The 57,671-nt window shown below is 66.3% G+C and carries 48 protein-coding genes (2 of these 48 cut by a window edge); 14 read left to right on the top strand and 34 right to left on the bottom strand.

The window, feature by feature from the left end:
• The 6 genes from scpB to JW958_07310 form a co-directional block, all read right to left on the bottom strand.
• Nucleotides 1-572, bottom strand: partial view of an SMC-Scp complex subunit ScpB gene (scpB, locus tag JW958_07335; protein ID MBN1826062.1) — the 5' portion only. It extends 301 nt beyond the left edge of the window; 572 of the gene's 873 nt are visible here — the first part of the coding sequence; it begins with the start codon at nucleotides 570-572; its stop codon lies beyond the left edge, outside the window.
• Nucleotides 532-1,335, bottom strand: coding sequence for a segregation/condensation protein A (locus JW958_07330; GenBank protein ID MBN1826061.1), 804 nt, complete (start codon nucleotides 1,333-1,335; stop codon nucleotides 532-534). The genes scpB and JW958_07330 overlap by 41 nt, the downstream gene beginning before the upstream one ends.
• 78 nt (nucleotides 1,336-1,413) lie before the next feature.
• Entirely contained in the window at nucleotides 1,414-2,325 is a 912-nt protein-coding gene (gene xerD / locus JW958_07325; protein ID MBN1826060.1) for a site-specific tyrosine recombinase XerD, read from the bottom strand.
• A complete protein-coding gene (gene uvrC / locus JW958_07320; protein MBN1826059.1) occupies nucleotides 2,322-4,124 on the bottom strand; it encodes an excinuclease ABC subunit UvrC in 1,803 nt (600 codons plus the stop codon). The genes xerD and uvrC overlap by 4 nt, the downstream gene beginning before the upstream one ends.
• 39 nt (nucleotides 4,125-4,163) lie before the next feature.
• A complete protein-coding gene (gene murJ / locus JW958_07315) occupies nucleotides 4,164-5,753 on the bottom strand; it encodes a murein biosynthesis integral membrane protein MurJ (GenBank protein MBN1826058.1) in 1,590 nt (529 codons plus the stop codon).
• Between the two features lie 284 nt (nucleotides 5,754-6,037).
• Entirely contained in the window at nucleotides 6,038-7,459 is a 1,422-nt protein-coding gene (locus JW958_07310; GenBank protein MBN1826057.1) for a lamin tail domain-containing protein, read from the bottom strand.
• 422 nt (nucleotides 7,460-7,881) lie between these two features.
• Here JW958_07310 and JW958_07305 point away from each other — a divergent pair, with 422 nt between their 5' ends.
• A complete protein-coding gene (locus JW958_07305; GenBank protein ID MBN1826056.1) occupies nucleotides 7,882-8,424 on the top strand; it encodes an outer membrane beta-barrel protein in 543 nt (180 codons plus the stop codon).
• 107 nt (nucleotides 8,425-8,531) lie between these two features.
• Here the strand turns inward: JW958_07305 and JW958_07300 are convergent, their stop codons facing one another.
• The 7 genes from JW958_07300 to JW958_07270 all read right to left on the bottom strand — a co-directional run bounded on the left by JW958_07300 (nucleotide 8,532) and on the right by JW958_07270 (nucleotide 15,988).
• Nucleotides 8,532-11,027, bottom strand: a complete 2,496-nt coding sequence (locus JW958_07300; GenBank protein ID MBN1826055.1) for a serine hydrolase — start codon at nucleotides 11,025-11,027, stop codon at nucleotides 8,532-8,534.
• Nucleotides 11,028-11,267: 240 nt separating this feature from the next.
• The gene (locus JW958_07295; GenBank protein MBN1826054.1) at nucleotides 11,268-11,786 is read right to left on the bottom strand and encodes a flavodoxin domain-containing protein; all 519 of its coding nucleotides are present in this window, start codon (nucleotides 11,784-11,786) and stop codon (nucleotides 11,268-11,270) included.
• 223 nt (nucleotides 11,787-12,009) lie between these two features.
• Nucleotides 12,010-12,252: a hypothetical protein gene (locus JW958_07290; protein MBN1826053.1), complete on the bottom strand. Its 243-nt coding sequence runs from the start codon at nucleotides 12,250-12,252 to the stop codon at nucleotides 12,010-12,012.
• A gap of 120 nt (nucleotides 12,253-12,372) precedes the next feature.
• Complete coding sequence (locus JW958_07285; protein ID MBN1826052.1) at nucleotides 12,373-12,993, bottom strand: methylated-DNA--[protein]-cysteine S-methyltransferase; 621 nt, start codon at nucleotides 12,991-12,993, stop codon at nucleotides 12,373-12,375.
• 90 nt (nucleotides 12,994-13,083) lie between these two features.
• Nucleotides 13,084-14,526: a catalase gene (locus JW958_07280; protein MBN1826051.1), complete on the bottom strand. Its 1,443-nt coding sequence runs from the start codon at nucleotides 14,524-14,526 to the stop codon at nucleotides 13,084-13,086.
• Between the two features lie 70 nt (nucleotides 14,527-14,596).
• Complete coding sequence (locus JW958_07275) at nucleotides 14,597-15,055, bottom strand: transcriptional repressor (protein ID MBN1826050.1); 459 nt, start codon at nucleotides 15,053-15,055, stop codon at nucleotides 14,597-14,599.
• Nucleotides 15,056-15,172: 117 nt separating this feature from the next.
• Nucleotides 15,173-15,988, bottom strand: a complete 816-nt coding sequence (locus JW958_07270; GenBank protein ID MBN1826049.1) for a hypothetical protein — start codon at nucleotides 15,986-15,988, stop codon at nucleotides 15,173-15,175.
• Nucleotides 15,989-16,231: 243 nt separating this feature from the next.
• Between JW958_07270 and JW958_07265 the strand changes: the two genes are divergently transcribed.
• From JW958_07265 to JW958_07245, 5 genes are all read left to right on the top strand, one after another.
• The gene (locus JW958_07265; GenBank protein ID MBN1826048.1) at nucleotides 16,232-17,281 is read left to right on the top strand and encodes an alcohol dehydrogenase catalytic domain-containing protein; all 1,050 of its coding nucleotides are present in this window, start codon (nucleotides 16,232-16,234) and stop codon (nucleotides 17,279-17,281) included.
• Nucleotides 17,282-17,283: 2 nt separating this feature from the next.
• Nucleotides 17,284-18,321, top strand: a complete 1,038-nt coding sequence (locus tag JW958_07260) for a zinc-binding dehydrogenase (GenBank protein MBN1826047.1) — start codon at nucleotides 17,284-17,286, stop codon at nucleotides 18,319-18,321.
• Nucleotides 18,318-20,057, top strand: a complete 1,740-nt coding sequence (locus tag JW958_07255) for an ABC transporter ATP-binding protein (GenBank protein ID MBN1826046.1) — start codon at nucleotides 18,318-18,320, stop codon at nucleotides 20,055-20,057. Before JW958_07260 ends, JW958_07255 begins: the two co-directional genes overlap by 4 nt.
• Complete coding sequence (locus tag JW958_07250; protein ID MBN1826045.1) at nucleotides 20,054-21,868, top strand: ABC transporter ATP-binding protein; 1,815 nt, start codon at nucleotides 20,054-20,056, stop codon at nucleotides 21,866-21,868. Before JW958_07255 ends, JW958_07250 begins: the two co-directional genes overlap by 4 nt.
• A gap of 118 nt (nucleotides 21,869-21,986) precedes the next feature.
• Nucleotides 21,987-22,175, top strand: a complete 189-nt coding sequence (locus JW958_07245) for a 50S ribosomal protein L28 (GenBank protein MBN1826044.1) — start codon at nucleotides 21,987-21,989, stop codon at nucleotides 22,173-22,175.
• Nucleotides 22,176-22,262: 87 nt separating this feature from the next.
• On the opposite strand, the gene JW958_07240 is transcribed toward JW958_07245, so the two are convergent.
• Nucleotides 22,263-22,889, bottom strand: coding sequence for an outer membrane beta-barrel protein (locus JW958_07240; protein MBN1826043.1), 627 nt, complete (start codon nucleotides 22,887-22,889; stop codon nucleotides 22,263-22,265).
• A 199-nt stretch (nucleotides 22,890-23,088) separates the two neighbouring features.
• Nucleotides 23,089-23,607, bottom strand: coding sequence for a class IV adenylate cyclase (locus JW958_07235; protein MBN1826042.1), 519 nt, complete (start codon nucleotides 23,605-23,607; stop codon nucleotides 23,089-23,091).
• A 378-nt stretch (nucleotides 23,608-23,985) separates the two neighbouring features.
• Between JW958_07235 and JW958_07230 the strand changes: the two genes are divergently transcribed.
• Both JW958_07230 and JW958_07225 read left to right on the top strand, forming a co-directional pair.
• On the top strand, nucleotides 23,986-24,993 hold the full coding sequence (locus JW958_07230; protein ID MBN1826041.1) for a hypothetical protein: 1,008 nt from the start codon (nucleotides 23,986-23,988) through the stop codon (nucleotides 24,991-24,993).
• A 29-nt stretch (nucleotides 24,994-25,022) separates the two neighbouring features.
• The gene (locus JW958_07225) at nucleotides 25,023-25,895 is read left to right on the top strand and encodes a DNRLRE domain-containing protein (GenBank protein ID MBN1826040.1); all 873 of its coding nucleotides are present in this window, start codon (nucleotides 25,023-25,025) and stop codon (nucleotides 25,893-25,895) included.
• A gap of 73 nt (nucleotides 25,896-25,968) precedes the next feature.
• On the opposite strand, the gene JW958_07220 is transcribed toward JW958_07225, so the two are convergent.
• Entirely contained in the window at nucleotides 25,969-26,646 is a 678-nt protein-coding gene (locus JW958_07220; protein ID MBN1826039.1) for a PilZ domain-containing protein, read from the bottom strand.
• A gap of 183 nt (nucleotides 26,647-26,829) precedes the next feature.
• On the opposite strand from JW958_07220, the gene JW958_07215 reads away from it, so the two are divergent.
• Nucleotides 26,830-27,486 (top strand): hypothetical protein, encoded by a 657-nt coding sequence (locus JW958_07215; protein MBN1826038.1) that lies wholly within the window; start codon nucleotides 26,830-26,832, stop codon nucleotides 27,484-27,486.
• Nucleotides 27,487-27,520: 34 nt separating this feature from the next.
• Here JW958_07215 and tsaA read toward each other — a convergent pair whose 3' ends face one another.
• The 17 genes from tsaA to mraZ form a co-directional block, all read right to left on the bottom strand.
• Complete coding sequence (tsaA, locus tag JW958_07210) at nucleotides 27,521-27,985, bottom strand: tRNA (N6-threonylcarbamoyladenosine(37)-N6)-methyltransferase TrmO (protein ID MBN1826037.1); 465 nt, start codon at nucleotides 27,983-27,985, stop codon at nucleotides 27,521-27,523.
• Between the two features lie 120 nt (nucleotides 27,986-28,105).
• On the bottom strand, nucleotides 28,106-30,640 hold the full coding sequence (locus JW958_07205) for a metallophosphoesterase (GenBank protein ID MBN1826036.1): 2,535 nt from the start codon (nucleotides 30,638-30,640) through the stop codon (nucleotides 28,106-28,108).
• 299 nt (nucleotides 30,641-30,939) lie between these two features.
• Entirely contained in the window at nucleotides 30,940-32,124 is a 1,185-nt protein-coding gene (gene ftsZ / locus JW958_07200) for a cell division protein FtsZ (GenBank protein ID MBN1826035.1), read from the bottom strand.
• A 15-nt stretch (nucleotides 32,125-32,139) separates the two neighbouring features.
• Nucleotides 32,140-33,381 carry a cell division protein FtsA gene (ftsA, locus tag JW958_07195; GenBank protein MBN1826034.1) on the bottom strand — a complete coding sequence of 414 codons (1,242 nt, stop codon included), beginning with the start codon at nucleotides 33,379-33,381 and terminating at the stop codon, nucleotides 32,140-32,142.
• Between the two features lie 67 nt (nucleotides 33,382-33,448).
• Nucleotides 33,449-34,201 (bottom strand): FtsQ-type POTRA domain-containing protein, encoded by a 753-nt coding sequence (locus JW958_07190; protein MBN1826033.1) that lies wholly within the window; start codon nucleotides 34,199-34,201, stop codon nucleotides 33,449-33,451.
• Nucleotides 34,198-35,127: a UDP-N-acetylmuramate dehydrogenase gene (murB, locus tag JW958_07185; GenBank protein MBN1826032.1), complete on the bottom strand. Its 930-nt coding sequence runs from the start codon at nucleotides 35,125-35,127 to the stop codon at nucleotides 34,198-34,200. Before murB ends, JW958_07190 begins: the two co-directional genes overlap by 4 nt.
• Nucleotides 35,124-36,527, bottom strand: coding sequence for a UDP-N-acetylmuramate--L-alanine ligase (locus JW958_07180; GenBank protein MBN1826031.1), 1,404 nt, complete (start codon nucleotides 36,525-36,527; stop codon nucleotides 35,124-35,126). Before JW958_07180 ends, murB begins: the two co-directional genes overlap by 4 nt.
• A 4-nt stretch (nucleotides 36,528-36,531) precedes the next feature.
• Nucleotides 36,532-37,689: an undecaprenyldiphospho-muramoylpentapeptide beta-N-acetylglucosaminyltransferase gene (gene murG, locus JW958_07175; GenBank protein MBN1826030.1), complete on the bottom strand. Its 1,158-nt coding sequence runs from the start codon at nucleotides 37,687-37,689 to the stop codon at nucleotides 36,532-36,534.
• The gene (gene ftsW / locus JW958_07170; protein MBN1826029.1) at nucleotides 37,686-38,873 is read right to left on the bottom strand and encodes a putative lipid II flippase FtsW; all 1,188 of its coding nucleotides are present in this window, start codon (nucleotides 38,871-38,873) and stop codon (nucleotides 37,686-37,688) included. The genes murG and ftsW overlap by 4 nt, the downstream gene beginning before the upstream one ends.
• On the bottom strand, nucleotides 38,860-40,242 hold the full coding sequence (murD, locus tag JW958_07165) for a UDP-N-acetylmuramoyl-L-alanine--D-glutamate ligase (protein ID MBN1826028.1): 1,383 nt from the start codon (nucleotides 40,240-40,242) through the stop codon (nucleotides 38,860-38,862). The genes ftsW and murD overlap by 14 nt, the downstream gene beginning before the upstream one ends.
• On the bottom strand, nucleotides 40,242-41,327 hold the full coding sequence (locus JW958_07160) for a phospho-N-acetylmuramoyl-pentapeptide-transferase (GenBank protein MBN1826027.1): 1,086 nt from the start codon (nucleotides 41,325-41,327) through the stop codon (nucleotides 40,242-40,244). The genes murD and JW958_07160 overlap by 1 nt, the downstream gene beginning before the upstream one ends.
• Nucleotides 41,328-42,743, bottom strand: coding sequence for a UDP-N-acetylmuramoyl-tripeptide--D-alanyl-D-alanine ligase (gene murF, locus JW958_07155; protein MBN1826026.1), 1,416 nt, complete (start codon nucleotides 42,741-42,743; stop codon nucleotides 41,328-41,330).
• Nucleotides 42,740-44,251: a UDP-N-acetylmuramoyl-L-alanyl-D-glutamate--2,6-diaminopimelate ligase gene (locus tag JW958_07150; GenBank protein MBN1826025.1), complete on the bottom strand. Its 1,512-nt coding sequence runs from the start codon at nucleotides 44,249-44,251 to the stop codon at nucleotides 42,740-42,742. The genes murF and JW958_07150 overlap by 4 nt, the downstream gene beginning before the upstream one ends.
• Entirely contained in the window at nucleotides 44,248-46,182 is a 1,935-nt protein-coding gene (locus JW958_07145; protein MBN1826024.1) for a transpeptidase family protein, read from the bottom strand. The genes JW958_07150 and JW958_07145 overlap by 4 nt, the downstream gene beginning before the upstream one ends.
• Nucleotides 46,179-46,628 carry a hypothetical protein gene (locus tag JW958_07140; protein MBN1826023.1) on the bottom strand — a complete coding sequence of 150 codons (450 nt, stop codon included), beginning with the start codon at nucleotides 46,626-46,628 and terminating at the stop codon, nucleotides 46,179-46,181. The genes JW958_07145 and JW958_07140 overlap by 4 nt, the downstream gene beginning before the upstream one ends.
• On the bottom strand, nucleotides 46,625-47,614 hold the full coding sequence (gene rsmH / locus JW958_07135; protein MBN1826022.1) for a 16S rRNA (cytosine(1402)-N(4))-methyltransferase RsmH: 990 nt from the start codon (nucleotides 47,612-47,614) through the stop codon (nucleotides 46,625-46,627). Before rsmH ends, JW958_07140 begins: the two co-directional genes overlap by 4 nt.
• Nucleotides 47,611-48,075, bottom strand: coding sequence for a division/cell wall cluster transcriptional repressor MraZ (gene mraZ, locus JW958_07130; protein MBN1826021.1), 465 nt, complete (start codon nucleotides 48,073-48,075; stop codon nucleotides 47,611-47,613). The genes rsmH and mraZ overlap by 4 nt, the downstream gene beginning before the upstream one ends.
• A gap of 401 nt (nucleotides 48,076-48,476) precedes the next feature.
• On the opposite strand from mraZ, the gene JW958_07125 reads away from it, so the two are divergent.
• Nucleotides 48,477-50,336 (top strand): sulfatase-like hydrolase/transferase, encoded by a 1,860-nt coding sequence (locus JW958_07125; GenBank protein ID MBN1826020.1) that lies wholly within the window; start codon nucleotides 48,477-48,479, stop codon nucleotides 50,334-50,336.
• Nucleotides 50,337-50,405: 69 nt separating this feature from the next.
• Here the strand turns inward: JW958_07125 and JW958_07120 are convergent, their stop codons facing one another.
• Nucleotides 50,406-51,551 carry an acyl-CoA dehydrogenase family protein gene (locus tag JW958_07120; protein MBN1826019.1) on the bottom strand — a complete coding sequence of 382 codons (1,146 nt, stop codon included), beginning with the start codon at nucleotides 51,549-51,551 and terminating at the stop codon, nucleotides 50,406-50,408.
• A 483-nt stretch (nucleotides 51,552-52,034) separates the two neighbouring features.
• On the opposite strand from JW958_07120, the gene JW958_07115 reads away from it, so the two are divergent.
• The 4 genes from JW958_07115 to mce form a co-directional block, all read left to right on the top strand.
• A complete protein-coding gene (locus tag JW958_07115; protein MBN1826018.1) occupies nucleotides 52,035-54,206 on the top strand; it encodes an acyl-CoA mutase large subunit family protein in 2,172 nt (723 codons plus the stop codon).
• Nucleotides 54,203-56,401: a methylmalonyl-CoA mutase gene (scpA, locus tag JW958_07110; GenBank protein ID MBN1826017.1), complete on the top strand. Its 2,199-nt coding sequence runs from the start codon at nucleotides 54,203-54,205 to the stop codon at nucleotides 56,399-56,401. The genes JW958_07115 and scpA overlap by 4 nt, the downstream gene beginning before the upstream one ends.
• 4 nt (nucleotides 56,402-56,405) lie before the next feature.
• Entirely contained in the window at nucleotides 56,406-57,527 is a 1,122-nt protein-coding gene (gene meaB / locus JW958_07105) for a methylmalonyl Co-A mutase-associated GTPase MeaB (protein ID MBN1826016.1), read from the top strand.
• Between the two features lie 123 nt (nucleotides 57,528-57,650).
• Nucleotides 57,651-57,671: the 5' end (the start) of a methylmalonyl-CoA epimerase gene (mce, locus tag JW958_07100; GenBank protein MBN1826015.1), read on the top strand. Its footprint extends 327 nt past the window's final position; only the first 21 of its 348 coding nucleotides appear in the window; it begins with the start codon at nucleotides 57,651-57,653; its stop codon lies off the right edge, out of view.

Below are 57,671 nucleotides of genomic sequence, written 5' to 3'. Positions count from 1 at the left end.
TCCACCTCCTCCTCCACCTCTTCCATCTCCTGCGCCTTCATCAGCTCCGTCAGCTCCTCGATCCTGGGAAGGTCCTCCAGACCCTTTAATCCAAAATGGTTGAGAAAGTGATCGGTCGTGCCGTACAGGATCGGCCTTCCCACTCCCTCGGCCCGCCCGCGGAGAGTGATCAGATTCCTGTCGAGAAGGGTCTTGAGGACCCCGCCGGCGTCGACGCCCCGGATCTGTTCGATCTCGGGCCGGGTTACGGGCTGCCGATAGGCGATGATCGCCAGCGTCTCCACAGCCGCCCGGGAAAGACGCATCGCCTTCAGGTCGGTGCGCATCTTCCGGATCCAGGAGAAATACTCCTTCCGCGTGAAAATCTGGTAACCCCGCTCGATCTCGACGACCTGGAAGCTCCGTCCCTCCCGGTCGTACTCCTCCCTGAGCTCCCGGACCGCGTCTTGGATCTCCTTCGCCTCCGCCTCGGGTAGAATCCGCCGGATCTGGCGGATCGTCATCGGCTCGTCGGCGGCGAAGAAAAGGGCTTCAAGGACCCGTTTCGTGTTGTTGTTCTGCTGGGATTCCATCCGGCACTTCCGTTCGCCGCCGGATCCAGATGCGGCCGAAGAGACCGGCCTGGACCATGCGGATCCGTTGGAGGCGAAGCAGCTCGAGCACGGCGATGAAGGTGACGATCACCTCCTGCTTGGGAGGCTCCTCGCCGAAGAGGCTGGTAAACTCGACCTGCTCCTCCTCGCCGAGACGCCGCTCGATCAGCTCCGCCTTCTCTTCCATGTTGTATTCGTCGAGGATGACCTCGTAAGGATCGATTCGGGGCGCCCGCTCGATGAGCTGCGCGAACACCCGCAGCAGCCCGACCATGTCGACAGGGACCTGCAGCTCCGGCGGGTCCTCCTCCTCCCCCTCCTCGTCCTCCTCCGGCATAAACCGCGTGCGCCCCACGAGCAACCGCCGTTCCTCCCGGTCCCGCGTGAGCTGCTCCGCCGCGCGCTTGTACCGCCGGTACTCCAGGAGCCGGCGGACCAGTTCCTCCCGCGGATCCTCCTCTTCCTCCTCCTCGTCCTCCGCGGGGCGGGGGAGGAGCATCTTCGCCTTGATCCGCATGAGCGTCGCCGCCATGACGAGGAATTCGCCGGCCACGTCCAGGTCGAGCATCTGCATCATCTGCACGTGTTCCAAATACTGGTCGGCGATCCGCGAGATGGGGATGTCGTAGATGTCGATCTCGTCCCGCTTGATCAGGTAGAGCAACAGATCGAGAGGTCCCTCGAACTTCTCGAGCTGCACCCGATACCCGGTTCCCCGGATTTCCTCGGCGATGGATACCATAATGCGCATCTCCTTCGGCGACGCCCTATTGAAGCACAACGCCGCCGCGCCGTTCCACAAGAAAGCGCGGTGACCCAATCACCCGCGCGGGTGGAAGGTGCGGTGTACTTCCTTCAAATAGGATCGATCCACCGCGGTGTAGATCTGTGTCGTGGAGAGATCGCTGTGGCCGAGCATCTCCTGCACGTCGCGGAGGTTAGCGCCTCCCTCGAGGAGATGCGTCGCGAAGCTGTGCCGGAGCGTGTGCGGCGAGAGATGCGTGGTGATCCCCGCCTCCCGGGCGCGTCGTCGCAGGATTTTCCAGACGCCCATCCGGGAAAGAGGAGCGCCCCGCCAGTTCAGGAAGAGGGTCTCCCCCCGCCTCCCCTTGAGGAGACGGTCCCGGGCGTCGCGGCGATAACGCTCCACGAAGCGGAGGGCCCGCCCTCCCACCGGAACGATTCGCTCCTTTCCCCCCTTGCCGACCACCAGCGCGAAACCCTCCTTCGCGTGAAGCGACCGTGCCGGAAAGTCGGTCAGCTCGGAGACGCGCATCCCGGTGGCGTAGAGAAACTCGAACATCGCCCGGTCCCGGAGACCGAGGGGAATCGTCGGCTCGATGCGGTCGAGCAAACGGGCGACCTCGGCCACGGGGAGCGCGTGCGGTAGACGGAGGGGGAGTCGCGGCGAGAGGAGGCGCGCCGTCGGGTCGCGGTCGAGGATCCTTTCTCTCACCAGAAAACGGTGGAACATCCGGAGCGAGGAAGCGCGCCGCGCGAGTGTGCGCGCCCCCAGCCCCCGCGCGGCCTCCCCCTCGGCGAAGCGGGCCGGGTGAACGGGGAGAATCGCCTCAGGCCGCTGGATCCCCTCTTTCAGCAGGAAAGCCAGGTATCGCTCCAGGTCGCGCCGGTAGCTCTCGATGGTGTTCGCGGCGAGCCCCCTCTCCGTTTTCAGAAAGGCGAGAAACTCCCCCAGCACGAGTCGTAAAGGAGGAACGCCGCGACGGCTCATCGGACGCTCCCTCCGCCGAGACGATCGAGGATCCGTCTCGCCAGCACCGGGCCGATTCCGGGAACGGTCCGGATCCCCTCTTCCCCCGCGCGGAGAATCCCCTCGATCGACCGAAACCTCTCGAGAAGGCGCGCCTTGCGATCCGCGCCGAGACCGGGGACGGTATCGAGCGCCGATCGGGTCACCCCCTTTCCGCGCGTGCGGCGCTGATAAGTGATCGCAAAACGGTGCGCCTCGTCACGGATCCTCTGCAGCAGGTAGAGCGCGGGCCCCGCCTCGAGGCGCAACGGATCCCCCACTCCTTCCCGGAACACCTCCTCTTCCCTTTTGGCGAGTCCGACCAGGGTCACATCCGTCACGCCGAGGACGCGGACCGCGGAGAGAGCCGCCCCCAACTGCCCCTTCCCACCGTCCACCACCACCAGGTCGGGGAGGGGATCCCCGTCCGCGAGCATCCTCAGGAACCGCCGTCCCACGATCTCCCCTATGGACGCGAAGTCGTCGATTCCTTCCACGGTCCGGATGCGATAACGCCGGTAACGCCCCTTCTCGGGGAGACCGTCTCGAAAGGAGACCGACGATCCGACCAGATCTCGGTCCCCCAGGTTGGAGATGTCGAAGCACTCGATCCGCCTCGGCAGGACGGGAAGTTCGAGAACGCGCTGCAGCACCCGGAGCGCCTCGTAAGTGCGGTCCTTGCGCGCCAGCTTCCGGAGAAGCAGCGATTCCCGCTCGTGCTCCGCGTTCGCCCGGGCCAGATCGACCAGCCGCCGCTTCTCGCCGCGAAGAGGGGCGTGGATCCGGACCGACCGTCCCCTCTCCGCGGAGAGCCACGCCTCGATCGCCTCCCGGTCCTCCACTTCACGGTCGCAGAGGATTTCGTCCGGTGCGCCCGCGCCTCCGGCGTAGACCTGTTTCAGGAAGGACCCGAGGGGATCCTCCTCGGCCCCGCTCCGGATCGGAAACGCCTCCTTCCCGCTCATCTTCCCTTCCCGAATCCGCAGGAGCACCGCCACATCCTCCCCCTCTCCCGAGGAGAGGGCGATTACGTCGCGGTCGGCTCGATCCGTACTGGTGATCCTCTGCCGTTCCGTCACCCGCTCCACCGCGCGCGCCTGGTCCCTCAGGATCGCCGCGGCCTCGTACCGTTTCTCCGCGCCGGCCCTCTCCATCTCCGCGCGCAGATCCTTCACGAGTCGATCGTTTTTCCCTTTAAGAAGGAGGATGATCTTCTCCACCATCCGCCCGTACTCTTCCTCGCCGATTCGTCCCTCACAGGGACCGAGACACTTGCCGATCTGGAAGTCGAGGCAGAGCCGCACCCCCTTCCGGTCCGGATCGTGCCGGCAGGTGCGTACGGGAAAGATCCGATGCACCAGGCGAAGGACCCGGTGCATCGCTTTGGCGTCCGTATACGGCCCGAAGTAGAGCGCGCCGTCCGCCTCCACCCTCCTGGTCGCGAAGACCCGGGGAAAACGTTCCTGCACGGTGATCTTGATGAAGGGGTAGCGCTTATCGTCCTTGAGGCGGACGTTGTACCGGGGGCGGTGCTCCTTGATCAGGTTTTGCTCGAGGATGAGCGCTTCCGTCTCCGAGTCGACCAACACCGTCTCCACCGATTCGATGCGGGAGACGAGCGCCCGGAGGCGCGCCGACTCGTGGTGTCTCTGAAAATAGCTCCGCACACGCCGCCGCAGGCGGTTCGCCTTCCCCACGTAAATCACCCGCCCGCCGCCGTCCTTCATCAGATAGACGCCGGGGTGGTCCGGCAGGCGGTCGAGACCCTTCGGCTGCTTCATGGAAGCCTCCCTGACAGGGAGTGTAGAAAAGTGATCGCCCTACGACAAGGACCGCCGGAGGAGGAGAGCGCGCTTCAGGTCCCCCAACTCCCGCCGGCAGAGAAGGGTCGCGGCGGCGAAATAGACCACCCCACCCGCGGCGATGGCCCCGACCACGTGAAGAATCTGACCGGAGAGAGGACCGGGATCGGTGGGTTCCAGAAGAAGCGACACGACGTGGACCGTCCCCCCCATGACGATCGCGCAGAGAAACACCCGTAGCCAGGTGCCCAGAAGCCGTCCCTCGCGGATCGGCCCGTGACGCCGGACGAGAAGATACAACAGCAATAAAAAGTTCACCACTCCCGCAAGTGATGTGGCGAACGCCAATCCACCCACCGCCAGACTCCGGTAGAGGAGAAGGTCGAAGAGGATGTTGGTCCCCATGGCGATCGCCCCCACGATCACCGGTGTCCGCGTGTCCCTGAGCGAGAAGAACATCTGCGACACCCCTTTTACTCCACCATAGGCGAAGAGTCCCAGCGAGTAGAAAACCAGCGTCGTTGCCGTGATATCCAACGAACGCCCCGCGTCGAAGGCGCCCCGTACGAAGAGCAGGCGGACGATCGGCCGGCCGAGCACGATGAGCCCCACCGCCGAGGGGAGAAGCAGGAAAAAGAGCAGGCGGAGCGTGTACGCCAACGTCTGCTTCGCTTCATCGATTCCCTCCCGCGCCACCTGCGCGGACAACGTGGGGAGAGACGCCGAGGCGATGGCCGTCGCGAAAATCGCCAGCGGCAGGAGCATCACCCTGTTTCCCATCCTGAGGGCCGTCACCGAACCCTCCGCGAGCAGAGTGGCGAAGAAGGTGTCCACCATGATGTTGATCTGAACCACCGCGAGCCCCACGATCCCGGGGAGCATAAGCGCACCCACCGCGCTCAGTTCCGGGCTTCTCGGGTCGAAATGAAACCGAAAATGGAACCCCCGTCGCGGGAGGATGGGGAGCTGCGACAACAGCTGTCCGAGCGATCCGACAAGCACGCCTACGCAGAACAGATCGATTCGCAGAAATCCCCGGTCGGGGAGTCGCATGGCGATCAGGGCGAAAGTGATGATCCCGATGTTGAAGAAGACCGGCGAGAAGGCGGGAACCGTGAAATGGCGAAGTGCGTTCAGGATCCCCATCGTGAGCACGGCCGGTCCGATGAGAAGCAGATAGGGGAAAAGGATACGGGTCAACCGCACCGCCGCCGCCATTCTCTCCGGGTCTTCCCTCCACCCAGCAGCGTAGAGTCTGAGTATCCAGGGAGCGATCACTACTCCGGCTCCGACGCTGAGCAGTAAAAGCAACCCGAGTACGATCAACGCGTTGCTTCCGAAACGATTCGACTCTTCCTTTCCCTTCGCGATCCGATGTTGGGTAAAGATCGGCACGAACGCCGCGTTCATTACCCCCTCTCCAAAAAGGCGCCGGAAGAACGTGGGGACCGAAAAGGCGAGATTGAAAGCATCCGCGTACAGGGAGGTGCCGAAAAGAAAGGCGAAAATCACGTCCCGGATCAGGCCGAATACATGAGAGAGAGCCGTCCCCACTCCGATCTTTCCGGCCGACCGACCAATTTCCGCGTGCTCGTCCCGCGCCGCCATCTCTCTCCCGCTCCCTTTCTACTTTAGGATTCCCGCGGAATGCATCTCACGCCGCAGCTCAAGTTACACCGGCCGAGCCGGATAGAGAAGAAGGAAAGCGCGGGAGGAGGCGGGTCGCCTCACCGGGAAAAAAGGGGGAGTCAACCGAACGGGCACACGCCCACCTCGACGGAAACCCCCGGCGGCTCACGCCGCCCGAACATCTCTTCCCCGAAACCGGGGCCCGCGCCGTCGCGCGGGCCCCAACCCCGTTTTCAACCAAACCGCGCCGTTCGACCGGTTTCTTAATCGTGGAACAGGCGCTTGATCGCACCCCAGCTCTTTCCGGTCACCCAATTCGCGGTCGCTCCGTTGGACGCCTGAGGGCTGAAATTCCAATCGAACCCCTCCAACGAGGGCCGGGTCCAATCGCCATAGCCGTCCGGGAGCCGGATCAGTGATTCGCCGTGATTCGCTTCGGATCCATAAGTGTACTGATCGATCAGCTCGCCGTCCCGCCGCAACTCCACCGTATCGCCCGTGTTCGAAAGACCGTTCCCGATCCTGCCGTCGTCGGTAAACACCGGACCGACGAATCCGGTCGGTGCGCCGCCGCCGAAGAGCGTGATGAAACCGCCCGGCTCGACCACCGTGCCCTCCGGGAAGGCGAAGGCGGAGGCGGTCGCGTCGTCGTCGGAAAGTGTCCACCCCGAGAGATCCACGGACGCACCTCCGGCGTTGTACAGCTCGACGAACTCGTCTTCGTAAGCCTCGATCAGACCGTCGTTGTTGGCGTCCTGCTGCGGCGAGGCGAGGATCTCGTTGATGACCACCATCGGCAGGCCGTCCTCGACGGTATAGCCGTACAAGGTCACCGGCGCTCCTTCCGGCTCCCAAGTGGTCAACGTGTCCGTGTCGGTGGCGCACAGGTAATACTCCACCGCAGTTCCCACCGGCGCCGGCGGGATAAGTCCCTCATACCAGTTTCCACCCGTCTCGATCATGGAAACCATCTGATACACGCCGCCGTCCAGCCTGTAGTAAAGACCGACCACCAGAAGCCCCTCGTCATCGGTCACCTGCGCGCTCACCAGAACCGTGTCGGCGGACGAGGGGAAGGCGGGTTCGTGGCTCGTCGCGAAAAACTGCGGGTAGTTGGTGCTCGCTCCCCAAGGATCGTTCGGATCGCCCGGAGTCCCGTAGTCACCGTCCCCGTAGGTGGAGATCACGCACTCCTGCCAATTCGAACCGGTATTGTTGTTCGCTTCCGGATCGATACACTCCATCGAAGCGCCGGTCGGGTCCGGAAAGGTGTCCCCGTCGTCGTAGTATACCGAGTCGACGGTGACGCTCCCCGCACGCAGAACCACGCGATCCTCTCCGTTCCCCAACGTCATTCCGGAATATTGATAGTCGCAGTTATAGCCGCCGTTCACCGAGAAGTCGTCGTTCCGGCCGAGAACGAGAAAGCCGCCCGGCCCGATCACCAGCGCTCCTCCCCCGTCGATCACGTGCTCCTCGCTCTGCCCGTCGCCGATCGTCCAGCCGTCGATGTCGATCGCCGCGCCGGTCCGGTTGTACAGCTCGAGCCATTCGCCGTAGGTATCGCTCACCTCATTCGGATTCTGCATGATTTCGGTGATCACCACGTCACCCGGGTTCGCGCCCCACAGAGGCGCCGCCCAGGCGCAGACGAACAGCAGCAATACCATCCAAAACAAACGCATCGTGTTTTTCCTCCACTTTGTATCCGGTTCTTTCCCTCTTTTTGCGACTCGTTCGGTTCTTTCTCCGTCACGGCCCGATCGCGTTCCCCACACCACCCCCTTTCCCGAGCTGGCCACGAAGGCGCCTGACGCACGGTTCATGCCGTTTCACGGGATGCGGGTGAGATGAGGGAAAGCCCCGAAAAGAGGGGAGATGCCCGCCGGAGTGGAGGGAATCGATTACCAAGGACGACCACGGCGTGGTCGTTCATGCGTCGCGAGACGACCACGGTTTGGCCGGCGCCCCGGCCCGGCGCACCCCCCGCCTTTCTTTTTCCCTTCCGCGGACGCCCCCGAATGCCGATGATTGCGAGGTGGCGCCGGGAAACGGTTCGGCGCCACTCAGCGGGCACGGGCCCGCCTCAACGACAAGGGAGGAGTACATGAAGCGAAGGATGATTTTCCCGGTTCTGATGATTCTTGTGTTGGCGGGACCGGCGCTCGCCGGCTTAGGCATCGGCCCCCAGGTCGGCTACTACAAGGCTTCCGACGCCGACGAGGGAGAGTTCCTCTTCGGCGGCGCTCTCCGGCTGAAACCGATCCCCTTTCTCGGCGTCGAGGGATCGATCAATTACCGCCAAGAGAGCTACTACGACGACGCCCTTAAGGTGAAGAGCTGGCCGGTCATGGTGACCGGTCTCGTCTATCCCATTCCCTTCGTCTACGGCCTGGCGGGCGCGGGTTGGTACAACACCACCTTCGAATACGACAGCCAAGTATTCCCCGGCCTGGGCGACGAGGAGACGACCAGCGAGATGGGGTGGCACGTCGGCGCCGGCGTCGAACTCCCCCTCGGCACGGGGGCGCGCCTGGCGGGCGACGTCCGCTACGTGTTCCTGGATTACGAATTGGAGGGGACGTCCGAGCTCCAATCGGCGGATAGCAATTTCTACGTGATTACCGTGACGCTTTTCTTCGGCGGCTGACCGCCGTCCCCTATCGCGCTCGGGAAACGAACGGGCCGGGCGGTCCTGCCGTCCGGCCCCTCTTTTCGAAGAGACGCTTCCTTCCTCGAAAACCGATGTGCCTCTCCTCAGCGCGTCGGGGAACCGCCACCCCCCTTTTTCAATATTTTGAGCGCCTCCTCGATCGCGTCCAATCCGAGCGCCTCTTCCTTGGATGCTTCGGCGAGGCGAGCTTCCGCCCGGGCGCGTCTTTCGGCGCTCTTCCAATGAGCCGTCATTTCCGCGCGCTCCACCCCGGAATAAGGAAAGAGCGTGGCGATCTCGTTCCAACACTCGGAAACGTTTCGATATCGGGCTTCCGCTTCGCTCAGCGAGGCTGCACAGGCCTCGGGGAGTACCTGCCGGACCTCTTGGAGATAACCGACCGCGTTCCGCCGGCACACCGCCCATCCCGCGGCGGTGTACGCAATTCCGAACGCGTCTCCCTCCCCGGTCTCCATCGCCGTTCTCCAATGAACATATGCGCCGGGCCCCATATCGAATCCCCTGTAACAGTACTCCTCCGGCTTACGGTTCAGTTCGAGGGCATAGGCGAGGGCCGCTTCGGCTACGCGCCCCGCCGGCTCGGCCGCCCCGCGGCGAACGGTGTGCATCTCGAACCAGCCGGGATCGCTTCCGGCGACCTCGTCCCGGCACCGCGGCCCGTATCCGGTTCGACAATCCACGCCCTTATAGTAATAGCCCCGTCCATCGACGCCGTAGACCACGTACGATTCGGGAAGGTTCATGTGAAAACCGTAGGCGGGCGTCCCGTTCTCGATCGCTGTCCGAACCGAGTCCCACGCAGCGGCGCGGATCGCGTCGAAGGAGGGCTGGGAAACATGGGAGGCATAAGTGGCCACCTCGAGACCGGCGGCGCGAAGAATCTCCTCAAAACGCCTCTTGTCCCAAAGACCGAGACAATTCGACGGGATCGACGGCGCCGCGTTCAAGAGAAAGGCGTACCCCGTCGTTCCATAAAGCCGGGATTCGGAAAAATCGAAGCCCAGATAATCCGCGCATCCCCATAAGGCGCCCAAATCGGTGAAGAACGTTTCCCTCCACTCCAATCCATGCAAACCGACGTAATCCGGCGCCACGGCCGGATCGGGAGGATCATACTTGATCGCCGAATCCTTGATGGGTGCAAGAATATAGCGCCGCAAGATCTCGTGTTGATCCACCGATGGGGTGAAATAATTACCGCCGGTCATGGCGACCACCAGATCCAGGTCGGGAAATCCGAAGATCGCCTGCCCTCCGAAACCGCCGCCGCTGAAGAAAAGGACGGGCGAACCGTCGACGAAGAGAACGCTTCTCCCCCAGTGATTCCAGTACTCCGAACTCGGACACTCCCGACCCGGTCCCCCGCAGCGGTCGAACCAAGAAGCGGGCGCGATCCGGCGCCCCTCCCACAGGCCTCGGTTCAGATACAGCCGGGGGACCTTCACGAAATCCCTCGGACGGAGAAGCACTCCCCCTGCGGTTCCATCCGCGGCATACTCGTATAAGTATCTTTGAAAACCGAGAGGCCGAAAGAGGTGCTCCTCCGCGTACGCCCAAACGTGCATCCCCGTCGCCTTGCGCAGGATCTCACCCAACAACACCGGCAGGCCGCTGTTGTATACGAAACGGGTCCCGGGCGGATCGGCCAGAGGCAGGCCGAGCAGGAAGGCGACGCGGTCGGGGCATTGCTGCATGCGGCGGTTCGTGTTGCGGTCGTCATAATAGGAATAGGAAAGCTCGTCCCACTCGAAACCGGCCGTCATCGCCAGTAGATGCTCGATCGTCATTTCCCTCTTCCCCTCTTCGTCGAACAGGGAAGCGTGTTCGGGAAAAAACTCCGCTACGTGTTGATGGAGTCCGGTCATCTCTCCGCGGTCGAGGGCGACGGCGATGGAGGTCGCGATCAGCCCTTTCGCGTTCGAGTAAATCGGATGGGGCTTGGCGGCGTCATAGCCGTAGAAGTACTCCTCGAACACCAGCCGCCCGCCGCGTACGACGAGAATGGAATGCAGGTTTGGATAGGCACCGGCCAGGACGCGTTCGACGAGTCGCTCGAGCCGCTCCTCATCGAGCCCCTCCTCCGAGGCGTCCCCCACCACCCAATCGCCCGGAACCGCCTCCGGAACCCGATAGGTGTAGCGGAGAACGGGCCGCCCTTCCCCGTCCAGCCGCGGCGTCCTGTACGGGAGAACCGCTTCCGGATCCCGGCGAATTCGTTCAAGCGTCATCGGAAGCGGATCGCCTTCCACGCGAAACGAACCCTCGATTCTGTCCGGCGCGATCCACCTCCCGGAGAAAGACGAGGGGAACATCCCCACCGCCATGTCCACCCGATCCCCCACCAGCCGGACTTCCGGGACGGGCACATCTTTGATCCCATAGAGGGGGCTGTCGTAGTATGCGCGAAGGCCGCTTTCTCCCTCCCGGTAGACTCGCCAATAGAGATCGATTTCCACGTCCCTCGCGAGGATGATTCCTCTCCAGATTCCCGTTACGTCCTTTTCCGTAGCCGGATCCGCCCCGGCCCGCGGCGGCGGGACGAGAGCCAGAAGAATGAGAACGGAAACGAAGCGTCTCATGTTCTTTTCCCTCGGATGCGTGATTCGTTCCCTTCGATCCGGAAACGCTCTCATCGACCCATAAACGCGGGAGAGGATCTTCCTCTTGAAGAGGATCGTTAAAAGGACGCCTACCGCGTGCGTCGCGCTGTCCGCCGGGTCATCGGTCCGCCCGAACAAGGGGACACCGAGGCGCCGGCGGAACTCCGTGACCGCCCTCAGGCCGAACACCGCCGCGCCTCGCGCGGCGGGTGAGCCCGGTCAAGACCGATTCCGAAGAAGCGCCTCCGCGATCCTCCCGGCCCAACGGTCGACGGCGGCCCAATCCCGGAAATCACCCACGGGCGCCTTCACATTCCGCACGATCCACCTCTCGAACCGCCCCAGTTTCTTCACGTCGATCGCGCCGAGGAAAACGGTGATCTCCCGCGGTCCGATCCCGTCGAGAAGGGGCCGCAGCTTCTCGGGGAAGAGCCGCCCCTTCACAAGCTCCTTCGGATCCCCCTCCCCGGTCGGTCCGCTGGAGAACACCCAGACGGGGCGTCCGGCGAGCGCCGCCGCGTTCTCCTTGAGGAATGCCGCCCCTTCTTTCCTCCAACGCCCCATGTACACCGATGCGCCGAGCACCACCGCGTCGTATCCGGCCGGGTCGGCCGCGCGCACCGCGGAAAACAGATCGACCGGTAGACCCGCCTCGCGCAGCACTCCGGCGATGCGCTCGGCGATTTCCTCGGTCGCCCCGTGCTTCGTGGCGTAGACGATCAAAACGCGTTTCGCCATGTTCCTCCCCTCGGGGCTCACGTCCTTTCGACCCAAGCGCGGAGGACGAAGTACATAGACGCGAAAGCCAAGGATGCCATGATCGCCGCGACGACAATCATGTTTCGCATACGAATTGGTTTTATTTTAGTATGAACTACCGCGCTCACGGCGCAGATCGACGCGAATCAAAGGACCGCGGCGACGAGGGGCATCCGTATGCTCTCCATGTTTCCTCCCTCCCCTACTCCGGCCCCGTGTCCGGTTTGACGACCAATCCTTTCCGAAAGTAATGCGCCCGGATCCAGTTCCGGTTCATGTACACGTGCAGCACGGCGACGACGGCCAGGGCGATACCGCCCCCCTCGTGAAGCGTCTCGAACGCTTCGGAGGGGAGTCCGCCCCGCGAAAGCCCCGTCAGAAGCTGATTGAGCAGAAGAAGCCCTAGAATCGGATTGAGGATCTTCAGAACGGCGTTCTTTCTCATCGATCGTACCTCGGAGTTTGTGGTCACCCGGGAGTGGGGGCCGGCTCGATTCATCGCGCGCACCCCCATTCCCCGTCCCGCGTTTCCCGCGCCCGCACTCTTTTCCGCGCGCGGGATCCCCTATGGGTTCCCGGTTCTCTTCCCGGCGTTTCCATGCGGACCGTTCGACGCACCGCTCCCGGTGTAGAAGAGCCGGGGGCGGATCACCCGTCCCTCCGGTGAAACCGCCACCCCCTCCATCTCCAGGAGGGCGCGCTTCATCTCCACGCCGCCCTGGAAACCGCCGAGCCCGCCGTCCCCCCGAACGGCGCGGTGGCAGGGGACCACGACCGGAAAGGGATTGGTCGCCAGAGCCCGCCCGACGGCCCGGGCGGCGCGGGGCGCGCCGATGCGCGCCGCGATCCCTCCGTAGGACGCCACCCATCCCCTCGGGATCGCGTGCTCCGCCTCCAACACCCTCCTTTGAAACGCACCGCACGATTCCAAATCGACTCGGGAGAGGGCGAAGCGGATCGGCGCTCCACCGATGGCCGCCTCGATCTCCCGCGCGAGCGCGTCCACGACCGGATCGTCGCCCGCCCGCGCCCCCGGAAAGAGGGCTTCGATTCCGGCCGGTCCCAACCCGCTCGGAAGAAGGATCCTTCGGACGGCCGGACGGCGCGCGCACTCGATCCAGAGAATCGCGAATTCTCCGAATCGCGAGGATCGGGTCAGGTAATGCAGGGGAGTGGATGGCGTGATGGCGGCCTCCTTACGGGAAAGAGGGACGGCCGCTCGGTGCCGGCGCGATCCGGCGGCCGTCCCCAGTCGCCTCGACGGCGAACCGCGAACCTACTTTTTCTTCATCGCCGCCCGAACGCCTTTCGCGTAGGCCGGATCGGCTTTCGCGAAGTGCCCGAGCTGGCGCTCCACGATCTCTTCCGGCACGCAGCACATCGCCCCGGCGATCGCGGCGTGGAGACGCTTCTTCTGGTCCTCGGGAAGAAGCCGGTAGAGATTACCCGCCTGGGTGTAATCGTCGTTCCCCTCCCGGTGGTCGTAACGGTCCGCGTCGCCGGAGATCCGGAGCGGCGGCTCCTTGAAACGGTGGTCCTCCACCGGCCCGCCGAAGCTGTTCGGTTCATAGGGAACCGAACCGCCGCCGTTGCCGTCGAAGCGCATCTTGCCGTCCCGGTGATAGGTGTTCGTTTCCACGCGCGGCTTGTTGACCGGCAGGCTGTCGTAGTTCACGCCCAAACGATACCGGTGCGCGTCGGCGTAGGAGACGACGCGGAACTGAAGCATCTTGTCCGGGCTGTGCCCGATGCCGGGAACCACGTTCCCCGGAGAGAAAGCGGACTGCTCCACGTCGGCGAAGTAGTTCTCGGGGTTCCTGTTCAGCTCCATCACGCCCACCTCGATCAGCGGGTAATCGCCGTGGGGCCAAACCTTCGTCAGGTCGAAGGGATTGTAGGGAGTCTTCTCCGCGTCCATCTCCGGCATCACCTGAACCATGAGGCGCCATTTCGGGAATTCCTTCTTCTCGATCGCCTCGAAGAGGTCCCGTTGATGGCTCTCCCGGTCCTCGCCGACGATGCGCGCCGCTTCTTCGCCGGTCAGGGTCTGGATCCCCTGCAACGTCTTGAAATGAAACTTGACCCAGAACCGCTCCCCCCCGGCGTTGATGAGGCTGTAGGTGTGGCTCCCGTAGCCGTTCATGTGGCGGTAACTCTTCGGCAGGCCGCGGTCGGAAAAGAGGATCGTCACCTGGTGGAGGCTCTCCGGGGAGAGGGACCAGAAGTCCCACATGGCGGTCGCGCTCCGCAAATTGGTTTTGGGATCTCTCTTTTGGGTACGAATGAAATCGGGAAACTTGTAAGGGTCGCGGACGAAGAAGACCGGCGTGTTGTTCCCCACCAGGTCCCAGTTCCCCTCGTCGGTGTAGAACTTCATGGCGAAGCCCCGGACGTCCCGCTCGGCGTCGGCGGCGCCCCGCTCTCCGGCGACGGTGGAGAAGCGAACGAAGCACTCCGTCTTCTTCCCGATCTCGGAGAAGAGCGAGGCCTTGGTGAATTTCGTGATGTCGCCGGTGACGGTGAAGGTGCCGTACGCGCCCGAGCCCTTCGCGTGCACCACCCGCTCGGGGATCCGTTCCCGATTGAAGTGGGCGTGCTTCTCGAAGAGCTGCCAGTCCTGAACCAGAAGCGGCCCGCGCGGTCCGGCGGTCAGCGAGTTCTGGTTGTCTCCGACGGGGATCCCCGCCGAGGTGGTGAGTTGCTTCTTTTTTTTCTTCATGGCCCTTCCTTTCGTGAGACGAAACCTCGTTTTTCGCCCCTGCCGGGGGATCGGAGTCCAATCGAAAGCTCTATCCCGGCGATGCGCCCTTTCTCGCGCACTCCGCGCAGACGCCCCGGAACTGGACGAGGTGGTCGTTCACCTCGAATCCCAGACGTCGCGCCTCGGGCGGCGCCTTCAATTCATCGAAGGCGCTCTCCTCGAAATCGATCAGCTTGTCGCATCGCAGGCAGACCAAATGATGGTGTGGTTGTCGGTTGGGATCGTATCGCGCGGCGCTACCCGGATGACAGACTTTCTTGACGAGACCGAAGCGGACGAGCAGTTCCAGCACGCGGTAGACGGTCATCCTGGACATGCCGGGAAGACTCACCCGCACATCCTCATAGACCCTGTCGGCGGTGGGATGATCGTTTCTGAGGAGCAGCGACTCGTACGTCTTTTGTCGCTGAACCGTGAAGGGGATTCCCTCCCGCCGGCATCGCTCTTGGAACTCGCGGACTCTCTCTCTTCGATCTTGCTCTTTCATGGCGCTTGTGAACTTATATCAACTAGGCGCGCCTGTCAATCCATGACCCGCCCTTGCCATTGTCTGCTTCAAACGCCTTATAAAATAACGAGTTGACCAAATACGCCGTCCTACGTCTTACCCCTGCCCGTGGAGCTTGAAGTAGGAATAGGAAATATCTTCGTCCCCCCCCGTGAACCGGTAGTGGAAACCGATGGAGGAGGTGCCGAAGTTGAACTCCAGGCCGAGGCCGCGGTTGCGGTCGGTGTCGGACCAGCCTCGGAGGATGAGGGAGGACCAGGGGCGGTACTCGGCCCCGAAAAGTGGACGCGTTTCCTCCATGAAATCGTCGCCCGCGAAGTGGCGCGCCTGGGTGTAAAGGGCGAGACGTTCCTTGGAAAGGTCGAGGCGGACCGCCCCCTCCCAGATCCTTCCCGGCTTTCGGGTCCCCAACTCCTCGCGGGTCAGGCCGCGGCCGTTCGCGGCGATCTCCAGCGATCCGACCGGCCTCCAAGCCGCGCCGGCGTCCCAGTGCCCGTAGCCGTCCAGATCCCCCTCGGCGGAGCCGATGCGGGTATAGGCGACGCCGGCGGCGAGTTTCCGCGAGAGAGGACGCGCGAAGGCGAAGGTGTAACGGCGATAGCCCTCCCCTTCAAACGGCTCGAGAGTCTCGACGGCGAAGCCGACCCATTTGGAGCGGACGCAGAACACCCCCTCCTCATCCTCACCCCCCTCCCGGGCGGTGCGCCCGTAGGAGAGTTCCGGGTGATCGAAGACCGCCAGGTCCGCCGGAGAGGTGAGGATCGCCGAAGCGGTCCGATTCCCCGCCCAGGGGACGGGATCGTAATGCTGCGCCACGCCGAGGAGGGCGTCCTCGAGCCTCTCTCCTACCGCGGCGGCGGGGAGAAGGAGCGCGACGAGGAGGAGAAGCGCCATAGAAACGTGAAGCTTCATGGTCGAATCACCTGATCGGATCCTCTCGGCACCGGATACCTCCTTGTTGCTCGGAGAGGATCCGGCACCGATCCCGCTCTCTTCCGGGCGCTCGAAGAGAATGCGGTACCGACACGTTCTCCGCGCCATTCACACGACGAGAACCTGGCGCCCCGAGGCCCGCATACTGTACCCTATCCGATCGAACAGGAGGAGTCACCGCCTTTCCGGACCGCCGAGTCCGGGCCGAGGAGGAACGAGAAGATGCCGAGGAAGATGCGGGCCGCCGCGCTGGACGGAAAAGGGGGGCTCCGGATCGTGTCCGTCCCCCCGCCCCGCACACCGGCCGGCGGTGCGCTCGTCCGCGTGACCGCCGTCGGCATCTGCGGCTCGGACCTCCACAAGTTCCGCGTCCTCCCCGCGGGGACCATCCTCGGACACGAGATCGCCGGCGTGGTGGAACGGACCGGCCGAGACGCCCCCCGCTTCCGAGTCGGCGACCGGATCGTCGCGGCGCACCACGTCCCCTGCGGGCTTTGCGTCTACTGCCGCGGCGGCAACGAATCGCAGTGCGCCCTCTTCCGCTCGACGAACATCGTTCCCGGCGGATGGGCGGAGTACGCCGCGCTCTCGCGCCTCCACCTCGAGAAAGTCGCCTTCCGCGTTCCGGCCTCCCTCTCCGACGCCGAGGCGAGCCTCACGGAACCTCTCGCCTGCTGCGTCCGCGCCGTCCGCCGCTCCGGCCTCCGGCGCGGTGAGACCGCCGTCGTCGCCGGTCTCGGCGCCGTGGGGGGGACCATCGCCCATCTCCTCCGTCGCCGCGGCGTCCGCGTCCTCGCCCGCGATCCCCTACCGGAGAAGCTCCTCTTCGCCCGCCGTTTCGCCGGCGCGCTCCCTCTCCCGCCGGACGAAGATGAGGCGGTCCGCGCCGTGATCCGGCGCACCGCGGGACGCGGCGCCGACCAGGTCCTCCTCGCCGCCGGGGTCCCCTCCGCCTTCGCCTTCGCCCTCCGCACCGTCCGTCGCGGCGGATCGATTCACTGGTTCGCCGCCCCCGACGAGGGGACCACCGTTGCCTTCGACCCCAATCTCGTTTATAAACGGGAGGTGCGGGTCTTCTCGACCTACTCGTCCTCACCGGCGGACCTCCGCGAGGCGTTCCGCCTGATCCGCGGCGGCGCTTTCCCCGCCGCGCGGCTCATCAGCCACCGGCTTCCCCTCGACCGGATCGAAGAAGGGATCCGCCTGATCCGCCGCGGCGAGGCGCGCAAGATCGTAATCGAACCGGGCGCGGCGCCCGCGCCGGAGGCTTAGCCTTGCAGAGGAAAATGAAGGTCGCCCTCTTCTACGGCGCGCGGGACGTCCGCGTCGAGGAGATCCCCGTTCCCAAGCCGGGCCCCGGCGAGGCGCTGGTCCGCATCCACACCGCACTCACCTGCGCCACAGATCTGAAGACCTTCATCCGCGGCGGCCACAAGATGATTCCCTCCCTCCCCTCCCCGTTCGGGCACGAGTTCGCCGGAACGATCGAGCGGCTGGGCAAAGGGGTGACCGGCTTCGAGGAAGGAACCCGTGTCGCCTGCGCCAACTCCGCCCCGTGCAACCAGTGCTCCTTCTGCCGGATCGGGCGGCACAACCTGTGCGAGAACCTCCGCTTTCTGAACGGCGCCTACGCCGAATTCATCCTCATTCCCGAAGCGATCGTGAAGCAGAACCTCTATCCGATTCCGGCGGGGATCCCCTACGAGAGGATGGCCCTCCTGGAGCCGCTCGCCTGCGTCGTCCACGGCGTGCAACGCACCGGAATCAAGATGCATCACACCGTGGCGGTCGTCGGCGCCGGTCCGATCGGCCTCCTCTTCATCCGTCTCATCAAGCTGAAGGGGGCGGAGGTGATCGTCCTCGGCCGCTCCCCGTGGAAACTCGAGGCGGCGCGAAGAATGGGCGCCGACCACGTGCTGAGCGTCCCGGACCTCGACGATCCGGAGGAGGCTGTGCGGGAGCTGAGCGACGGCCGCGGCGTGGACGTGGTGATCGAAGCGGTGGGCATCCCCGAGATCTGGGAGCGCACGTTGAACATCACGCGGCGCGGCGGCAAGGTGAACCTCTTCGGCGGCTGCGAGAAGGGAACCGCGGTCCGCCTCGACACGCACCAACTCCACTACGAGGAGAAGCGGATCCTGAGCGTCTTCCACCACACGCCGCGCTTCGTCGCCATGGCGTACGACCTCCTCGTCCGGGGGGAGGTGGACGAGCGGGTGCTGATCACCGACCGGCTCCCCCTCGGCCGACTCGCCGAGGCTTTCGAGCGGATGGAGAACCGGAAGGCCCTCAAGATCGCGATTGAGCCGTGAAGGACCTACGCCGACTGGGCCCCTACCTCCGGCGCTACCGCGCCGCCTACGGCTGGGGAATCCTCTTCGTCCTGCTGACCAACGCCTTCACCCTCGTCGCCCCCCTGATTTTACGCCGCGCCGTGGACGACCTGCGCGCCGGCCTGCTCGCGCATCCCCTCGCCGTTTATGCGGGGGCGCTCCTCGCCGTCGCCCTCCTGCAGGCGATTTTCCGTTTCCTGATGCGGCGGATCATGATCGGCGCCTCCCGGGAGATCGAGTACGACCTCCGGAACGACCTGTTCGCTCACCTGCAACGTCTCTCCCCCGCCTTCTACGACAGGACCGGCACGGGGGACATCATCGCCCGCGCCACCAACGACCTGAACGCGGTCCGCATGTTCCTCGGCCCGGCGATCATGTATCTGGCGAACACCTTCTTCACGTTCGCCATCGGCCTCGCGCTGATGATCTGGATCGACGCGCGCCTCACTCTCTTCGCGCTCATCCCCTTCCCGATCCTCTCGATACTGGTGAACCGGATCGGCGGGGCGATGCATACCCGCTTCGAGAGGATCCAGGAGCAGGTCTCCACGATGACCGGACGGGTGCAGGAGAACCTGACCGGCATCCGGGTCGTCCAATCCTTCGTGCGTGAAAAGGATGAAATTGAACGTTTCCGCGAAATCAACCGGGAGCTGGTGCGGCGCAACATCGACCTGGTGAAGGTGTGGGGGCTCTTCTTCCCGATCATGAGCCTGCTGACCGGCGCGGCGCTGCTCATCGTGCTCTGGGCGGGCGGGCTCCGGGTGGTGCGCGGCGATCTCACCCTCGGCGGTTTCGTCGCCTTCACCAGTTACCTGGCGATGCTCACCTGGCCGGCGATCGCCCTCGGCTGGGTGCTCAACCTGGTCCAGCGCGGCGCGGCGTCGATGGGGCGGATCGGCGGGATCCTGGACGAGCGGCCGGTGATCGTGAGCCCGCCGGACGGCGACGCCGAGCCGGTGCGGGGCGCCCTTCGCTTCGAAGGGGTCGGCTTCGCCTACGACGGCGGCGATCCGATCCTCCGCGGCCTCGACCTCGCCGTCGACGAGGGGACCACCCTCGCCGTGGTGGGGCCCATCGGCAGCGGCAAGAGCAGCCTAGTCCGCCTCATCCCGCGGCTCCACGATCCGACGGAGGGGCGCGTCCTCGTCGACGGCGTCCCCCTCCCCGAGCGCGACCTAGCCATTCTCCGCGCCGCCGTCGGCTTCGTCCCCCAGGAGACGGAGCTTTTCTCCCTCACCATCGAGGAGAACATCCGCTTCGGCGCGCCCGCCCTCTCGCCGGCGGATCTCCGCCGGGTCTGCCGCCTCGCCCGGATCGACGAGGAGATCGAGGCGTTCCCCGACGGCTTCGGCACGCGTGTCGGCGAGCGGGGGGTCCGCCTTTCGGGCGGGCAGAAGCAGAGGATCGCCCTCGCCCGAGCCCTCGCCCGCGACCCGCGCATCCTGGTGCTCGACGACGCCCTCGCCGGCGTGGACCTGCGGACGGAGGAGGCGATTCTCTCCGGGCTGCGCGAGTTCCGCCGGGGACGGACCACGGTGGTGGTTTCCCACCGAATCAGCGCGGTGCGCGACGCGGACCGGATCGTGGTGCTCGAAGGGGGCCGGATCGTCGAGGAGGGGACCCACGCCGAGTTGGTCGCCGGCGGCGGCCTCTACGCGCGGATCGAGGGCCGGCAGAGGCTCCGGCGGGAACTGGAGGAGTGGGAATGAGCCACGGTCCACTCGTCGTCCCGGACGAGGACGTTCTGCAGAAGGGGCTCGACGCGGCTCTTTTCCGGCGGCTCCTCGTCTACCTGCGCCCCTACCGTGGGCGGACGGCCCTCGCCGTCTTACTCCTCATCCTCCTCTCCGCTCTCGCGCTGGTCGGCCCCTGGATCACCAAGATCGCCATCGACCGGGCGATCGTCGCCGAGAACATCGCCCTCCAGGAGCGGGCGCGGACCCTCGCGCGAATGGGCGTCCTCTTTCTGATCGTGCTGGTGCTGGAGTTCACCATCCGGTACGTGCAGGTCTACATCACCCAGGTCGTGGGACAGCGGGTGATGGTGGACCTCCGGATGGAGATCTTCTCCCACCTCCAAAAGATGCCCCTATCCTATTTCCAGAAGAACCCGACGGGGCGGTTGATCACGCGGGTCACCTCCGACGTGGACGTGCTGAACGAGCTCTTCACGTCCGGAGTGGTGCAGATCTTCGGCGACGTCTTTCTTCTCGCCGGCATCGTCGCCGCCATGCTCGTCCTGAACGCCCCTCTGGCGCTCACCGTCTTCTCCGTGGCGCCCCTCCTTTTCGCAGCCTCCTTCCTTTTCCGCAAGAAGGTCCGCCGCGCCTTCCGGGACGTGCGCGCCCGGGTGGCCCGGGTGAACGCATGGCTGCAGGAGTGTCTCGTCGGGATGCGGGTCATTCAGCTCTTTAACGCCGAGGAGCGAACCTTCCGCGTCTTCGACGAGCGAAACGCGGAACTGCGGGACTCTCACGTGCGCACCGTGCTCTACCACTCCATCTTCTTCCCCGTGGTGGAGGTGATCGGCGCGCTGGCGGTGGCGCTCCTGGTTTGGCGGGGCGGCGGAGCGGTTCTCTCCGGCGCGCTCACCTTCGGCGTTCTCGCCGCCTTCCTGCAGTATACGGGGCAGTTCTTCCGCCCCATCCGCGACCTCTCGGAAAAGTACAACATCCTCCAGTCCGCCATGGCTTCCTCGGAGAGGATCTTCCTTCTCCTCGACACGCCCCCCGCCATCGCGGCGCCGGAGGCGCCGGCGCGGCCCGGGCCGCTCGAGGAGGCGATTCGCTTCGAGAACGTTTCCTTCGCCTACCGCCCCGGCGAACCGGTCCTCCGGGAGGTGTCGCTCACGGTGCGCAAGGGGGAGCGCGTGGCGCTCGTCGGCGCCACCGGGTCGGGGAAGAGCACCCTCGTCTCCCTACTGGAGCGGTTTTGGGATCCGGAAGATGGAAGGATCACGCTGGACGGCGTCGATCTCCGCGACATGGATCCGCGGGACCTCCGCCGCCGGATCGGCACGGTTCTTCAGGACGTCACCCTTTTCAGCGGAACGGTGGAGGGGAACATCCGTCTCGGCGACGAGAGCATCCCGCCAGACCGGATCACCGAGGCGACTCGGATCGCCAACGCGGACCGTTTCATCGAGCGCCTACCGGAAGGGTACGATCATGCGCTGCGCGAGCGGGGATCGGGGCTCTCGGCGGGGGAGCGGCAGCTGCTCGCCTTCTCCCGCGCCCTCGCCGTGGATCCGGAGATTTTCGTGCTCGACGAGGCGACCGCCAATATCGACAGCGAGACCGAGGCGCTCATCCAAGAGGCGCTCGAGAGGATCCTCCGGGGCCGGACGGCGCTGATCATCGCGCACCGCCTCTCCACCATCCGCCGCGTCGACCGGATCGTCGTCCTCCACCACGGCCGTGTGCGCGAAGAGGGAACCCACGAGGAACTAATTCGCAACGGCGGTATTTACAAGAAGTTACACGACCTGGAATACCGCGGTCCCGCCCCGGAAACCGGCTGATCCGAGAGGGGAAAAATCGCTTGCCCCCGGCGAGCCCGCTGTGATTTACTTGTGAGTCTGTAGTCGGACAGGCAAAGATCGGCGCCCCGGAAGGGCGTTTTCTTCGGGAGACAAGATCATGAGCCGTGAATGTGAAATCTGTGGAAAGGGCGTTCAGTTCGGCCACAACGTGAGCCACGCTCACAACGTGACCGCCCGCCGTTTTCTTCCCAACCTGAAGCGGGTGCGCGTCGTCGAGAACGGCGTGGTCCGCCGACGGATGGTCTGCACCCGTTGCATCCGCTCGGGGAAGATCCAAAAGGCGTAACGCGCGTCGCGTGTGAAAAGAAGAAGGCCCGGGACGATTCGTCCGCCCCGGGCCGTTTGTCGTTTTTCCGTTGTAGGCTCCGCCTCTCTACCGCCGGACCGGGAAAATCGTGATTCCCAGGCTGACGCCCATGTTGTCGGCGTCGGCGTCCTCGATCCCCTCGTCGTTCTTCCGGTGCTCGTAAAAGCCGGCGATGTTGATCGACGCGGAGTCGCCGACCAACACGCGGATTCCTCCCTCCACCCGGGGAAGGATGTAGATCTTCTCGTAATCCCCCTCGTCCTCGTAGCCGGTGGTCGTGTTCTCGAACTTGCTGTCCAGGCTGAGGAATCCCGCTCCGCCGCCGACGAAGGGGACGATCGCCCCCGATGAGGGGAAGTTGAGAATGAGCTGACCCATCAGCCCGATGCGGGAGTCGGTGTCCTTCGTCTCCTGATTCGGCCCCGTCCATTCGACGGAAGAATGCTCGTAAATGACTCCGCCGGCGACCTCGACCATGCTCGTCAGGAAATAGCCCAAGTCGCAGTTAAGGGAGGCTACGTTGGCGGTCTGTTCCACGTCGTTCCCGCCGTCGAACGTGTGATGGACGAAACTGCCGCGGGCGCGGAGTTCCACCGTGCCTCCGTTCAGGGACGAGGCGGCGACGGTTACGCTCGTGGCGAGCAGCGCCGCGAGCAGGATCGGGACGATCCGGGGGGTGCGGTTGCTGAGCATCCTTCTCCTCCTTAACGGTTCGTTCCGGCCGCGATGAACACCGCGGCCGCACCTTTTCTCCCAGGGAGGGCGCCCGATCCGGCGAAGGACCGGCCTGCGCCCACGAGACTTTTATCGACTTTCCCGAGAATTACTTGAGTTGGCCACCGGGCGGAAGGCGCCGGACGGATGCGGTGTGCCGACGCGCCCCGCGCCGTTCTCAGGCAGGTGGAGGGCGAAGTCGGTCGATGTATGCGCCCTCCACGAGATCCTCCGGCGCGATCCGGAGGCGTTCCATCAACTCCCGAGCGGTCGCCTCCCCCTCGCTCTCGTCCTCCCCGGGACCGAGGACCACTTCCAGCTCGATGAAGTCCCCCAGCCCCTCGACAGAGTCGAAATGGATCCTCGTCCTGCCGGCGAGGAAGAGCGTACGCACCTTGCGGACGACGCCGACCGCACCGAACGCCCGTGCGAGCGTCTCCCGCAGAGGGTCCGCCCTCTCCACGGGTGCGATCGTATATTCGGAAGTCTTGGGACCCGAGGCGTCGGGACGCTCGTAGTAGATCAGTTCCCCCCTCCCGTCGGGGAAACGGCGTAGCTTGAGACGGCCCTCGGGACAGGCGAAGAAGACATCCTCCTGGTGGATCGTCTCGGGGCCGGCGTCGGCGAAACGCTCGGCCAGGCGGATCTGCCCCTCCAGGTCGGCCGCCCGGGCCTTGATCTCCACGTTTCGGGGCATGCAACTCCTTTACAAACCTGGTGTTTCGCTCTTCCCCATCCTCTCCGCCCCAGCCCATCATACCCTTTCACTCCCGCTCATTCCCCCTTTTCCTTCTTGACGCCCGTCCTCCCTTTATCGTATTGTTAGACGTGTCTAACATATGTTGATACGTCTATCTACAAGAACAACCCGATGCGAGAAAGGGAGTTATCGATGAAGACGTCACTCCGCCCTCCTTCCGGCCGGCCAGCAATTCGCGAGAAAAACCCTCTCCTCCGGTGGAAACCGCGAAACGGGACGAACCTCACCCTCATCTCGGACGCTCTGTGCGGTCTTCTGATCCTTTGCCTTCCCGCCCATTCCTCGGACCCCGAACCTCCGGAAATCCACGTCGACGTGGCGGTGCAGGCAGAGAGCTTCCACGGCGACGGCCCGGGGCTGGCCACCTCCTTCGGGGCCGGAGACGACCGCTTCGTCGTCCGCCACGCCGCGCTCTCTCTGGAAGGTTCCTGCGGCACGCGCTGGGAGTACGTCATCGAGGCAGGAACCGCCACGTGCGCGGGGGGAACCTCCTTCCAATTGATGGAAGCGGGCGCGTTCTATCGGTTCGACGAGCACCTTCGCGCCGGCATGATGAAAGGGCACATCCTCCGCGGATTCGCGCTGCACGACGAATGCATGGACGTGCTGGCCGCGGAAAAACCCCTTTGGTCGCAGACCTTCGCCCCCTGCCACCCCATGGGCGCCGTCGCGGAATTCACCATTCCCCTCCCCGCCGGTATGGAGACGGAAGGGCAATTCGCCTTCTTGAACGGCGGCTCGGACGGCACGCTGGAGGACGAGCGTTCCATCAATCTGGGGCTTCTCCTCCGCACGCCGCGCGAGGAACTCTCTCTGAGCGGTTTCTACAACCCGGCGAGGGAAGCGACCGGCGAATTCGATCTGGAAACGTGGGATCCGATCCATGAGGACGGGTACCGCTTCGGCTTCGGCGTCGACTACGCCGGCGAAGCGCTTCTTTTCCGAAGCGAGTATTACCGGGGACGCGCGTTCGGCTCCTGCGACGGCATGGGAGCCCTCCCGATCGATCCATCGATCGCGCCCGGCGACCGGGAGATGGAGGCGTTCTACGCCGAGACCGGCTATCGCTTGTCCACCGGCCGTGAAGCGCTTCCGGCGGTCCTTCCCTATGTCCGTTACCAATACTGGGACCGATTCTCCAACTCCGCCGGCGACTATGGAATCTCCTACATCACGGCGGGGATCACCCTGGAGCTGGCCGAATCGGGGGGCTCCCTCCGCGTCGATTACGAAACACCGATCGACACTCCGGAAGAGATTCTCGGCGAAACGGTGGAGGAAGAGGCGTCCCGCTTCCTGGTTCGCCTGCAAACCGGCTACTGAACCATTGAACCGTAAAAGGAGATCCGGACATGAAAGGAACCACACTTGCGCTCATCGCGACCCTCGTCTCGGCGACGGCCTTCTCCGCCCCGCGTGCGGAAACGATGACATTCGAGCCGTCGGACGATATGTACAGCGATCCGAACCACTCGGGAACGCCGCCCACGGAAACGGAACTCTGGGTGGCGAACTACTCGGGCGTCGGACATTTCGAGAGGATCATGATGCGCTTCGATTGGGACGGCGCGCCGGCGGCGATCGACTCCGCGACGCTTCACCTGTACCGTTTCTTCCGCTGCCCGAGCCACTTCTACACCGCCGTGAACTTCTATGGAATCACCGAGGAGTGGAACGAGGAGACATGGGACCACACGACCCACATCCCCCACGAATCCACGCCATTTCTCACGTACACCTTCGGGCCCGACCTGGGATGGTATGCGATCGACGTCACCGACCGCGTACGGGACTGGATCGGCGGAACGTCGGCGAATTGCGGATTCGTGATCGAAGGACTGGACGGCGAGAAGTGGAGCAAGTTCTACTCGAAGGAATGCGGGAATCCGGGAATGCGCCCCTACCTGACGGTGGACTACTCCTGCGTCGGCGTGGAGGAGGGCGAAGCGGCGCCCCTCTTCGATCTCACGGTCGTCAATCCTTTTCGCGACGCGACGATCATCCGCTACATCCTTCCCGAGGCGGGACCGGTGACACTCGATATCTATGATCTTCGGGGTCGATCGGTCGCCCATCCGGTGGACGGCTCCGCGGGCGCCGGTTCGCACGTCGTCGTCTGGGACGGACGGGACGATAGAGGAGAGGAGATTCCCGCGGGGATCTATTTCTGCCGCCTGCGCGCGGGCAACCTGGAAAAGACGCAGAAGGCGATCCGATTGCGATAACGATGTCCGGGGAATCCGAAGAAGCCCGCTTCCATCCGCGTGGATGGCCGGAGCCGCCGCCGCTGTGGAGCGGTCAGCTCCAGTTTCGGTTTCGCCAGCGGAGGAAGGCGTCCTCCCGCGCGCGGGCGAAGACGAAATGGATGAGTCTCTCCCGGTTCATTTCGTCGAGGTCGAGGAATTCGACGCCGTAGGCGGTACGTCCATCATGGCGCGGCCAGGGCCGCTCGCCGACGATTTTCCCGATCACGCGGACGGGAGACGTATCCACGGGGATCTCCAGCTCCACGTGCTCCTTGGCCGGCACGGCAAGCGGAAGGACGAGGAGCAGACCGCCGCCGCTCAGGTTCTTGCAGAGCGCCGCCTGGAAGGGGAGGATCGTCCGCACCCCCGGCGCGTCGATCATCCGGTAATCCAGATTGACGGCGCACTCGGCGCGGCAATGATCCCGCCGCTGCACGATCTTTTCCGATTTCGGCCGGTGGAGAACGAGGCAAGGCTCGTCCGCCCGGTAGATCACCCGGACCAGATAGGTGGCGGCGAAATGGAGGCCGTCCTCGGCCACGGCCATCACCTCGAACCGGAGATCGGGAGAGAGGGCGCCCGTGCCGCGCCCTTCCATCGGGGCGCCGACGGTGATGGTCTTCTCGTCCAAGCCCTCGATCCGCGTGCGGAACACTTCCGGCCCGAAACCGCGATCGAAACGGAGCTGCACTTCCTGAAACAGATGAGGGAACAAGGCGACCCGTTCCATCCTTCCCCTTCCTCTCCATTCCCCGCCATTCCCGAGGGGGCTCTCCCAAAAAGATCGGCAGAAGCGTGCCGATCCTTTCGCCTCCCCCGAGCGGAGAGAGAAACCGGACGGATTCATGCCGTACCCGACCTGCTTGTCTCTTTTGCCGCAATCGATTACGGTCGACTCGGAGGAACGGCCCTGATGGAGATCCTGCGCCCCGGCGATCGTTTCCCCGCTTCCGGCGCGTCCTGCCGAGTCGAGCGGTTGATCGGCAAAGGAAAATCGGCCCATTCCTATCTCGCCCGCCGCGGCGGGGCGCGGGTGGTGCTCAAGGTAATGCACGACGAGCCGAACCCCTACTACCGCTTCGAGGGGAACCGCGCCGATCCGGAACGGGAAGCGTACCGCTCGCTCCTCCGGATCGGCATCCCCGTTCCGCGTCTCCTCCTCTTCGATCGGGAAAAGCGCTTTCTGGTAAAGGAATATTTAGAGGGTCCCACCGCGGCGGAGAGGATCGCCGGCGGCGGCGACCCCTCGTCCATGCTTCCCGGCCTCTTCTCGATCGCGAGGCTCGCCCGGCGCAGCGGTCTCAACCTGGACTGGTTCCCCACCAACTTCCTCCTCCGGCGAGAACGCCTCTTTTATATCGATTACGAGGTGAACGAGTACGATCCGGAATGGAGCCTGGAGAACTGGGGTCTTTTTTACTGGGCGAACGAAGAGGGAATGGCCCGTTTCCTCGAGACCGGTGATCCTTCCTTCATCAATGATCCACCCGAATCGGGGCGGCCGATCGAGGAGCCTTTCCGGAAGAAGGTCGGGGGGTGGGTGGAGCGGTTCGGCGACGGGGGATCGTGAGAAACCCTCTCGGAATCCGGAGCGAGGGACCGGACTAATCCCTCTCCTCGTCCAACCGCTCGATCTCCTTCCCCTCGAGCCAGCCGATCCGCGCCCCCGCTTCATGATCGAATTCGGGAACGTGCGGTTTGATGTCGAGGATCGGCGTTCCGTCCAGGAGATCCATGCCGCTCACGCGGAGGACGGAGCCCTCCCGTCCGAGGAGCCGGAGGAGGGAGAGGCCGATCGGGTTGGGGCGCCGGGGGGCGCGGCACGCGAAGACTCCCCGGAGCCGGTCGTCCAGGTAAGGCTTCACCAAGAGCTGGTGAAAATCGGCGCGATGGGCGTGGAAGATCACCCAGATGTGGGAGAATCCTTCAATGTCCTTGAGCCCCTCGGCGAAGGCCTCGTCGATCTCAATGGTCCCCTCGACGTCGCTCACCCGCGGTTGTCTCGGCGTCTCCGCCATGGTGTGGAAAGGGGATCGGGCGACGCCGATCGATTCATAGGTCACGCGCATCGGTACTCCTCTCCGCCCGCCGGCGTTCGCCTCGCTCTCATCCTACCACCGTGCACGTTCCGAGGCGGACGAAAAATCGACCCGCCGCGGGGTGGTCCGTGGCGGCGCGCAGCTAATTCTTTAACGCATAAGTATCACCCGGGCGTGAAGGACGCGAAAACCGGAACGGAAGCGGCAGAAGTAGAGACCGCTCGGAACCGGTTCCCTCCGGTCGTTCCTCCCGTCCCATTCGAGGAAGCGGGCGCCGGGCGCGCTCTCGACGCCGAGGAGACGCCGAACCCGCCTCCCCCGGATATCGAAGAGATCCATCTCCACCGCGGCACGCTCGGGGAGTTCGACGAGGAAGCGAACGGTGGAGCGGAATGGATTGGGGCCGGCCACGGTCAGACGGTATCGGAGCGGAAGCCCTTCGAAGAGGATCACCGCCTCTCCCGCGAGGACCGTGTCCGCGTCGTCGATCGTGTCCAACCGGTAACGATAGGAACCGTTCGCCTCCGGCCGATCCCTATAGGTATAAACGGCACCACCTTCCTCCCGTTCGACCCTCTCGGCGGCGGCGCACAGGACATCCGACTCGCCCCCGAAGAGACGGCGAAGACGGAAGCGTACCCCCTCCGGTTCCGCGAGGGTTTCCCAGCGAACCACCACTTCCTCCCCCTCCGCCTCCGCGATCAGGTATCCCAAAACGGTCTCCGCCGGAGAAACGACGCGGAAGGGGAAGTTGTCATGGACGAGGGCGAAACCGGGGCCGGGGAAACGGACCGCGCGGTAGTGAGCCGCGCAGGACGGCGAAACGAGAAACCCCGAAGCGCCGTCTTCTCCGGCGCCGAGCGCGATGGGGGCGTCCGGGTCGGCGCGCACCGTGTCCGGCCGGACGGGGCACGCGTCGCTCGGCTCGTATCCGGGGGGCGGCACCGCCTCGATCGCGTAGACCCCCGCCGAGTCCACCGAGAAGCGATAGCGTCCATCGGAACCGTCGGCGTGGAGCGTCACCGCGCCCGGTCCCTCCACGGAGATCCTCCCCCCCGCGAGAATCCTTCCGTCCGCCTCGTCGTAGAAGTATCCGGTCGGGTCGTAGTCTTCACGGTTCGGCACGCCGTCGCCGTCCCGGTCCCCCTCCCCCTCTACGACGTCGATGATCCCGTCCCCGTCCGTGTCGGTCGAATCCCGATCGGCGAGCGCGTAAAGCTCCATGTCGAAGCGGAGGTCCGAGCTGGCGCTGTTGGCCTGGTGCACCTCGGCCGCCAGCATGTTCCTCCCCGGAAGGAGGAGAGAAGGATCGGCGATGGCGATGACGTACTCCTTCTCTTCGTCGCCGCCGACGATCCGCGACGCGCGGGTTTCGTGGGTCACCACGCTGTCCCGGTCCAGATTGCTCCAGAGGATCACCCGCTCGTTCAGATAGACGATCGCGGCGTCGTCCCGGTCCACGCGAACGATCAGCGAGAGGAAACGATCCGCGCCGTCGGGCGCCTCGAAGGCGTGGCGAAAATAGGTGGTGATGCGCCTCTCCCACGGATCCGGCCCATAGTCCACGACGGTCCCCTCGTCCCCCTCGCCGTAGCCGAGAGGAGCCGGTCCAGTGCTCCAGGCGGCGTCGTCGTAGGCGGGCTTCCGCCAAGTGCCCCCCGGGTCCGTCCCCGCGTCCCGGTAGCGCCAGACCGAGCCCGTGCCGACGAGGGGGACCACGCCCCCCGGCGCGCGGATCACGTGCTTCTCCACCACGTCATCGTAATCGTAAACGCCGTCGTGCAAATCCCGGTAGCTCTCGAGGACCACCCGCTCCCCCTCCACGCGAATGATGGAAAAATGACTCGGCGCATCGGGATCGCCCGCGCCCATGCTGTGCCCCCCGTCGATCTGCCAGACGCCGTCCTGCCGGTAGACGCTCGCGTTATGCGAGTGACCGCACAGATAGGCGACCACGTCGTGCTCCGCCAAAAGGCTCCAGAAACGGTCCCTGTTTTCCGGATGTTTGTCCAGGCTCTGACCCAGGTGACGGAGGCGGTCGTTCCAGGCGTCCGGTTTCACGTAGGCCGGTTCGTGTCCGATCACGAAGAGGTGCTCCGCGCCGGCGGCGGCGAGGTCCTCGGCGAGCCAGTCGTAAAGCGCCTCCGGCACGTCCCCGTCGCCTCCCGCGTCGCTCGTCCCGTCGTAGTACTCGTTGATCACGGCGAAATGCGCGTTTCCACATCGGAAGGAGTAGGTGGTGTTTTCCGATCCGGGCGGGCCGAGACGGACCAGGTTCGGCTCCGACTCTCCGTTCGGGTCCAGAACATATTGACGCAAATATTCTATATAAGATTCGGATTCGATGTCGTGGTTTCCCGTGCATGGGAACCAGATCTGATTTGTCCCGAGGACCCGATCGATGACGGCGCGGGCCGATGCGGGGGGGGCCATATCCCCCGGGCTGATCAGGAACGCTCCCGGGTCGTGAAGGGCGATCGCCTCGCAAACCCCGCGGAAATACGCGGAGGAATCGAAGGCGCCTTCCGTGTAGAAGTGGATGTCGCCGGTGACGACGAAGGAGAACCCTTTCTCGCCGGACGCGGCGGTGGACGGGAAAAGAAGGACGGCGATCAGTAAAGCGAGGGCGGGCACGCGCGGAGAAAACGGCGTACATGTGCGCTGCGCATGGATCGAACGGGACACGGCCGCCCCCTTTCCGCGAAACGGGGAGAGATACCATTGTACGAAAGAAAAGCGGGCCGCGCCAGGACGGCGCGACCCGATCCGATTCGCCCGCGACGATCGCGTTCCCCCGTCCGTCCCGCGGGGTGAAGGAGTGGAGCGACGAGACGCTCCGTGACGGGACGCCGGCGATGCGGAACGGCCCGGCGGTGTTTTTCGGGCCGATCCGGCCGTCGGGATTCGCGACTCCGGGTGAACCGGCGGGGACGAGGCGACAAGCGGCGCCGCGTCCGCCCCCATCCTCTTCCGGCCGGACCCGGTCAGTCCGCCTGGGCGCGCAGGAAGGTCGGCGTGTCCAGATCGTCCTCGTCCCGGCCGTAGTTGACTGCGCGGCGACGCGCCTTCAGACGGGAGAGCATCCCCTCTCGCCGGCGGAAGGCGGGGGTCTGCAGGTCCGTCAGATCCGCCGGGTCGCGGCTCTCGACGATACGCGCCTCGCAGGGGATCACCTTGCGGGCCGGCTCCGGGATTCGCTGTTCCGCGCGGGCGCCCACGCCGGTGGCGATCACCGTCACCCGCACCTCCCCCTGGAGATCGTCGCTCACCATGGCGCCGAAAATGATGTTCGCCTCCGGTCCCGCCTCGTCGCAGACCATGCTCGTCGCCTCGTTCACCTCCTGCAACGTCAGATCCGTGCCGCCGGCGATGCTGATCAGCACCCCCCGGGCGCCGTGGATCGTCACGTCCTCCAGGAGCGGACTGGAGATCGCCTGGTTGGTCGCCTCCAGCGCCCGGTTCTCGCCGGTCGCGGCGCCGGTCCCCATCAGGGCGTCGCCCATATTGGACATGATGGTGCGCACGTCGGCGAAGTCGAGGTTCACCAGCGCGGGAAGGGTGATCAGCTCGCTGATGCCCCGGGTAGCCCGCAGCAGCACTTCGTCGGCGGTGGCGAAGGCTTCGAGCAGGGAGACGCCCGGACCGACCACCGAGAGGAGCCTCTGGTTGGGGATGACGATCATCGTGTCCACCATCGACTTCAGCTCCGCCAGCCCTTCCTCGGCCTGGCGCATCCGCCGCCGCCCCTCGAACTCGAAAGGCTTGGTGACGATGCCGACGGTGAGGGCGCCCAATTCGCGGGCCACCTCGGCCACCACGGGCGCCGCGCCGGTGCCGGTGCCGCCGCCCATGCCCGCGGTGACGAACACCATGTTCGCGCCGTCCAGCACGTCCACGATCATCTCCCGGCTCTCCTCCACCGCCCGCCTCCCTACCTCGGGCAGGCCGCCGGATCCGAGCCCGCCGGTGATCTTGTCCCCGATCTGCAGACGGTGCTGCGCGAGGGACTGAGCGAGGGCTTGGCTGTCCGTGTTCATGGCGCAGAACTCCACGCCCGAAAGCCCCGCTTCGATCATTCGATTGATCGCGTTCCCCCCGGCTCCCCCGACTCCGACCACCTTGATCTTGGCCGTGTCCACGTGACTGGTTACGAATTCAAACACCGCAATTCCTCCTTCACCCGTCTAAAACTGATTCACAACCGCTTTCAGCCAGCTCCCCATTCGCTGCAGCCCGCCGCCGGTCCGGAACGCCACGGGGGCGCGCACCGAGCCACGGCGCTCCCGTTCCCGTCCGTACCGCACGAGTCCCACCGCGGTGGAGAAGCGGGACGTGTTCACCTCGTCCATGAGACCGACCACCCGACGGGGCGTGCCGACCTTGACCGGCATCTCGAACACCGCCTCGACCAGGTCCGCCACGCCGCGCAGGTCCGCCGTTCCTCCGGTCACCACCACGCCGCCTCCGATCAGGTCGAGCAGGTCCGTCCCCCGAGCTTCCCGGTACGCCAGCTCCAGGATCTCCTCGACCCGGGATTCGATGATGGAGCAGAGCACCTGCTGCGAGATCGCCCGATCCGCCCTCCCGCCGATGCCGGGGACCTGGATCTCCCGGTCCGCGGGCGCCTGCGCCGCGAGGGCGTGGCCGTAGTGAATCTTGAGCGCCTCCGCCTCCGCGAGGGGGGTGCGGAGGCCGATGGCGATATCGCTGGTTACGTTCTCTCCGCCCAGTCCGATCGATGAGGTGTGATGGATCGAACCGTTCAGAAACAGGGTGACGTTCGTGTTCCCTCCGCCGATGTCGAGAAGCACCGCGCCCAGCTCCCGCTCGTCCTCCTCGAGCACGGCGTGGCTCGATGCGTACCCTTCGAGAACCAGTTCCTTCACCTCCACGCCGGCGCGGTGGACGCACTTCTCCACGTTCCGCGCCGACGTCGCCGCCGCGGTGATGATGTGGACCTCCGTTTCGAGACGGATGCCGGACATCCCCACCGGGTTGCGGATACCGTCCTGGTCGTCCACGGCGAACTCCAGCGGGAGCACGTGGAGCACCCGCCGGTCCGAAGGGATGGAAACCGCCTGGGCCTGGTCGAGCACGCGCTCCAGGTCCCCCGGCGTGATCTCGTCATGGGTCCGGGAGACGGCGATCACCGCCGAACTGTTCACTCCCTGAATATGTCGGCCGGAAATTCCCACGAAGGCTTCGTCCACTTTCACTCCGGCCATCCGTTCCGCTTCCTGAACGGAGCGGGCCACCGCCTCCACCGTCTTCTCCACGTTCACCACCACACCGCGGCGGACCCCCTCGGACCGGCTGAGGCCGACACCGACGATTTCGGGGTCGCCCTCCCCGGCAACCTCGGCGACGACGGTGCACACCTTCGACGTGCCGATGTCGATTCCGGTGATCATCCGTTCTGCAGCCATCCTCTCCTCCCCGTAACGATTGCTTGCGCCATCGATCGTTTCTAAAACGGCGGCGTCGCCGTCCCTCCTAGAGCGAACGCCCCCGCGGGGCGCGCGGAGCGCCCCGGGCGATCGCCTGGTCCCGGAAACGGAGATCCAACTCGCCGAAACCCCGGCCGCACCTCTCCCATTCCCGGAGCACCGATTCCAACCGCGCCGCCTTCCGCGCGAATCGGTCCGCGCCGAAGCGGACCCTCGCGCCGAATCGCATCTCCCGGAACGCGACGGCGCCGCTGCTGTCGATTCGCACCTCCGCCGCGCATCGGGAGACCCAATCCTCATCCGGCGGAAAGGCCGCGGCGAGAAGGGGCACCACCTCGCCTCGCCGCGCCGCCGGGCCGGTCAGAAGGGGCAGATCGATCCGCTCCTCCTTGCCGAGCGTGGGGAACTCGACCCCACTTCGATCCACGAAACGAGCCTCCCCGCCCTCCAGGGCGAGCAGCCAGGGGCGCGCCTCCTCCACCCGGATGCGTACGGTCCCCGGCGGGCGGCGCCGGACCCGCGCGCTCCGGATCCAGGGCCACTCCTCGAGCCGCCGCTCCACTTCGCCCGCATCGAGCCGGAAGAGGTTCGTCCCCCGCTCCACCCGCGCCGTCTCGAGCACCTCCCCCTCCCAGAGGAGGTCGTTCCCTTCGACGCGGATCTCGGTGATCGGAAAACGCCCTTCGGCGACGAGCCAGACCCGCCCCCGCTCGAAGCCGTAGGAGACTCCCGCCACCACCACGAGCAACCCGACCGCGGCCACTCTCCTCTTCCAGGGCGAACGGCGTCTTCGCTTCATGCCTCACCCACCACGCGAATCTCCGGCTCCAGGAGCACGCCGCTCCTTTCCCGCACGATCCGCCGCACCTCGTCCAGGAGGGCGAGCACGTCCCGCGCCGTCGCCCCCCCATCGTTCACGATCCAGTTGGCGTGCACCGGCGACACGACGGCGCCGCCCACCCGCATCCCCTTGCAACCCGCCTCATCGATCAGTTTCCCCGCGGACCGGTCCGGCGAAGGGTTTCGGAAAACGCAGCCCGCGCTCGGCCGGTCGAGCGGTTGGGTGCGCGCCCGGACTTCGCGGTTCGCGCGGATCCGCTCCTCCACCGCTTTCGGGTCGTCCTTCTCGAGGTGGAAGGTCGCCGCGACCACGACCGCCCCGCCGGGGAGCTCGGAGCGGCGATAGCCGAAACGGAGTTCCTCCCGCGGAATCGAACGGGTGACGGCGCGACGGTCCAGGACACGCGCTTCCACGGTCCGCTCCCCCAGCGACGTGCCGAAGGCTCCGGCGTTCGTGGCGATTCCGCCCCCCACCGCGCCGGGAATGCCGGCGAGAAACTCCAACCCCGTGAGCCCCCTCTCGCGCGTGAAGCGGAGAAGCGCCCCGAAAGATACGCCCGCCCCCGCTTCGACGATTCCGCCGTCCCGCTCGGCGATTGCACCGAGTCCCTCCGGCCGGAGGACCACGCCGCGAACGCCGCCGTCCCGCACGAGTATGTTCGAGCCGCCGCCGAGCACCGTCAGGGGGACATCCGTCCCGTCCAGAATCCGGAGCACGCCGCGAATCTCCTCCTCGGTACGGGCGTGGACCAGAAGGTCCGCCGGCCCGCCGATCCGGAAGGTGGTGTACGGCTTCAGCGGCGCTTCCCGTTCGCAGCGCCCCTCCACAGCATCGCTGATCCGCCGCTCGACTTCTTTCTTTTGCATCTCAACCACCAAAATCAACCGAAGAAACCTCCGCCCCCGCCCGGCCGCCGGGTGAGCGCGAGAAAAATCTCCTCGCCGACTCGCCAAACGTCGCCCGCGCCCAGGGTGAGAATCAGGTCGCCCGCCAGGCTCTCGCCGGCGATCCGCTCCACCGCTTCCTCCCGTTCCCGGATCCAGACCGGCTCCGGCCCGCCGGCGCGTTCCACGGCGTCGGCGATCCGCCCGGAATCGACACCCGGAATCGGCCTCTCCCCGGCGGCGTACACGTCGAGAAGAAAAAGGCGGTGCGCGTCGGCGAAGGCATCGCCGAACTCCTCGGCCAGCCGCTCGGTCCGCGTAAACCGGTGGGGCTGGAAAACCACAACCAGGCGACGGTTCGGATAGGCGTCGCGAAGCGCCGCGAGAGTCGCCCTCACCTCCGTCGGGTGGTGGCCGTAATCGTCCATCACCAGGCGGCCCCGGTGTTCCCCCTTCACCTCCATCCGACGGTGGATGCCGCGAAAATCCTCGAGACCCTCGGCGATGACCGGGAAGGGGATCTCCAACTCCAAGCCGACGGCGATCGCCGCCAGGGCGTTGCGCACGTTGTGGAGGCCGGGGGTGAAGAGGCGCGCCTCCCCCAGTTCCCGTCCCGAGACGCTCACCGTGAAACGGCTCTCCTGGCCGTGCTGCCGGATCTTTTCGGCGCGGACATCCGCGCCCGGATCGACGCCGAAGGTGACGACCCGGCGGGTCACCCGAGGAAGAAGCGCCCGTAGCTCCGGGTCGTCTCCGTTCACCACCGCCGCGCCGAAGAAGGGGACCCGGTTGCAGAAGCGGGCGAAGGCTTCCTTGATCGCCTCCAGGTTCTCGTAGAAATCGAGATGCTCCCGGTCGATGTTCGTCACCACCGCCAGCTCCGGCGCCAACATCAGGAAAGTGCCGTCGCTCTCGTCCGCCTCCGCCACCAGAAGATCCCCTTCGCCCAACCGGGCGTTGGTTCCGAGCTGATTCAGCCGCCCGCCCACCACCACCGTCGGGTCCCGATCCGCGCGGGCGAGAACGAGGCCGATCATCCATGTGGTGGTCGTCTTCCCGTGGGCGCCCCCGACGGCGACGCCCCGCTTGACGCGCATCAGCTCCGCCAGAAGCTCCGCCCGGGGAATCACCGGCACGCCCGCCGCGCGGGCGAGAACCACTTCGGGGTTCTCGCGGGAGACGGCGGAGCTGACCACCGCCACGCCCGCCTGTTCCACCAGCGCCGAGCCGTGCCCGCGGACGATCGTGGCGCCGAGACGTTCGAGCCTCTCCGTCACATCCGTGGAAACCAGATCCGACCCGGAAACCTCGAAACCGAGGTTAAGGAGGATCTCGGCGATCCCGCTCATCCCGGTTCCGCCGATACCGATCAAATGGATCCGACGCACCCGTCCGAAGATCACTTCACTCGTCTCCGGTTCCGGCGCGGGCGCCGGCTTCACCAACGTCAGTCCGCGCACGCCTCTTCCCCTTTCCCATCGCCTCCGTCAATCTCGCGGCGATCCGCTCCGCCGCGTCCGGTCGGCCCAGGGCGCGGCTTCGATTCGCCATTTCACTCCGCAACTTTTCATTCTCCAACAGACCCTGAACGGCGACGAGCAACGCCTCCGGCGTCCACTCCTCCTCCTCCCGGGCGATCGCCGCTCCGCTCCGGGCGAGGTGGAGCGCGTTCTTCGACTGGTGCCGATCCGTGGCCGCTGGGAAGGGGACCAGGACCGCGGGGAGCCCGACGGCGTTGATCTCCGCCAACGTGGACGCGCCGGCGCGACAGATCACCAGGTCCGCCGCGGCGTAGGCGTCGCCCATCTCGTCCAGGAAGGGGTGGGGGCGAACGAGGGGAGCGATCCGGCCGCAGGAATCCCGGACCGTCTCCCAATCCGCCTCCCCTGTCTGGAAGAGGACCTGCGCCCCCTCCCCCTCCCGGCCCCAAAGCCGGAGCGCGCCGATCACCAGACGGTTCAGTCCGCGCGCCCCCTGGCTGCCGCCGAGCACGAGCACGGTGCGGCGGTCCCCGTCGAGACCCCAGCGATCGAGAGCGCGGGCACGATCTCCACGGAGGATCTCCCGCCGCACCGGTATCCCGGTCGTCTCCAGTGCGCAGCCGCGCGGCGCTCCGGAGAGCGCCCCCTCATAGCCGAGGAAAAGACGCCGGGCGAAGCGCGCGTTCCACCGCGTGGCGACGCCGGCCACCGCGTTCTGCTCGGCCGCGAAGACCGGCCGTCCGAGCAACCGCGCCGCGAAGGCGACCGGCGTGCTCGCGTACCCCCCCATGGCGAGCACCGCCGCCGGCCGGAGCCGCGCCGTCAGCGCCAGACTCGCGACAGTTCCCGCGACGAGCCGGAGGGCGAAGAGGGGCATACGCGCGGCGCCTCCCCGGGGCATACCGCGCACCGGGATGGATCGCCAGGCGATCCCGTAGCGCTCCAACAGCGACGCGCCGCGACTTCCGCCGAGCACGAAGAGGGGCCGCGCCTCCGGCGCCGTCTCCCGAAGCGCCTCGATCACGGCCACCGCCGGAAAAAGGTGGCCGCCCGTTCCCCCGCCCGCAAAGAGCACGTTCATCGTTCTCCGTTTCCGAGGCGCCTCTTCGCCGTCTCCGCCGTCGCCCAGGAGCGCCGATAGGCGTGGCGCGAAATGTTCAACAGAATCCCCGACCCGACGAGGGTGACCAGAAGGGACGATCCGCCGTAGCTCACGAAGGGGAGCGGCACGCCGGTTGTGGGCGCCGCTCCGGTAACGACCGCGATATTCAGCATGGCGTAGAGAAACACCAGCAGGGTGATCCCGGCGGCCAACAGCCGGCCCGCCGTGTCCGGCGCGCGCACGGCGATCCGCGCACCTCTCCACCCGAAGAGCAGGAAAAGCACCATCACACCGCCGGCGCCGACGAAGCCCAGTTCCTCGCCGACGATGCCGAGCACGAAATCGGTGTGGGAATCGGGGAGAAAGAAAAACTTCTGCTTGGACTGTCCCACTCCGACGCCGGTCCAGCCGCCGGAGCCGAGGGCGATCAGCGACTGATCCACCTGGTAGTCGGCGACCTGCAGGTCCTGCCGGCCGTTCAAGAAGGCTTCGATCCGCCCGCGTTGATAGGGATTGCGGGCCACGGAGGCGCCCGCCACGACGGAGAAGAGAAGACCGAGCACGAACAGGTGCCGGATCTTGGCGCCGCCGAGGAAGAGAAGGACCGTCGCGAGGAGCGCGACGTGGAAAACGCCGGAGAGGTTTCTCTGGAGCGCGATCAGGACCGCCACCAGGCTGAGCACGATCACCACCGGCACGGCGATCCGCCGGAAACTAGCGAGGTGCTCCTGTTTACGGCTCAAGAAATCGGCGAGATACACCACCACCAGGAGCTTCGCCACCTCGCTGGGCTGCAGGTTGATCGGGCCGAGGCGGATCCAGCGGCGGCCGCCGCGCACGTCGTCCTCCCAGCCGACCAGGAGCACCGCCACCAGCAGGGCGATGCCGAGCAGAAGGAGCGGCCGGGAGTGCCGGGTCAGATACCGATAATCGCTGCGATAGGCGAGGGCGCAGCCGACCAGCGCGAAGGCCACGCGGATCAGGTGCCGCTCGAGGAAAAATGCGGCGTCCCGGTACACCTCGGCGGCGCGGAAAGCGCTGGCGCTGAAAACCGCCACGATGCCGATGGCGACGAGCATCAGCACGACCACGAACAGCACACGGTCCGGTCCGGTCCGCTCACCGGTGAATCCGTCCGTCCGGACTTCATCACGCCTCGTCATGCTTCTCCCTCTCCGCCAGGGCGCGGACCTCGCTCTTGAAGTCCCGGCCACGCTCCTCGAAATCGTGATACCAGTCGAAGCTGGTGCATCCCGGCGATAGGAGGACCACGTCCCCCTTCCGGGCGACCCGGTAGGCGATCCGCACCGCCTGCTCCATCGAATCGGCGTAGTAACGGTCCGACACGTCGGGGAAAGCCTCCTCGAGCAGCCGCCGCGCCTCGCCGATCAGCACCATCGAGCGCACGTGAATCGCCACCAGATCCCGAAGGGTATCGAAGGTCGGTTTCTTCGGCCGGCCGCCGGCGATCCAGACGATCGGCGCGTCGAAACTCTGCAGCGCGTAATAAACCGACTCCACGTTGGTCGCCTTCGAGTCGTTGATGAAGTGGATCCCCCGCACCGTCTCCACACGCTCGAGCCGGTGCTCCAGGCCGGGGAACTCGCGAAGCGTGGTCCGAATCACGTTGTTCGGCACGCCGAGGATTTTCGCGATCGCCGTCGCGGCGAGGGCGTTGGTCCGGTTGTGCGGACCGGGCACGGCGATGTCCCTCTCCAACCCGACGAGTTCCTCGTCCCCGCCCAGCGTGGAGAGAATCTCGCCGTATCGCAGGTAGACGCCGGGGAATCCGCCCTGCGCGGTCCGGCTGATCCACGCCGTCCGCGCTCCTCCCTTGCGGACCATGCGCCGGCAGGCGGGATCGTCGTAATTGAGGACCGCCCAGTCCCCCTCTCGCTGGTTCTCGAAAACACGCCCCTTGAGGCGAAGGTATTCTTCGAATGTGCCGTGTCGATCCAGGTGGTCCTCGGTCACGTTCAGCAGCACCGAGAGGCGCGGGCGGAAACGTTCCACCCCCTCGAGCTGGAAGCTGGAGATCTCCGCCACGATCTCGTCGAAGTCACGGTAGGGACCGACCGCGTCGCAGAGGGGACGACCGATGTTCCCCGCCACGGCGGTCCGCCGCCCGTCCCGCTTCAGGATCTCGCCGATGAGCGTCGTGGTGGTCGACTTGCCGTTGGTGCCGGTCACGGCGGTGAGCCGCGCATCCATGACGCGAAAAGCGAGTTCGATCTCCGCGATGATCTCCACGCCGCGCCGCCGCGCCTCCTCGAGGAGGAGGTGGCCGGGCGGCAGGCCGGGGCTGACCACCACGCGGTCCACGCCGCTCAGCATCGATGCATCCGGCTCACCGAAAAGGAAGCGCGCCCCCTCCGATTCCCAGAGGCGGATCCTCTCGCGCTGCTCGTCGTCCTCCGGCCGGCGTTGGTCATAGCCGATGGGCGGGGTCCCGAGGCGGAGCAAGAGGTCCACCGCCCCCCGCCCGCTCCGGGCGAGCCCCAACACCAGCGTGCGTTTCGGTTCGTCTTTCATTACCGCAGCTTCAGCGTGCTCAGCGAGAGCAACGCGAATAGGATTCCGATGATCCAGAATCGGACCACCACTTTCTGCTCGGGCCACTTCATCAGTTCGAAGTGGTGGTGCAACGGCGCCATGCGGAAAACCCTCTTGCCGCGCAAGCGGAAGGAGGTCACCTGGATGATGACCGAGAGCACTTCGAGCACGAACACGCCCCCGACGAGAGCGAGGAGAAACTCCATTTTGATGAACACGGCGATCACCGCGAGGAGGCCGCCCAGCGCGAGCGAACCGGTGTCGCCCATGAAGATCTGGGCCGGATGGGTGTTCCACCAGAGGAAGCCGAGCGCCGCCCCGGCCAGAGAGCCGCAGAAGACGGTCAGCTCGCCCACTCCCTTCAGGAAAGGAATGTTCAGGTATCCGGCGAACTGGGCGTGGCCGGCCACGTAGGCCATCACGCCGAACGTGAACGCGGCGAGAGCCGTGAGTCCGATGGCGAGGCCGTCCAGACCGTCGGTCAGGTTCACCGCGTTCGACGACCCGGTGAGCACGAAGACGACGAAGGGAACGTAGAACCAGCGAAAATCGATCGTCCGGTCCTTGAGGAAGGGGAGCGCCGTCTTGGTCGCCCATTCCGGCTCCGGCGCGAAGTGAACGAGCATCACGCCGAGGAATACGCCGAGGCCGATCTGCCCGGCCAGCTTGTACCGTCCCACCAGCCCCTTCGGGAGCTTACGGACCGATTTCAAATAGTCGTCCAATAGCCCGATGGCTCCGAGCCAGACCGTGGAGAGGAGGGCGAGCTGCACGTACCGATTGGTGAGGTCCGCCCAGAGAAGGGTGGGAAGCAGAATCGCGAAGAGGATCAGGATCCCCCCCATCGTGGGCGTTCCCCGCTTCGCACGGTGCGTGTCGGGAGTGAGGTCGCTCCCCGTCTCGACGAACTGTCTCGCCCGGAGCCGCCGGATCACCCATGGCCCGAGCAGGAAGCAGAGGAGCAGCGCCGAGACGGCCGCGTAAGCGGAACGGAAGGTGATGTAGCGAAAAACGTTGAGGAACGAATAGACGTCCCGCAGCGGATAGAGCAAAAGATAAAGCATCTACGCCTCGCTCCCGCGCGCCGCCGCCGAGTAGGCCCGGCGCACCGCGCGGAGAATCCGTTCCATCGCCATCGCCCGGGAAGCCTTGGCGACCAGCGTGTCCCCCGGCTCGAGTTCGCCGGCGATCCGCTCCGCCCACGCCTCTCGGTCTTCTCCGCACCGCACGATCCGCTCCGGCGGCATGCCGGCGGCGGAGGCCGCCTCGGCGGTGTGCCGCGTCCGTTCCCCGACGAGCCAGAGCCGGTCCAGCCCGGCGCCGGCGGCGGCCATTCCCACCTCCCGGTGGGCCCGTTCCTCCTCCGCGCCCAACTCCATCATGTCGCCGAACAGAAGGTGCCGGCGGCCGGAGGGGCGGCGCGCGAGAAACTCGATCGCGCCGGTGACGGAAGCGACATTCGCGTTGTAGGTGTCGTCGATAAAGAGGACTCCCTCCTCCCGGATCGGCCGGAACCTTCCCGGCGGAGGGGTGAATCCTCGCAGTCCCCGGGCGATCGCGCCGTCGTCAATCCCCTCGCCGCGGGCCACGGCGATCGCGGCGAGTAGATTCGGGACTTGATGATTTCCGTATAAATCGACTCGAAAGGAGGAGCCCTCGGGCATCTCGAGGCGGATCCCCTCGTCCCCCCAGGGATCGGTTTTCTCCGGACGGATCGCGCACTCCGGGCAGAAACCGAAGGTGACCGGCTCCCGCCCGGCCAGGCGGATCGTGCGAAGGAGAACCGGATCGTCGCCGTTGGCGTACACCGCCCCGCCGGGCGCGAGACGGTTGAGGAGCAGGCACTTCTCCCGCGCCGTGTTCTCCAACGATCCGAGCCCCTCCAGGTGGGCGGCGCGGACGTTCGTGAACACCGCCGCGTCGGGACGGACGATGGACGCGAGACGGATCATCTCTCCCGGCGCGCTGATCCCCAGTTCGAGCACCGCCCAACGGGTCCCCTCCTCGACGCGCAGGATCGCGAGAGAGACGCCGATCGCCGTGTTCCAGTTTTCCGGCGACGATGCCGTCCGCCCCGCTCCGCGAAGCGCCGCGGCGATCAGCTCCTTGGTGGTCGTCTTGCCGTTCGTGCCGGTCACCGCCAGCACCCGCGCGCCGAGGCGGTCCCGGTGATGCGCCGCGAGTTTCTCCAGCGCCGCCGCCGGCTCCTCCACCGCCACCACCCGGCCCCGGTCGATCGTCGCCGGCAGGTCGCCCGCGCGGGACCGCCGCACCACCGCCGCCTCCGCCCCCCTCCGGAACGCCTCCTCTACGAAGAGGTGCCCGTCGGTCCTTTCGCCGACGAGGGCGAAGAAGATCTCCCCTTGCCGGATCCGGCGGGTGTCGACCGAGGCGCCCCGGCAATCGGCCGCAGGAGCGGGCGAGGCGAGAAGCTCCCCTTGAAGAATGTCCGCGATGCGTTCGGGGGTGTAGGCGCTCACGATCCGCCCCCCCCTTCGGCGAGAAGCTCCTCCGCCGTCGCCCGCTCGTCCCAGGAGAATTTTTCGCGGCCGATGATCTGATAGCGCTCGTGTCCCTTGCCGGCGAGGACCACCGTGTCCCCCGGGGCGGCGACGCGGAAAGCGTGGGCGATCGCCTCCCTCCGGTCCGGAATCACCTGGTAGATCGCGCCGGCTTTCCGCAACCCCTCCTCGACCTGCGCACGAATCTTCGCCGGGTCCTCCCCGCGCGGGTTGTCATCGGTCAGAACCACCAGGTTCGCCCCGGCCCCGGCGATCTCACCCATGATCGCCCGCTTCCCCTCGTCCCGCTCGCCGCCGCATCCGAACACGACGATCAGCCGGGCCACGGTGAAGGCTCGGACGGCGGGAAGGAGTTGCCGGAATCCGTCGGGCGTGTGGGCGTAATCGATGATTACGGTGAAGTCTTGGTCGCCGGCGACTCTCTCCATCCTTCCGGGAGGAGGAGCCGCCCAGGCGAGCCCGGCGGCCGCCTCCGCGAGGCGGACCCCCGCGGTGAGAGCGAGTCCGGCGGCGGCGAGCGCGTTCGCGGCGTTGAAGGCGCCCGCCATGGGGAGGCGCGTCTCCGCCTCCTCCCCCTCGTAACGGAGACGGAGGCGGAGCCCTTCCGGTTCGGAGGCGAGGATCTCTCCGCGAAGGTCCGCGTCGCCGCCGACGGAATAGGTGATCCGCGGCAGCGGGGATTCCGCCGCCAGCTCCGCGCCGACCGGATCGTCCCGGTTCAAGACCGCCGCGCCGACCTCCACTCTGTCTTCTCCGGCGAGCTCCGGAAAGAAAAGACGGCGCTTCGCTTCCCGGTAGCGCTCCTCGCTCCGATGGAAGTCGAGGTGATCCCGGGTGACGTTGGTGAGCGCCAACGCTTGGAGCTTGAGCCCGGAAACACGCTTCAGTGAGACGGCGTGCGAGGAGACCTCCATGGCGACCCGATCGATCCCGTCCGCCCGCATCCGCGCGAGCAGGCCGTGGATCACGTCCGGACCGGGCGTCGTGTTCGGCGCCTCCAGGCTTTCGCCGTCCCACTTGTATCCGAGGGTGCCCAGGAGCCCGCACCGCCCGCCGGCGGAGCGAAGGATCGACGCGAGCAGATGGATCACCGTGGTCTTGCCGTTCGTGCCGGTCACGCCGAAGACCGGAATCGCCCGGCTCGGCCTTCCGTACAAACGGTCCGCCGCTTCACCGAGGGCGATCCGCGTGTCCGGCACAACCGCTTGAGGGATCCGCACGGCGCGGTTCGGCTGCTCCACCAGAGCCGCCGAGGCGCCCCGCTCCGCGGCTTCCCGGAGGAAGCGGTGGCCGTCTGTGCGGAAACCGCGGAGGGCGACGAAGAGGCTCTCGGGACCGGCGGCGCGGGAGTCGGCCGTGATCCGCCGGACGGGCACCGCGCAATCGCCCACCCGTTCTTTCACCGGAAGCGCCGCCTCCTCGAGAAGGAGATCGAAACGCATCGCCTGGTTCTCCACGGTCATCACGTTCCGCTTCCCTTTAGATACGAACGTTCCCCCGGCTGCAGGGCGACCCCCGGCGACGGATCCTGCGCCGTCACCGTTCCCGTCCCCTCGCAACGCACCCGCATTCCCGAATCGAGCAACACTCTCTTCGCCTCCCGTAGGGGAAGGCCGACGAGGGCGGGCATGGCCGCCGCCGGACCCGGCCGCGCCTCGGGCGCCGGCGCCGGGTCCAGGCGGCACGTCCGCTCGGCCATGGCCCATCGGCCCGCCGCGTCCCTCTCGAGCACGTCCCGCAAAGGCTCGCTCAGGTCGCAACAGGCCGTCTTCCACAGGATCTCCCGGAAGACGGGAGCGGCCACCAGACCGCCGTAAAACACCCCCGACAGGTCGACCAACACGACCGCGACGACGATGCGCGGTTCCTCCACCGGCACGAATCCGATAAAGGAGGAGGTGTATCGACGGTTCGAGAAGCCGCCCCCCTCTTCCAGCATCTGCGCCGTTCCCGACTTTCCCGCCGCCTGGAGCACGCCGAGGTCCGCGGCGCGTCCGGTCCCCCGCTCCACCACGCCTCGAAGAAAATCGCGCAGGAGCGACGCCGTCTCCCGCGAGACGACCCGGCGCACCGGCACGGGGGGGTAACCGCGGATCCGTTTCCCCTCCGGCGAGAGGATCTCTCGGACGATGCGCGGCTCCATCAGCACGCCGTCATTGGCGACGGCGGCGTAGGCGGAAACCATCTGGATCAGATTGACCGCCACCTCGTGGCCGATCGCCACGGTGGCGAGCGAGCGGCGGCTCCACTCGCAGGGACGGCGGAGCATCCCGGTCACTTCGCCGGGAAGTTCCACGCCGGTGCGCGCGCCGATGCCGAAGGCGCGCGAATAGGAGTAGAGCGCCTCCGCGCCGAGACGAAGCGCCACCTGGGCGGTCACGATATTGGAGGAAAACTCGAAAGCCTCCCGGACGGTCAGGCTGTCGTATTCCTTCGGGTCATGGATGGTGTAGCCGCCGAAATTCATCTTCCCGCCGCCGGCGTCGAAAACGTCCTCCGGGCGGACCACTCCCTCCTCCAGCGCCGCGGCGTAGGTGATCAGTTTGTACGTGGAGCCCGGTTCGAACTGCGCCGCCACACAACGGTTCAGCGCCGCCGCCTCTGCCCCCGCGCCGGGCTCGGTGGCGGCGAGCGCCAGAATCTCGCCCGTGGCCGGGTCCATGGCGAGCGCCATCCCCCAGGAAGCGCCGTGCTCCTCCACCGCCCGCCCCAGCTCAAGCTCCACCGCGCTTTGGATGCGCGCGTCCAGCGTGAGCACCACGTCGCAACCGTCCCGAGGAGGCTCCGCGGGAAAATCGGGGAGGCTTCGGCTCCGCCGTTCGGGAATCCTCTGCAACACCTGCCAACCCGGCTCGCCGCCGAGGAAATCGTCGAAGCACTTCTCCACCCCCTCGAGCCCCCGGTTGTCCACGTCCGTGATCCCCACCACCAGCCGGGCGAGTTCCCCCCGCGGATGGACACGATCCTTTTCGGGGAGGGTGTAGACGCCGGGGAGGTTTTCGGCGAGCGCCCGCTCCGCGACGGCGGGCTCGGTTTTCCTTTCGAGCCAAACGAAATGTCCCCCGCGCGAGATGCGGCTCCGGATCGACGAGCAGGAAAGCCCCAGAATCGGCGCGAGCCGCGCGGCGGTTTCGGCCGTGTTCCGAATCTGGCTCGGGTTGGCGATGATCGAAGGGGAGGAGAGGGTACCGGCGAGTAACACACCGTTCCGGTCCAGGATCCGTCCACGGTCGCAGGGCACCTCGACGCGGCAGGTGTGCTGCCGCTCGGCCCGGTTCTGGTACTCTTCGTGCCGCACGATCTGCGTGCGCACCAAACCGGCGAAGAGGACGCCCCAACAGGCGAGGCAGGCCGTCACGACCACGAACATGCGGATCTTTCGACCGAAAGGACTCACCGTCCCCCCCCCGTCCCCCGTCCATCGACGGCATCGCCGCGGGCGAGGCCGATGAGCTCGACCAGTCCGCGTCCGGCGCCCCCGAACAATCCTTCCCCTCCTCCGCCCTGGATCGGGGCGGTCCACTCGACGAGGAAGACCTGTTCGCCCTGCTCCGGAGGCCGCAGTTCCAGCCGCTCCCTGGCGAGCCGTTCGATGCGACCGCGGGCGAGAAGGGCGGCCACGTTCGCCTCCTCCCTCTCCCGCGCGCCGCGATGCTTCTCCAACTCCGCCCGGAGTTCCATGTTCTCCTGGTGCATCTGAACGACGGAAAAACGCTGGGAGACGCACGCGACGAGAAGGATCACCGCCGCCAGAAGCGCCGGCAGGAACCGCTTCGCCGGCGGAACGGAAAGGCGGGGCGTGTGAAGCCGCCGCCGCTTCTCTTTCGTTCCTTTCCGCGTCATCCGAGATCCTCCTCCCCCGCTCGCGCCGCGCCGCCGCCGAGCTTTTCCGCCGTGCGGAGCCGGGCGCTTCGTGCTCGCGGATTTCGCGCCGTCTCCTCCGCGCCGGGGCGGATCGCACGCCGGTGCGGGAGACGAACCAGCGGCCCGCGCCCGCAGAGACAGACCGGCGCCCGGGGCGGGCAGACACAGCCGCGTTCCCACTGCCGGAAACGCTCCTTCACGATCCTGTCTTCGAGGGAGTGATAGGCGATTACGACGAGACGTCCGCCCGGCGCGAGCAGCTCCAACGCGCCGTCCAGGCCGGACTCGAGCGCGCCCAGTTCGTCGTTCACCTCGATCCGGATCGCCTGAAAAACACGGGAGAGTCCCTTGGTCCGCATGCGCGCCGGGATCCGGCGCCCCGCGGCCCGGGCGAGGCGGGCGGTGTCCCGGATCGGTCCGGACTCCCTTTCCCGAACGATCTCCCGCGCGATCGCACGGGCGTTCCTCTCCTCGCCGTAACGCCGGATCGTGTCGGCGAGACGTTTCTCGTCGTAGCCGTTCACCACGTCGAAGGCGCTCTTTTCGTCCCGACGGTTCATGCGCATGTCGAGTGGCCCCTCCGCGCCGTGGCTGAAACCGCGTTCCGGATCATCCAGGTGAATCGACGAAACGCCCAGGTCGAGCAGTACGCCGCCGACCCTTCCCAACCATTCCTCTCCGACCAGGCGGACCAAGTCGCGGAAATCGCCGTGCGCGAAACGGGATGGTAAGGAGATTCCGGCGAGTCGTGTCCGCGCCGAGGCGAGCGTCTCGCCGTCCCGATCGATGCCGACGAAGGCTTCGATTCCCCGCACATCCTTGAGCACCGCCTCCGCGTGGCCGCCCGGGCCGAGTGTGCCGTCCACGAAGAGCCCGCCCGGAAAGGGGCGCAGCGCCTCGACGGTCTCCGGCAGAAGGACGGGCACGTGTTCGGGTCGCCCGGGAACGTCTCCGCTCCGGATCATTCCTGCCGGCCGGTGGAGCGGTACTTCTGCATCTCCTCGGCGACCCCTTCGTAGGTCATGCCGTATCCGGATCGATACCGCTCGTATATTTCAGGATTGAACAGTTCAAGATGCGTGATGACGCCGAGGACGAGAATGTCCTTCTCCAGGTGAGCCCACTCGCGGTGTTCCCGGGGGATCAGGATCCGCCCCGACCGGTCCAGTCCGGCCTCCACGGCGTGGGAGGCCATTTCGCGCGCGAAGAGACGAGTGTTGCCGACGTTGTAGGGGAGGGCGCGAAGGTCTTTTTCCACCGCCTCCCATTCGGCGAGGGGATAGACGGCGAGACAGTCATCGTATCCGCGGGTGATGATGATCGGCGATTCCGGGTCGGGTGAGAGAACCCTCCGGATGCGGGCGGGGATGTTGGTTCTCCCCTTCTCGTCCAATGTGGCCTGGTAGCGACCGAGTAGTCTGCCCACTTCGCCTCCGATGCGGTGGTGGAAGGGGCGCGCCGGAGGTTGCGCTTCCGGGTCGCCGTTCCTATACTGGCCCCATCGGGTGGAGCGCTCGCAAAGCGCTCAGGAGGGCTATCAGCGAAAGGCGATCAATCCCGGACGTTTTTTGCGGTTGTGGCGAACGCTCAGAAAACCCATTATGCGCCACTTCCACCCACCTGGGCCCACATTAGGCCCCATCGAAATAGGCGTCAATACTTTTTTCGCCTCTATAGAGCGAAAAAATGGGAATTTTCACTTTTTTCCCCTCCTCCTCGTCTTTCCGGGGACGCGAGGGGGCAAGAATTTGGTTTAATCAATTAATGCAATGCACTATCAAAATTAGTAATAACAAAAAAAGGCGGTCCCGCCGCACAAAGGGTGGGGTGTGGTGGGGCGTTTGCGCGACCCTCCTCCTCTTCCTTCCCCTGGGATGCGCGCGCCCCCCTCTTCTGCCCGGCGTGAATCTGATCCTGATCACCATCGACACCCTCCGGGCGGACAGGCTCGCCACATATGGATACCCGGGAGCCCTCACCCCGAACATGGACCGTCTCGCACGGCAGGGGGTTTTCTTTCCGGAAATGGTCGCCAGCGTCCCTCTCACTCTCCCCTCCCACACCAGCTTTCTCACGGGGCTCTCCCCCTCCCGCCACGGAGTCCACGACAACGGCGCCTACAGTCTGGACCCGGAGAGGATCACCCTGGCGGAGCGCCTGAGCGCCGGGGGTTATCGGACCGCGGCGATCGTCTCCTCCTTCCAGCTCGATAAGAAGTACGGCCTCGACCAAGGGTTCGACGAGTACGACGACACGATGCCCGATCTTTTCACCATCTACGACCAGCGGATCGCGCGGGGCCCGAGGGGGAGCCAGATCTCCCGGAACGCGGATCAGCGCCGGGCGAACGAGGTGAACGCCCGCGTCCGCGCGTGGCTCGCACAGGGAGGCTCGGAGCCCTTTTTCCTTTGGCTCCACTATTTCGATCCCCACGAAACCTACGACCCGCCTCCCCCCTACGACGGTCTCTTTCCCGAAAGGAGCTGGCCGGATCGCCAGTACGACGGCGAGGTCGCCTTTCTGGATCGGGCGATCGGCGAGCTGGAGTGGATGCTGCGCGAGAAGGGTCTCTGGGAGAGAACGCTGATCGTGCTCTCCGCCGATCACGGCGAGGGACTCGGCCAGCACCGCGAGATGTACCACGACACTTTCCTTTATGAATCCACGTTGCGCATCCCCCTGATCATCGGCGGCGGCGCCCTCCCCCCCGCTTGGCCGCGGCTGGTCGAGTCGCCGGCCCGAAGCGTGGATGTCTTTCCCACCCTCCTCGAGCTGACCGGCCTCCCCGGCGCGGAAGAGACGCAGGGGAAAAGCCTGGTCCCCCTCCTGCTGGGGGAGGAGCGAAACCGGAAGCTGGTCAATTACGTCGAAACCTATTCGCCGGGTCACCACGCCGCGAGCCGGCTCTTCGGCGTCCAGGATGGGGACTGGAAGTACATCGAGGCGCCCAAGCCGGAGCTGTACAACCTGGCGGCCGATCCGGGCGAAACGGAAAACCTGTTTATGCTGGAGCGAAGCCGGGCCCGGGAGATGCAGGATTTCGTCGACGAGTGGAAACCGAGTGAGGAGCGGGAGGAGGAGGAGATCGACGAGGAAACGCGGGAGCGTCTCGAAGCGATCGGGTACATCCAGAGGGACGGGCCGGCGGACGCATCGGCGACGGAAACGGAGGAGGACCCCAAGGATCTGGTCCCCTGCATCGACGGTCTTCACCGGGCTATGGCCTACTACACCTACGGCGAGTTGGACTCCTCCCTGGAGGTGCTCTACGAGCTTGCCGAGATCTGCCCCGGCCGCCAACGAATCTACGACAACATCGGCAACCTGCTGATCACCACCGGGCGTTACGCCGACGCGGTCGATTTCTTCGTCTCGCTGCTGGAGCGCGCTCCCGCATACGCCAAGGGGTACTTCTGGATCGGCATGGCCTACCGGCGCGGGGGCGAGAACCGGGAGGCGGTCCACTGGTTCCTGCGCGGTCTTGAAAAAGACGGGAGGATGCAGGACGCGGCGTACAACCTGGGGTTGACGCTGAGAGACCTGGGATTGACACGCGAAGCGATAGGCGCTTTCCAGGGGGCGGTCTCCGTCGCGCCGGGGACACGGATCGGGAAGATGGCGGCGGGGGCGCTCGACGAGCTACGACGCGCCGCCGCCGAAAACGGCGAAACCGCCGAACCGCGCTGAAACCGGCGGGCGCGAAAAGGCCGCCTCCCGAGGAAGGCGGCCCCGAACCAACGCGTCGTTCCCGCGGAGCTAATCCCCCTTCAGCACATCCCGGCCGATGGTGCTCCTCTGCACTTCCGAGGTTCCCTCGAAGATCTCCGCCGCCTTGGCGTCCCTGTAGATCTGCTCCATGCGGTACTCCCGCATGTATCCGTACCCGCCGTGAATCTGGATGGCGCGGCCCGCGCAGCGGGTGGCCGTCTCGGTAGCGACCAGCTTCGCCTGCGACGCCTGCCGCGCGTAGGGAAGCCCCTCCTGCTTCCGCCAGCCCGCGTCGTAGGTGACCAGCCGGGCCATATCGATCTCGGTCCGCATGTCGGCGAGCATCCACTGAATCCCCTGGAAGTCGGCGATCTTGTGACCGTACTGCTCGCGCTCGAGCGCGTAGGCGCGGGCGCAGACGAAAGCCTCCTCGGCCATGCCGACGCCGGACGCCGCCACCGCGATCCGGCCGCCGTGAAGCGTGTCCACCCCCACACGAAGCCCCTTCCCCTCGGGACCGAGAAGCGACTCGGGACCGACCTTCACGTCCTCGAAGATCAGCTCCGCCGTGGGAGAACTCTTGAGGCCCATCTTCTGTTCCACCGTGCCGACGGAGAACCCGGGAGTTCCCTTGTCGATGAGAAAGGCGGAAACGTGGCGGGTGAGCTTGCCGTTCCGCTCGAGCCTCGCGAAAAGGATGACGAAATCCGCCACCGATCCGTTGGTGATGAAGATCTTCCGCCCGTTGATCACATAGTCGTCCCCGTCCTTGCGGGCGATCGTCTTCAGGTTGGTGGCGTTCGATCCCGCCTCCGGCTCGGTGAGGGCGTAGCAGCCGAGCAGCGCGCCCGTCGCCGAACCGACCAGGTATTTCCGCTTCTGCTCCTCCGTGCCGAAGTGTTGCAGCGGGAAGTTGAGGAGCGAGTTATGGAGCCCGACGAGCATGCCCTGTCCGGCGGCCGCCCGGGAGATCTCCTCGGTGGCGATCAGGTAGCTGAGAAAATCCATCTCCTGGCCGCCGTATTCCTCGGGCACGCACATGCCGAGGAAACCGTTCCGGGCGAGCTTGCCCGCCAATTCCCGTGAGAAAACCCCTTCATCCTCCGCCTTCTGCGCTTCCTCGCGGATATCGGAGGCGAACTGGCGCGCCATGTTCCGGATCATTTCCTGTTCTTCGGTCAACCCAAAGTGCATCTTCACTACCTCTGTGCGGTTCTAGGGCGGGGAAACCCGCGATGAGGAACCCCGTCGATCATGGATTCCGTTTGACTGGTGTGAGGAGCCTACCGGGCGCCCCGAGGGGCTGTCAACCCGTTTCCCCGCCGAGCGATGCCCCTTCGGCGAGGTTACCCCCCGCCCATCCATGTGCTACACTTTCCCCGATTCCGCGCGGGAGATCACGGCGAGCGCCGCGTGACGGCGAATCGTTCCCGCGCCCCGTCCGGATCGATCCGGAACGGGATGGCCCGCCGCCGCGCTTCCCGGGAGAATCCCGAGGCGAGCCGATCCCCGCTCCGGCGAAAAAAATCACACGCGGCGACGCGTACCCGGCTTCACGACCCGCCGCGGCCGGTCGAGAGGGGAACGTCCCGGCGCGGGCTCCCCTTCCGGTTCGCCAGGAAAAGGGCCGCGCGGGCCGAGCGCCCGCCGCCCCGCAACCGATGGGTGGTCGACACGATGGCTGACGACGTAAGCGGCGGCGCGGATCGGATCGCTTCGATCCCGCTTCGCGACGATTTCCCCCTCCCCGGACCGGAGGAGTGGCGCGAGGAGGCGATCCGCCTCCTCAAGGGTCGCCCCTTCGAGAAAACACTCTTCACCGAAACCGATGAAGGGATCACCCTCCGCCCCATCTACGACGCCGAAGACGTGAAGGATCTTCCCGGACTCGGCGCGGCGCCGGGCGAAGCTCCCTTTCTCCGCGGATGCCGCGCCGCCGGCTATCGGGCGGACGGTTGGTACGTGGCGCAGGAACTCCCCTTCCCCACTTACGACGAGTTCAACCGGGCGCTCCGGCACGATCTGGAGAGGGGCCAAACCGCGGTGAACCTGATCCTGGACCGAGCGGCCCAGGCCGGTCTCGATCCGGATCAGGCGGAACCGGGGGACGTGGGGCGGGGCGGCACGTCGATCGCTTCGGTGATCGGCCTCTCCCGCGCTCTCGAAGGGGTGGATCTGGAGCGCACGCCTGTCTATCTCCAACCCGGTTCGGCGGCGATGCCGGTGGCGGCGCTTCTGATCGCGCTCGCCCGGAAAAGGGGAACGGACCCCGCGCGCCTCCGCGGCTCCGTCGGCATGGATCCGATGACGGGCCTGGCCGTTCACGGACGGCTCCCCGTTTCCCTCGACCGCGCCTACGATGAGCTGGCCCACCTCACCCGTTGGGCGGCGGAGAACGCGCCGATGCTCCGCACCCTCGCCGCCTACGGTTTCGCTTGGCACGAGGGAGGAGGCGACGCCGTCCAAGAACTCGCCTTCACGCTCGCCTCGGCGGTGGAGGCGCTCCGCCGGCTCGAGCAGCGCGGCCTCGGCGTGGAGATCGTCGCGCCCCGGATCCTGTTCGGCCTCTCGGCCGGGACCGGCTTCTTCCCGGAGATCGCCAAGTTCCGCGCGGCCCGGCTCCTCTGGCACCGGGCGTTGGAGGGGTGCGGCCGCGGCGACCTGGCCGCCCGCATGCACATTCACGCCCGCACTTCCTCGGTGGACAGCACCACATTCGATCGACACGTCAACATTCTCCGCGGGACCACGCAGGCCTTCGCCGCCGTGATGGGAGGCTGCGACAGCCTGCACGTGGAGCCCTTCGACCGGCTCCTCGGACTCCCCGGAGACACGGCCCGGCGGATCGCGCGCAACACCCAGACGATCCTGCGCGAGGAATGCCGCTTCGACCGCGTGATCGATCCGGCGGGAGGCGGCTGGGCCGTGGAGTCGCTCACCCACGAGATGGCCCGCCGCGCCTGGGATCTCTTCCGGGAGATCGAAGAAGCGGGGGGGATGCCTGCGGCGCTCCTGAACGGGATTCCGCAGAGCAAGATCGCCGAGACGGCGCGGAACCGCCGGAAGAGGGTCGCCGTCCGGACCGACGTGCTGATCGGCGTGAACCGCTATCCGAACCGGGAAGAGGGGCCGCCGGTCCGTCGTTTTCCCGATTATGAGTCGATCCACGCCCGGCGCGCCGCGCGCCTCCGCGAGCTTCGCGTCTCGCCGGAGCACGCCGAGCAGATCCGCGTGCTGGAGAAGCTCGGCACCATCCTCCGATCGAAACCGGAGGACCTCTTCGAGGCGGCGGCTGACGCGGCGCTCCACGGCGCCACCATCGGCGAATTCACCCGCATGCTCCGGCGCGGCGAGGACGAGGAAACGCGGGTGGAGCCGATCCCGACCTTCCGGTCCGCCCACGATTACGAGGTGTTGCGCGCGACGGTGCTCGAGTGGCGCGCCCGCTCCGGCGCGCCGCCGCAGGTCTTTTTCGCCAACATCGGCCCTCCGTCGGCGTACATGGCCCGTCTGGAGTTCACGCGATCCTTCTACGAGATCGGCGGATTCGAAACGATACACGACCGCTCCTTCGAAACCCCCGGCGACGCGGCGCGGGAGGCGCTCGCGTCCGAAGCGCCGGCGGTGGCGATCGTTTCCACCGACGACCGCTACCCGGAAGCGGTCCCGGCGATCGTCGCGGCGCTCCGAGCCGCTCCGAACCCGCCCCGGCGGATCATCCTCGCCGGCTTCCCGAAGGAACACGCCGACGCCTTCCGCGAAGCGGGCGTGGACGAGTTCATCCACCTGCGCGCCGACGCGCTCGCCTCTCTCCGCGCGCTGGCCGACACGATCGGAGTGAAGCGATGAGCCGCATCCCCGACTACCGCAACATGGAGTGGAGCGCTCCGGACCCCGCCTTTTCCCGGGAAGAGTGGGGGCGGCGCGTGAAGAAGGAGACCGGTCGCGACCCCGAGGACCTGGTCTGGCGAACGAACGAGCAAATCGACGTGGAACCGCTCTATGGCCCCGCCGATACGGAGGGGCTGGAGCACATCGGCTACACCGCCGGCATCCCCCCCTTCCTGCGGGGACCCTACGCGACCATGTACGTGATGCGCCCCTGGACGGTGCGCCAGTACGCCGGCTTCTCCACCGCCGAAGAGTCGAACGCCTTTTACAGGCGCAATCTCGCCGCCGGCCAGAAGGGCCTCTCCGTCGCTTTCGACCTCGCCACCCACCGGGGCTACGACTCGGACCACCCGCGCGTCATCGGCGACGTGGGAAAAGCGGGCGTGGCGATCGACTCGATCCTGGACATGAAGATCCTCTTCGACGGCATCCCCCTCGACCGGATGTCCGTCTCCATGACCATGAACGGCGCGGTCCTGCCGGTGATGGCCTTCTACATCGTCGCCGCGCTGGAGCAGGGGGCGGCGCTCGAGGAACTGGCCGGCACGATTCAGAACGACATCCTGAAGGAATTCATGGTCCGCAACACCTACATCTATCCCCCCCTCCCGAGCATGCGGATCATCGCCGACATCATCGCCTACACGGCGGAGCGGATGCCCAAGTTCAACAGCATCTCCATCTCCGGCTACCACATGCAGGAGGCGGGCGCCACGGCGGACCTGGAACTGGCCTACACCCTCGCCGACGGACTCGAGTACGTTCGGACCGGCATCGCCGCCGGCATGGACATCGACGCCTTCGCCCCGCGGCTCTCCTTCTTCTGGGCCCAGGGAATGAACTACTTCATGGAGGTGGCGAAGATGCGCGCCGCCCGGGTGATCTGGGCGACGCTGATGAAACGTTTCCACCCGAAGAACCCCAAGTCGATGGCGCTCCGCACGCACAGCCAGACCTCGGGATGGAGCCTGGCGGAGCAGGACCCCTTCAACAACGTGGTCCGCACCTGCATCGAGGCGATGGCGGCCGCCCTCGGCCATACACAGTCGATGCACACCAACGCGCTGGACGAAGCGATCGCCCTCCCCACCGACTTCTCCGCGCGGATCGCCCGCAACACGCAGATCTACCTGCAGGAAGAGACCGGCCTTTGCCGGATCGTCGATCCCTGGGGAGGCTCGTACTACCTCGAGGCGCTCACCGACCGGATCCGGAAACGCGCCTGGGAGCACATCGAAGAGGTGGAAAAGCTGGGAGGCATGGCGAAGGCGATCGAGACGGGTATCCCCAAGATGCGGATCGAGGAGTCGGCGGCGCGCCGGCAGGCGCACATCGACTCCGGGAGGGAGACGATCGTCGGCGTGAACCGTTATCGCCTCGACAAGGAGGATCCCCTGGAGATCCTCGAGGTGGACAACACGGAGGTGCGTCGGCGGCAGATCGAGCGCCTCCGGCGGCTGAGGGAGGAGAGGGACGCCGGCGCCGTGAAGGCGGCGCTCGAGGCGCTCACCCGTTCGGCCGAAACCGGCGAGGGAAACCTCCTCGCCCTCAGCGTGGAGGCGGCGCGGGCGCGCTGTACGCTCGGCGAGATCAGCGACGCGCTGGAGAGCGTGTGGGGACGCCACAAGGCGGAGACGAGGACCGTTTCGGGGGTCTACTCCTCCGAATACGCGGGAGAGGACGCCATTCGAGAGATCCGTAAAATGATCGAGCGTTTCGAGGAGCGCGAGGGGCGGCGCCCGCGGATCCTGGTCGCCAAGATGGGACAGGACGGGCACGACCGCGGCGCCAAGGTGGTCGCCACCGCCTTCGCCGATCTCGGCTTCGACGTCGACGTGGGGCCGCTCTTCCAGACGCCGGAGGAGACGGCGCGGCAGGCGGTGGAAAACGACGTCCACATGGTCGGCATGAGCAGCCTGGCGGCGGGACACAAGACGCTCCTGCCGCAGCTGGTTCAGGAGTTGAAGAAGCTCGGCCGGGAAGACATCCTGGTGATCGCCGGCGGGGTCATTCCCGCGCAGGACTACGCCTACCTCTACGAACAGGGGGCGGCGGCGGTCTTCGGGCCGGGAACGGTGATCCCCGACGCGGCGCGGGAACTCCTGCGGGAGCTGAACAGGCGGCTCGGCTACGACGGAGAGCCGGAAGAGTAGAGACGTGACGCGCGACGAAACGAACCACAACGATCCCGAGAGGGAAGAGCCCAAGCCGACCCTGCAGGTCCGCAAGGGAGTGGAGCCCCCTCCTCCCCCGCTCCGGACCGGTGCGAAGAGGGCGCCCCTCTCCACGGAGGAGTACGTGGAGGGGGTTCTCTCCGGCGACCGCAACCGGCTCGCCCGCGCGATCACCCTCGTCGAGTCGAACGCCCCCGCCGACTTCGCCCGGGCGCGCGGGGTGTTGCAGTCGCTTCTCCCCCGCGCGGGCCGATCGATCCGCGTCGGCGTGACCGGTGTTCCCGGCGCCGGGAAAAGCACCTTCATCGAGACGGTCGGCATGGAGCTGGCCGGCCGCGGCCATCGCGTGGCGGTGACCGCCGTCGATCCGTCCAGCAGCGTGAGCGGCGGGAGCATCCTCGGCGACAAGACCCGCATGGAACACCTGGCGAACCATCCCGGCGCCTTCATCCGCCCCTCCCCCTCCGGCGGAACGCTCGGCGGCGTCACCCGAAAAACAAGGGAGACGGTGATCCTCTTCGAGGCGGCCGGGTACGACGTCATCCTGATCGAGACGGTCGGCGTCGGACAGAACGAGATCGTGGTCCGCTCCATGGTCGACTTCTTCCTCCTCCTCCTGATCCCGGGCGCGGGGGACGAGCTGCAGGGGATGAAGAAGGGGATCATGGAAATCGCCGACGCGGTGCTCGTGAACAAGGCGGACGGCGGGAACCGGGACGCCGCCGAGAGGGCGCGGTCGGAATACGAGAAGGCGCTCCATTATCTGCGGCCGGCGACGGAGGGATGGACGACGAAGGCCTTCGCCGCCTCCGCCCTGACCGGCGAGGGGGTCGAGGGGATCTGGCGGACGATCGAGCGGTTCGTCGAGATCACGCGCGACTCCGGCGCTTTCGAGCGCCGCCGCCGGGCGCAGGAGAGGGAATGGATGCACGCCCTGGTGCGCGACCGCCTGCGGGATCTATTCCTCTTGCATCCGGAGGTGCGCCGACGCCTCCCCCAACTGGAGAAAGAGGTGACGGAGGGGCGCCTCCCGGCGACCACCGCCGCCGGCGAGTTACTCGAACTGTTCGAATGCTCGCCGAAAAGAGAAGAGACCCCGGAGTAAGATCGCCCGCGCGCGCGAGAAGAGGGCGCGAGGGTCTTCGAAAACACACGAAACGATTGGAGTGAACCGTTGCGAGTCAAGCGAATCGATCATGTGGGCGTGGCGATTCAGGATCTGGAGGGGATGCGTCCCGCTCTGAAGGTG

The organism is Candidatus Eisenbacteria bacterium (assembly GCA_016930695.1).
Taxonomy (GTDB): Bacteria; Orphanbacterota; Orphanbacteria; order Orphanbacterales; family Orphanbacteraceae; genus JAFGGD01.
Note: the sequence above shows the minus strand (reverse complement) of the source record. Positions and strands in the feature narration are given on the sequence as shown.

Coding starts and splice junctions, on each gene's coding strand:
- JW958_07295 (MBN1826054.1), bottom strand. CDS start 11,786: ATGGCGAAACGCGTTTTGATCGTCTACGCCACGAAGCACGGGGCGACC.
- tsaA (MBN1826037.1), bottom strand. CDS start 27,985: ATGCGCGTGACCTATGAATCGATCGGCGTCGCCCGATCCCCTTTCCAC.
- JW958_07120 (MBN1826019.1), bottom strand. CDS start 51,551: ATGCACTTTGGGTTGACCGAAGAACAGGAAATGATCCGGAACATGGCG.
- JW958_07275 (MBN1826050.1), bottom strand. CDS start 15,055: ATGAAAGAGCAAGATCGAAGAGAGAGAGTCCGCGAGTTCCAAGAGCGA.
- JW958_07330 (MBN1826061.1), bottom strand. CDS start 1,335: ATGGTATCCATCGCCGAGGAAATCCGGGGAACCGGGTATCGGGTGCAG.
- JW958_07215 (MBN1826038.1), top strand. CDS start 26,830: ATGGAGATCCTGCGCCCCGGCGATCGTTTCCCCGCTTCCGGCGCGTCC.
- murG (MBN1826030.1), bottom strand. CDS start 37,689: ATGAACGTGCTCTTTGCGGGCGGGGGAACGGGCGGCCACCTTTTTCCG.
- JW958_07115 (MBN1826018.1), top strand. CDS start 52,035: ATGGCTGACGACGTAAGCGGCGGCGCGGATCGGATCGCTTCGATCCCG.
- scpA (MBN1826017.1), top strand. CDS start 54,203: ATGAGCCGCATCCCCGACTACCGCAACATGGAGTGGAGCGCTCCGGAC.
- JW958_07300 (MBN1826055.1), bottom strand. CDS start 11,027: ATGAGACGCTTCGTTTCCGTTCTCATTCTTCTGGCTCTCGTCCCGCCG.
- JW958_07190 (MBN1826033.1), bottom strand. CDS start 34,201: ATGAAGCGAAGACGCCGTTCGCCCTGGAAGAGGAGAGTGGCCGCGGTC.
- JW958_07245 (MBN1826044.1), top strand. CDS start 21,987: ATGAGCCGTGAATGTGAAATCTGTGGAAAGGGCGTTCAGTTCGGCCAC.
- JW958_07235 (MBN1826042.1), bottom strand. CDS start 23,607: ATGCCCCGAAACGTGGAGATCAAGGCCCGGGCGGCCGACCTGGAGGGG.
- JW958_07280 (MBN1826051.1), bottom strand. CDS start 14,526: ATGAAGAAAAAAAAGAAGCAACTCACCACCTCGGCGGGGATCCCCGTC.
- JW958_07305 (MBN1826056.1), top strand. CDS start 7,882: ATGAAGCGAAGGATGATTTTCCCGGTTCTGATGATTCTTGTGTTGGCG.
- JW958_07220 (MBN1826039.1), bottom strand. CDS start 26,646: ATGGAACGGGTCGCCTTGTTCCCTCATCTGTTTCAGGAAGTGCAGCTC.
- JW958_07240 (MBN1826043.1), bottom strand. CDS start 22,889: ATGCTCAGCAACCGCACCCCCCGGATCGTCCCGATCCTGCTCGCGGCG.
- uvrC (MBN1826059.1), bottom strand. CDS start 4,124: ATGAAGCAGCCGAAGGGTCTCGACCGCCTGCCGGACCACCCCGGCGTC.
- JW958_07270 (MBN1826049.1), bottom strand. CDS start 15,988: ATGAAGCTTCACGTTTCTATGGCGCTTCTCCTCCTCGTCGCGCTCCTT.
- JW958_07160 (MBN1826027.1), bottom strand. CDS start 41,327: ATGCTTTATCTTTTGCTCTATCCGCTGCGGGACGTCTATTCGTTCCTC.
- JW958_07265 (MBN1826048.1), top strand. CDS start 16,232: ATGCCGAGGAAGATGCGGGCCGCCGCGCTGGACGGAAAAGGGGGGCTC.
- ftsW (MBN1826029.1), bottom strand. CDS start 38,873: ATGACGAGGCGTGATGAAGTCCGGACGGACGGATTCACCGGTGAGCGG.
- xerD (MBN1826060.1), bottom strand. CDS start 2,325: ATGAGCCGTCGCGGCGTTCCTCCTTTACGACTCGTGCTGGGGGAGTTT.
- rsmH (MBN1826022.1), bottom strand. CDS start 47,614: ATGATCCGGAGCGGAGACGTTCCCGGGCGACCCGAACACGTGCCCGTC.
- JW958_07310 (MBN1826057.1), bottom strand. CDS start 7,459: ATGCGTTTGTTTTGGATGGTATTGCTGCTGTTCGTCTGCGCCTGGGCG.
- JW958_07140 (MBN1826023.1), bottom strand. CDS start 46,628: ATGACGCGGAAAGGAACGAAAGAGAAGCGGCGGCGGCTTCACACGCCC.
- JW958_07225 (MBN1826040.1), top strand. CDS start 25,023: ATGAAAGGAACCACACTTGCGCTCATCGCGACCCTCGTCTCGGCGACG.
- JW958_07250 (MBN1826045.1), top strand. CDS start 20,054: ATGAGCCACGGTCCACTCGTCGTCCCGGACGAGGACGTTCTGCAGAAG.
- JW958_07290 (MBN1826053.1), bottom strand. CDS start 12,252: ATGAGAAAGAACGCCGTTCTGAAGATCCTCAATCCGATTCTAGGGCTT.
- ftsA (MBN1826034.1), bottom strand. CDS start 33,381: ATGGCTGCAGAACGGATGATCACCGGAATCGACATCGGCACGTCGAAG.
- murD (MBN1826028.1), bottom strand. CDS start 40,242: ATGAAAGACGAACCGAAACGCACGCTGGTGTTGGGGCTCGCCCGGAGC.
- murJ (MBN1826058.1), bottom strand. CDS start 5,753: ATGGCGGCGCGGGACGAGCACGCGGAAATTGGTCGGTCGGCCGGAAAG.